This is a genomic window from Achromobacter animicus, assembly GCF_902859585.1.
GTDB classification, from domain to species: Bacteria; Pseudomonadota; Gammaproteobacteria; order Burkholderiales; family Burkholderiaceae_B; genus Achromobacter; species Achromobacter animicus.
On sequence record NZ_CADIJM010000016.1, the window covers coordinates 1 to 57,671 of the forward strand.

The 57,671-nt window shown below is 66.5% G+C and carries 44 protein-coding genes, 2 tRNA genes and 1 pseudogene (1 of these 47 running past the window's edge); 24 read left to right on the top strand and 23 right to left on the bottom strand.

What is annotated here, in order from left to right; translation table 11 throughout:
• A partial coding sequence (locus HV681_RS24145; RefSeq protein ID WP_175125510.1) for a type VI secretion system Vgr family protein occupies positions 1-2,210 on the bottom strand: 2,210 nt, incomplete at its 3' end.
• 57 nt (positions 2,211-2,267) lie between these two features.
• The gene (locus tag HV681_RS24150; RefSeq protein ID WP_175125513.1) at positions 2,268-3,194 is read right to left on the bottom strand and encodes a hypothetical protein; all 927 of its coding nucleotides are present in this window, start codon (positions 3,192-3,194) and stop codon (positions 2,268-2,270) included.
• A gap of 246 nt (positions 3,195-3,440) precedes the next feature.
• Here HV681_RS24150 and HV681_RS24155 point away from each other — a divergent pair, with 246 nt between their 5' ends.
• The 5 genes from HV681_RS24155 to HV681_RS24175 all read left to right on the top strand — a co-directional run bounded on the left by HV681_RS24155 (position 3,441) and on the right by HV681_RS24175 (position 11,271).
• On the top strand, positions 3,441-4,295 hold the full coding sequence (locus tag HV681_RS24155; RefSeq protein ID WP_175125515.1) for a M15 family metallopeptidase: 855 nt from the start codon (positions 3,441-3,443) through the stop codon (positions 4,293-4,295).
• A complete protein-coding gene (locus HV681_RS24160; RefSeq protein WP_175125518.1) occupies positions 4,292-5,665 on the top strand; it encodes a hypothetical protein in 1,374 nt (457 codons plus the stop codon). The genes HV681_RS24155 and HV681_RS24160 overlap by 4 nt, the downstream gene beginning before the upstream one ends.
• Positions 5,666-5,728: 63 nt before the next feature.
• On the top strand, positions 5,729-9,493 hold the full coding sequence (tssM, locus tag HV681_RS24165) for a type VI secretion system membrane subunit TssM (RefSeq protein WP_254595061.1): 3,765 nt from the start codon (positions 5,729-5,731) through the stop codon (positions 9,491-9,493).
• Positions 9,490-10,473 carry a type VI secretion system-associated protein TagF gene (gene tagF / locus HV681_RS24170; RefSeq protein WP_175125526.1) on the top strand — a complete coding sequence of 328 codons (984 nt, stop codon included), beginning with the start codon at positions 9,490-9,492 and terminating at the stop codon, positions 10,471-10,473. The genes tssM and tagF overlap by 4 nt, the downstream gene beginning before the upstream one ends.
• Positions 10,474-10,476: 3 nt before the next feature.
• Positions 10,477-11,271 (top strand): OmpA family protein, encoded by a 795-nt coding sequence (locus tag HV681_RS24175; protein ID WP_175125528.1) that lies wholly within the window; start codon positions 10,477-10,479, stop codon positions 11,269-11,271.
• A gap of 21 nt (positions 11,272-11,292) precedes the next feature.
• Here the strand turns inward: HV681_RS24175 and tssA are convergent, their stop codons facing one another.
• Positions 11,293-12,420, bottom strand: coding sequence for a type VI secretion system protein TssA (tssA, locus tag HV681_RS24180; RefSeq protein ID WP_175125538.1), 1,128 nt, complete (start codon positions 12,418-12,420; stop codon positions 11,293-11,295).
• A gap of 133 nt (positions 12,421-12,553) precedes the next feature.
• Here tssA and HV681_RS24185 point away from each other — a divergent pair, with 133 nt between their 5' ends.
• Together HV681_RS24185 and HV681_RS24190 are read left to right on the top strand one after the other, a co-directional pair.
• A complete protein-coding gene (locus HV681_RS24185; RefSeq protein WP_239215195.1) occupies positions 12,554-12,808 on the top strand; it encodes a hypothetical protein in 255 nt (84 codons plus the stop codon).
• Positions 12,809-12,848: 40 nt separating this feature from the next.
• A complete protein-coding gene (locus HV681_RS24190) occupies positions 12,849-13,118 on the top strand; it encodes a PAAR domain-containing protein (RefSeq protein ID WP_105237403.1) in 270 nt (89 codons plus the stop codon).
• Positions 13,119-13,241: 123 nt separating this feature from the next.
• On the opposite strand, the gene HV681_RS24195 is transcribed toward HV681_RS24190, so the two are convergent.
• Positions 13,242-15,176, bottom strand: a complete 1,935-nt coding sequence (locus HV681_RS24195; protein ID WP_175125546.1) for a bifunctional metallophosphatase/5'-nucleotidase — start codon at positions 15,174-15,176, stop codon at positions 13,242-13,244.
• Between the two features lie 518 nt (positions 15,177-15,694).
• On the opposite strand from HV681_RS24195, the gene HV681_RS24200 reads away from it, so the two are divergent.
• Complete coding sequence (locus HV681_RS24200) at positions 15,695-17,608, top strand: putative bifunctional diguanylate cyclase/phosphodiesterase (protein WP_175125548.1); 1,914 nt, start codon at positions 15,695-15,697, stop codon at positions 17,606-17,608.
• On the opposite strand, the gene HV681_RS24205 is transcribed toward HV681_RS24200, so the two are convergent.
• The 3 genes from HV681_RS24205 to HV681_RS24215 form a co-directional block, all read right to left on the bottom strand.
• Positions 17,598-18,683, bottom strand: coding sequence for a metallophosphoesterase (locus HV681_RS24205; RefSeq protein ID WP_175125550.1), 1,086 nt, complete (start codon positions 18,681-18,683; stop codon positions 17,598-17,600). The genes HV681_RS24200 and HV681_RS24205 overlap by 11 nt on opposite strands.
• Positions 18,684-18,749: 66 nt before the next feature.
• Positions 18,750-18,825: transfer RNA gene (locus HV681_RS24210), tRNA-Lys, on the bottom strand.
• Positions 18,826-18,966: 141 nt separating this feature from the next.
• The gene (locus HV681_RS24215; protein ID WP_175125676.1) at positions 18,967-19,713 is read right to left on the bottom strand and encodes a 3-oxoacyl-ACP reductase family protein; all 747 of its coding nucleotides are present in this window, start codon (positions 19,711-19,713) and stop codon (positions 18,967-18,969) included.
• 114 nt (positions 19,714-19,827) lie between these two features.
• On the opposite strand from HV681_RS24215, the gene HV681_RS24220 reads away from it, so the two are divergent.
• Together HV681_RS24220 and HV681_RS24225 are read left to right on the top strand one after the other, a co-directional pair.
• Positions 19,828-20,475, top strand: coding sequence for a TetR/AcrR family transcriptional regulator (locus tag HV681_RS24220; RefSeq protein WP_175125552.1), 648 nt, complete (start codon positions 19,828-19,830; stop codon positions 20,473-20,475).
• Between the two features lie 11 nt (positions 20,476-20,486).
• Positions 20,487-22,079 (top strand): sensor domain-containing diguanylate cyclase, encoded by a 1,593-nt coding sequence (locus tag HV681_RS24225; RefSeq protein ID WP_175125554.1) that lies wholly within the window; start codon positions 20,487-20,489, stop codon positions 22,077-22,079.
• A gap of 100 nt (positions 22,080-22,179) precedes the next feature.
• On the opposite strand, the gene HV681_RS24230 is transcribed toward HV681_RS24225, so the two are convergent.
• Positions 22,180-24,255, bottom strand: a complete 2,076-nt coding sequence (locus HV681_RS24230) for an AsmA family protein (protein WP_175125556.1) — start codon at positions 24,253-24,255, stop codon at positions 22,180-22,182.
• A 348-nt stretch (positions 24,256-24,603) separates the two neighbouring features.
• Between HV681_RS24230 and HV681_RS24235 the strand changes: the two genes are divergently transcribed.
• Complete coding sequence (locus tag HV681_RS24235) at positions 24,604-26,526, top strand: LTA synthase family protein (RefSeq protein ID WP_175125558.1); 1,923 nt, start codon at positions 24,604-24,606, stop codon at positions 26,524-26,526.
• A gap of 23 nt (positions 26,527-26,549) precedes the next feature.
• Here HV681_RS24235 and HV681_RS24240 read toward each other — a convergent pair whose 3' ends face one another.
• On the bottom strand, positions 26,550-27,206 hold the full coding sequence (locus HV681_RS24240; protein ID WP_175125560.1) for a DNA-3-methyladenine glycosylase I: 657 nt from the start codon (positions 27,204-27,206) through the stop codon (positions 26,550-26,552).
• Between the two features lie 117 nt (positions 27,207-27,323).
• Between HV681_RS24240 and HV681_RS24245 the strand changes: the two genes are divergently transcribed.
• On the top strand, positions 27,324-27,785 hold the full coding sequence (locus tag HV681_RS24245; protein WP_175125562.1) for a YkgJ family cysteine cluster protein: 462 nt from the start codon (positions 27,324-27,326) through the stop codon (positions 27,783-27,785).
• A gap of 108 nt (positions 27,786-27,893) precedes the next feature.
• On the opposite strand, the gene HV681_RS24250 is transcribed toward HV681_RS24245, so the two are convergent.
• On the bottom strand, positions 27,894-28,676 hold the full coding sequence (locus HV681_RS24250) for a helix-turn-helix domain-containing protein (protein WP_175125564.1): 783 nt from the start codon (positions 28,674-28,676) through the stop codon (positions 27,894-27,896).
• 108 nt (positions 28,677-28,784) lie between these two features.
• On the opposite strand from HV681_RS24250, the gene HV681_RS24255 reads away from it, so the two are divergent.
• The 3 genes from HV681_RS24255 (at position 28,785) to HV681_RS24265 (ending at position 30,038) form a co-directional block, all read left to right on the top strand.
• Positions 28,785-29,225, top strand: a complete 441-nt coding sequence (locus HV681_RS24255) for a Fur family transcriptional regulator (RefSeq protein ID WP_175125566.1) — start codon at positions 28,785-28,787, stop codon at positions 29,223-29,225.
• Positions 29,222-29,641, top strand: a complete 420-nt coding sequence (locus HV681_RS24260) for a hypothetical protein (RefSeq protein ID WP_175125569.1) — start codon at positions 29,222-29,224, stop codon at positions 29,639-29,641. Before HV681_RS24255 ends, HV681_RS24260 begins: the two co-directional genes overlap by 4 nt.
• Before the next feature lie 106 nt (positions 29,642-29,747).
• Complete coding sequence (locus HV681_RS24265) at positions 29,748-30,038, top strand: ClpX C4-type zinc finger protein (RefSeq protein WP_175125571.1); 291 nt, start codon at positions 29,748-29,750, stop codon at positions 30,036-30,038.
• An 11-nt stretch (positions 30,039-30,049) separates the two neighbouring features.
• Here the strand turns inward: HV681_RS24265 and HV681_RS24270 are convergent, their stop codons facing one another.
• Together HV681_RS24270 and HV681_RS24275 are read right to left on the bottom strand one after the other, a co-directional pair.
• Positions 30,050-31,501 (bottom strand): GntP family permease, encoded by a 1,452-nt coding sequence (locus tag HV681_RS24270; RefSeq protein ID WP_175125573.1) that lies wholly within the window; start codon positions 31,499-31,501, stop codon positions 30,050-30,052.
• A gap of 2 nt (positions 31,502-31,503) precedes the next feature.
• Positions 31,504-32,544 (bottom strand): patatin-like phospholipase family protein, encoded by a 1,041-nt coding sequence (locus HV681_RS24275; RefSeq protein WP_254595062.1) that lies wholly within the window; start codon positions 32,542-32,544, stop codon positions 31,504-31,506.
• A gap of 307 nt (positions 32,545-32,851) precedes the next feature.
• Here HV681_RS24275 and HV681_RS24280 point away from each other — a divergent pair, with 307 nt between their 5' ends.
• The 3 genes and pseudogenes from HV681_RS24280 to HV681_RS24290 all read left to right on the top strand — a co-directional run bounded on the left by HV681_RS24280 (position 32,852) and on the right by HV681_RS24290 (position 36,630).
• A complete protein-coding gene (locus tag HV681_RS24280) occupies positions 32,852-33,061 on the top strand; it encodes a hypothetical protein (RefSeq protein ID WP_175125578.1) in 210 nt (69 codons plus the stop codon).
• A 77-nt stretch (positions 33,062-33,138) separates the two neighbouring features.
• Positions 33,139-34,386, top strand: a complete 1,248-nt coding sequence (locus HV681_RS24285) for an HlyD family secretion protein (protein ID WP_175125580.1) — start codon at positions 33,139-33,141, stop codon at positions 34,384-34,386.
• A pseudogene (locus HV681_RS24290) lies at positions 34,383-36,630 on the top strand (peptidase domain-containing ABC transporter). The gene HV681_RS24285 and the pseudogene HV681_RS24290 overlap by 4 nt, the downstream one beginning before the upstream one ends.
• On the opposite strand, the gene HV681_RS24295 reads toward HV681_RS24290, so the two are convergent.
• The 3 genes from HV681_RS24295 to HV681_RS24305 form a co-directional block, all read right to left on the bottom strand.
• Complete coding sequence (locus tag HV681_RS24295) at positions 36,527-37,168, bottom strand: response regulator transcription factor (protein WP_175125585.1); 642 nt, start codon at positions 37,166-37,168, stop codon at positions 36,527-36,529. The pseudogene HV681_RS24290 and the gene HV681_RS24295 sit on opposite strands and share 104 nt — an antisense overlap.
• Positions 37,165-38,994, bottom strand: a complete 1,830-nt coding sequence (locus HV681_RS24300; protein WP_175125587.1) for an ATP-binding response regulator — start codon at positions 38,992-38,994, stop codon at positions 37,165-37,167. The genes HV681_RS24295 and HV681_RS24300 overlap by 4 nt, the downstream gene beginning before the upstream one ends.
• Positions 38,995-39,224: 230 nt before the next feature.
• The gene (locus tag HV681_RS24305) at positions 39,225-39,947 is read right to left on the bottom strand and encodes a PIG-L deacetylase family protein (RefSeq protein WP_175125589.1); all 723 of its coding nucleotides are present in this window, start codon (positions 39,945-39,947) and stop codon (positions 39,225-39,227) included.
• 288 nt (positions 39,948-40,235) lie between these two features.
• Between HV681_RS24305 and HV681_RS24310 the strand changes: the two genes are divergently transcribed.
• Entirely contained in the window at positions 40,236-42,527 is a 2,292-nt protein-coding gene (locus HV681_RS24310) for a putative bifunctional diguanylate cyclase/phosphodiesterase (RefSeq protein WP_175125591.1), read from the top strand.
• Between the two features lie 82 nt (positions 42,528-42,609).
• Here the strand turns inward: HV681_RS24310 and HV681_RS24315 are convergent.
• From HV681_RS24315 to mnmC, 6 genes are all read right to left on the bottom strand, one after another.
• Positions 42,610-42,685, bottom strand: a tRNA-Lys gene (locus HV681_RS24315).
• 156 nt (positions 42,686-42,841) lie between these two features.
• Positions 42,842-43,639 (bottom strand): MetQ/NlpA family ABC transporter substrate-binding protein, encoded by a 798-nt coding sequence (locus HV681_RS24320; protein WP_175125593.1) that lies wholly within the window; start codon positions 43,637-43,639, stop codon positions 42,842-42,844.
• Positions 43,640-43,684: 45 nt separating this feature from the next.
• Positions 43,685-44,338 (bottom strand): methionine ABC transporter permease, encoded by a 654-nt coding sequence (locus tag HV681_RS24325; RefSeq protein ID WP_056569227.1) that lies wholly within the window; start codon positions 44,336-44,338, stop codon positions 43,685-43,687.
• The gene (locus HV681_RS24330; protein ID WP_175125598.1) at positions 44,295-45,383 is read right to left on the bottom strand and encodes a methionine ABC transporter ATP-binding protein; all 1,089 of its coding nucleotides are present in this window, start codon (positions 45,381-45,383) and stop codon (positions 44,295-44,297) included. The genes HV681_RS24325 and HV681_RS24330 overlap by 44 nt, the downstream gene beginning before the upstream one ends.
• 223 nt (positions 45,384-45,606) lie before the next feature.
• A complete protein-coding gene (locus HV681_RS24335; RefSeq protein WP_175125599.1) occupies positions 45,607-47,832 on the bottom strand; it encodes a glycoside hydrolase family 31 protein in 2,226 nt (741 codons plus the stop codon).
• 268 nt (positions 47,833-48,100) lie between these two features.
• The gene (gene mnmC / locus HV681_RS24340; protein WP_175125601.1) at positions 48,101-49,972 is read right to left on the bottom strand and encodes a bifunctional tRNA (5-methylaminomethyl-2-thiouridine)(34)-methyltransferase MnmC2/FAD-dependent 5-carboxymethylaminomethyl-2-thiouridine(34) oxidoreductase MnmC1; all 1,872 of its coding nucleotides are present in this window, start codon (positions 49,970-49,972) and stop codon (positions 48,101-48,103) included.
• A gap of 138 nt (positions 49,973-50,110) precedes the next feature.
• On the opposite strand from mnmC, the gene HV681_RS24345 reads away from it, so the two are divergent.
• Entirely contained in the window at positions 50,111-50,986 is an 876-nt protein-coding gene (locus HV681_RS24345) for an inositol monophosphatase family protein (RefSeq protein ID WP_175125604.1), read from the top strand.
• A 68-nt stretch (positions 50,987-51,054) separates the two neighbouring features.
• On the opposite strand, the gene HV681_RS24350 is transcribed toward HV681_RS24345, so the two are convergent.
• Positions 51,055-52,758, bottom strand: a complete 1,704-nt coding sequence (locus HV681_RS24350; RefSeq protein WP_175125605.1) for an AMP-binding protein — start codon at positions 52,756-52,758, stop codon at positions 51,055-51,057.
• Positions 52,759-52,835: 77 nt separating this feature from the next.
• On the opposite strand from HV681_RS24350, the gene HV681_RS24355 reads away from it, so the two are divergent.
• The gene (locus HV681_RS24355; protein WP_175125608.1) at positions 52,836-54,032 is read left to right on the top strand and encodes a M20 aminoacylase family protein; all 1,197 of its coding nucleotides are present in this window, start codon (positions 52,836-52,838) and stop codon (positions 54,030-54,032) included.
• A gap of 17 nt (positions 54,033-54,049) precedes the next feature.
• Here the strand turns inward: HV681_RS24355 and HV681_RS24360 are convergent, their stop codons facing one another.
• Positions 54,050-54,943 carry a LysR family transcriptional regulator gene (locus HV681_RS24360; protein ID WP_175125610.1) on the bottom strand — a complete coding sequence of 298 codons (894 nt, stop codon included), beginning with the start codon at positions 54,941-54,943 and terminating at the stop codon, positions 54,050-54,052.
• 112 nt (positions 54,944-55,055) lie between these two features.
• On the opposite strand from HV681_RS24360, the gene HV681_RS24365 reads away from it, so the two are divergent.
• From HV681_RS24365 to mgtE, 3 genes are all read left to right on the top strand, one after another.
• Entirely contained in the window at positions 55,056-56,150 is a 1,095-nt protein-coding gene (locus HV681_RS24365; RefSeq protein ID WP_254595063.1) for a YeiH family protein, read from the top strand.
• A 96-nt stretch (positions 56,151-56,246) separates the two neighbouring features.
• Positions 56,247-56,657 carry an acyl-CoA thioesterase gene (locus HV681_RS24370; protein ID WP_056569253.1) on the top strand — a complete coding sequence of 137 codons (411 nt, stop codon included), beginning with the start codon at positions 56,247-56,249 and terminating at the stop codon, positions 56,655-56,657.
• A gap of 10 nt (positions 56,658-56,667) precedes the next feature.
• Positions 56,668-57,671 carry the 5' portion of a magnesium transporter gene (mgtE, locus tag HV681_RS24375; protein WP_175125612.1) on the top strand. 469 nt of this gene lie beyond the right edge of the window, so 1,004 of the gene's 1,473 nt are visible here — the first part of the coding sequence; its start codon is at positions 56,668-56,670; the stop codon falls past the right edge of the window.

Here is a 57,671-nt window from a genome sequence, read left to right on the forward strand (position 1 = left end):
CGTTCGCCGTCCAGCCGGCTCGCGCCGGCCGAGGCCGTGCCGCGCGCCGAGGCCAGCCGCACGCCCTGATGGGCGCCGATCACGCCGTCGAACGACTGCGCCATGATGTCGGCCTGCCCGGCCAGCGCCAGCGGCCCCGCCGAATCGCCCGCGGGCTCGCTGCCGGCGGCGGAGTAGGTGGTCAGCAGCACGCCGCTTCCGCCGCGCACCGCGCCAAACGCGTCGGTACGCAGTTCCGCGCCCACGCCGCGCACGTTGCCGCGATAGTTGCCGCTTTGGTGGATCAGGTGGCCAAGATTCAATTCGCTGGCCGATTGGGAAGACTTGATCTGCATGCGCAACTGGCCGTCGCTGTCATCGAACACGATCTGGTTGTAGCCGTCGCCGCCGAATTCCTTGCTCTTGAAGCCGCTCAACGCGGCTGCGTTGCGGTGCTGATCGTCGCCGCCCGCCGCGCCGTGCCACGCCGGCGCGTTGCCGCTGGCCAGGTTGGCCTGCGCGCTGGGTTTGCCGTCGATGGCCGCCGCGTACACCTCGGTGTTCATCGGCTCGCCCGCCTTGCCGCCGGGCGTGGACGGAATGCCGCCCTCGCCTCGTCCGTTGTAGAGCGCGCCCACGACCAGAGGCTGATCGATGTCTTCGTCCAGGAATCTCACCAGCACTTCCTGCCCGATGCGCGGCACGAAGCTCATGCCCATGCCCGCGCCTGCCTGGCGCTGCGCCACGCGCGCCCATCGGCTTTTCGCCAGGCCCTCGCCGTCGGATTGCCAATGAAAGCGCACACGCACGTCGCCGCGCGCGTTGCGATGGATTTCGTCTTCACCGCTGGCCTCGGTCGCGCCGTCGGCGCTGGTGACAATGGCCGTATGGACGCCGACGGCGGACGGGGCCCCCGCCAGCCTGGCGCCGCGTGCCGCAGCGGGCAAGGCGCGCCACGGGCGGTCGCAGCGCACCGCGCAGAACCGGTTGGCGTAGCCGACCTCGTGCGCGCGCGCCATCACGGCCGCCTCGGGGCGTCCCACGCCGATATCGGCATCGCCGTGCGGTGCCTGGCCGTCGTCCTCGGCCTCGTCTTCAAAGCACAGGAAATCGTCCAGGGCGCCCAGCCTGTCCGCCAGGCTGGCGTCGTTCTGTCCGGGAAGATTGTTCACCCCCGCGTGCTCCACGCGGTCCAGCGCAAAGTTCGGCTCAAACCCGGCCTCGCCTGAAGGCCCCAGCGGCGACATCTCCTGCAGCGTGAACCGCGTGCCCGAGCGGAAGGTGCGCACCGTGCCGCGGCCGACAAAGGTCTCGGCGCTGGCCTGCGCGGCCTGCATCAGCAGGTTCGCCTGAAACTGAGCGTGCGCCTGGTTCAGCAACCCGCCGTGTCCCAGGGGCTCGAACCATTCCAGCGCCCGTTCGTCCCCGGCGTCATCGGCGGGACCGGCCAAGGCCTGCCCGGTGATGGCGTGCTTGCCGCTTTCATGCCAGGCCAGCACCGTCACTTTCTCCACGGTGCGGCGCATGCGGCGCGCGATGGCCTGCACGCCGTCGCGCGATTCGCTTGCATGGGCGCGCTGGAACCGCACGCCCGCACCCGCCGATTCCGCGTCTTCGGCCAGACTGCGGCTGTCGGCGAAGATCAGCACCGCGTGGCGCGACGGTGCGCTGTCATCTTCTACCGTGGTCCAACCCAAGCCGGCTTCCGCGAGCAGGCGCGACAGAAAGGCGTAATCGGTTTCACGGTACTGCGTGGTGTAGGGCCGCGCCGGCAGGCCGGCCAGGTGGTCCTCCACATCGGAAGCCACCTTGTAGGTATAGCCTTCATAGCTGTCCAGCACATGGCGCACGATGTCCAGCACCGGCTGGTTCTCGTAGATGCGGCTGTCGCGCCGCTGCGTGGCAAGCCACAACCAGGGCGCGAGCGTCAGGCGATACCGGGCCATGCCGGCATTGCCGCCCAGCATCTCGGCGGCTCGCACCACGCCGCTGCGGCCGGCCTCGGTGCCGTCGGCGCGCGTGGTCCACAGCGTGGCGGGCCGCGACACCATGTCGTTCAGATCGAGCGCGGCATCTTCGGCCAACGCCACCACGCGCATCTCGCTCAGCGTGCACAGGCCTTCGCGCGCGATCCAGCCTTCGACCTGCAGGGACGACATCGCGCCCTCGCCATCAAGCCGGAAAAGACGGGACTCGGCGCTGAAACTGCCGTTGCTAGCGTTGACAGCCATGGAAGAAAAACCTCATGGGAACGTGGGCGGCGCCGGCATCGTCGAGCCGGCAAGAATTCAAGGTTCGATATTGGCCTGCGGGGTCGGGCATTCCGGTGCGGTGCCCCATTGACCCGCGCATACGCGCAGGCGGCATTGTTCACCTGCGATGAAGCTCAAACGGCGGCATTCCTTCAACCGCTCCGACAACGGCGAACCCGGCATCTCGCGGATGAACACGCCGTCGGACTTGTAGACACGCGTGCCGGGCGGTGATGCAGGCGGCAACCCGTAGTCCATCAGCGCCGACAACAGCGCGGCATCCTTGTCGGCGGTCTTGGCGCTTTTGCGCGGAGCGGCGGGCGCGGACTTCACCGCGCGAGGCGCACCGGCGCCCGACGCAGCGGCGCCCGGCGCAGCGGCGCCCGATGCACCGTCGCGTTGCGCTAGCCGCTCCGCGGCCTGCCGCGTGGGACCCGGCGCCGCCGCGGTTGCGAGCGAAGACGTGGCGGCGGGCGCAGATGATGGCGTCATCGCCAGCATGGACAAGGGATTGGCCGGCTCGCCAAGCGGTTCGGGCTCGCCGCGGCCCAGGTCTGCGTCGCGCGCAGGCGGCGACTCATCAATGATCGTGGCGACGTCGGGTGTTTTTTCCAAAGTGCCGAGCGGGTTGCTGCCCGAATCCGGCGACGGCGACAGTGCGGCTTGCTGGGGGGTTGCAAGCGCAGGCACCGGCGCGTTTGCAGACGCGTTCGCAAGCGCAGGCGACGCGGCAGGCGCCTGCACCGGTGCCCGCGCCATCATCGACGCAGCGTCGTCTTCATGTATTACCCAGACGATGCCGCCCGCCAACAACAACAGCACCAGTAACAGCGCGGTCCAGCGCCGCGCGCGCGAACGTCGCGGCGTTGCCATGTGTTTGACCTCGGCGTCCGGCGCGCGTCCTTCCAATGCGGCCAGGATGCGCGGCGAGTCGGCCTCGCCACGCGCGGCAGTCGAGGTCATCAGCAGACTCGGCGCGGTCATCGTAGGGCGAGCTTGTTCTTTCTCTTCTGCCATGCGGGTTCCCGTGTCAGCAGGAGGCGTGTGCAGCCCCCCTGTAACCAAGCCCGCCGAGAATACCTGATCGACCCCTTTCAGACACCGATTCTTGTTACGATTTCTAAGCCTCCGACGCGGTTTGCAACGCCGGATCGCTTGCCTCATGCGCGGATAAAACAAAAGATTACGCCTTCACATGAGGGACCTGCCTTGTTGCTGCTTCTGCCCCTGTATTTCTTGCTGGCGGTGGGCGTCTCCGCTCTCCTGTTTTTTCCCGCACTGCGCCAAGGCGCCGTGCGGGGGATGCGCGCCTGCGTAGCGGGCGTGGCACGGGGCGCGACGCGTTGCGCGAACCAGGCTGGCGGCGCCGTGGGCGGCACGGCCGGCGCGATAAGAAAAGGGTTCGGCGCCTCGTTCGAGTGGGTTGGAAGGTATCGGTGGCAGGTCGCAATCGGGCTGACAGTTGTATTGCTTCCGTCACTGTTTGCTTTCTTGATGCGACACAATCACACATTCGTTTACAGCGCCTCAACCAGCGGTCCAGACCGCCGAATCCAGGCATTGCTGGAGGGCGAAAGACTGGTTCCGCCCGCCGCCCTGCCCCCTGAAGCATTCACCACCCGCGAAGTCGAACAAGTGCGTCCGAAGCTGGGCGGCGCAAGCCGTAACTGGGATCTTCTGGATGCCGATTTCCGCCAGCGGCTGTTGCTGGCGTATCGCATCATGCGCGAACAGCACGGCTATGAAATGACCCTGATCGAGGGCTACCGCAGTCCCGAGCGGCAGGATGAACTGGCAGGCATGGGGTCGCACGTGACGAACGCCGGCGCCTTCCAGAGCTATCACCAGTTCGGTCTGGCCGCGGACAGCGCGTTCTATCGCGACGGCAAGATCGTGATTTCGGAAAAAGACCCCTGGGCCATGCGCGGCTATGAGCTGTTCGGCGAGACCGCCGAGCTCGTCGGCCTGACCTGGGGCGGACGTTGGAAGATGATGGACTTCGGCCACGTGGAGCTGCGCCGCCCCGGCGTCATGGAACGCGCACGGGAGGCCGCGAAACAATGATTCGCGTGCTGAAGAAAGGCGGGCTCGTCCTGGCCCTGTTCGCCGTGGTGTGGCTGGCCGTCATCATCTGGTGGCAGGAGTCGCGCACGCTGCCCACCGGCGTCGACATCGGGCTGTACCTGTTTGCGTTGCCGCTGGCCATCCTGGCCGCGATCTGGATCGGGGCGCGCATGGTGCGTGCTGCCCGCGCGCCCAAGGCGGCGCCCGCACAGGCGCAGACGGAAGCGCAATCCGACGCGCCGGCCCGGCCCACTGCGCTACGGCTGATCGCGGCCGCCGCGCGCGCCGCGCCGGGCGAGAATGTCGCGGCGATCGCCGAAGCGCTGGCCGAGCAGAAGCGGCCCGAACTCGATGCGGAACTGAAGACGCCGCAGGGCTATCCGATTTTCGCCGCGCGCGTGGCCGGCATGGACGACATGGCGCTGTATGCCGCCGCGCGGGACCGGGGCGCGCCCGCTGACGCCTTGGCCGCCGCCACGTTGCGTGTGACGGCCATGCTGGCCGATGTCGCACAGGTGCTGACGCATGAGGCGCACGCGCGCGCAACCGAGTTGGACGTGCCCGCGCGCGAAGCGGACTGGCCCCGCCTGCACCTCGACGTGGTCGTGCCGGCGGCGTGGTCCGAAGCGGCGCGCCACCGCGCGCTCGCGGCAGTGCGGTCGGCTGCGGGGGCCTGGCCCGATGCGCGCATCCACATTACCGAACATCCCGCACGCGACGGCATGGCCACCGACCACCTGCTGCGCCAGATTGCCGCCGAGCCCACCGCCGAGTCAGCTAATGCCCGCGCCGAACCGCAATGGCGCATCGTGCTGGCCGGCGATGGTTATATCGACGCCGAGCAGGTCGCCCATTGGGACGGCCTGGCCACGTTGCTGACGCACGCCAATCCGCAGGGCCGTGTCCCGGGCGAAGCCGCCGCCGGCCTGCTGCTGGCGCCGCCCGATGCGCAGGCCGAATTCCACGTCACGCTGTCGCCGATGCTGCAACGGCAGAAATCAGCCGACGCGCGCGGCGCCCTGGCCGAAGCGTCGCTGGCGGACCTGGCGCGCGACCTGCTGCAAGCCGCCGCCGTGGAGCCCGGCGCCGTCGGCCGCATCGTCAGCGATGGCGATCACCGCGGCGCCCGTCCGCTTGAGCCGCTGAACGTGGCATCGCAGGTTTTCGACCATCTGGATGCCGCAAAGGACTGCCAGGCCGTCGGCATGACTTGCGGCCACACGGGCGCGGCGGCGTCGCTGCTGACGCTGGCCGTGGCCTGCGAAACGTGCCTGCAGTTCGACCAGCCCGTGCTGACCCTTACCCTGCAAGACCCCGCATTGCGCGCCGCCGCGCTGGTCTCACGACCGGCCGCCAGCGCCACCGCCTGACCCAAAACAAAAGCGAAAACCATGCGTAGCCCATCAGGATTGCTTTCTCGATTTTCCAGCGCCATGAGCGACGTGCGCTATTGGAGTGGACGCGTATTCGCCAACCCACGCACCTTCATGCTCATCGGCCTGATCGCGCTGATCGTCTTCCTGTTCCTGTTCGCCGACACGATGCAGATCGCCATGACCTGGGCCGGCGCGGCGCTGGGCGTGCTGCTGCTTCTGTGGCTTTGCGTCTATCTCTGGCGCCGGCGCCGCACGCGGCGGGCCAACCAGCAGCTGGGCGACATGCTGGAACAGCAGGTGCAGACGGGCGCGGCCGCCAGCCCTGCCGCCAACCGCAGCGAAATCGAGGCGCTGCGCACCCGCCTGACGCAGGCGGTCCGCACCATCAAGACCTCCAAGATCGGCCAGACCTCCGGCAACGAGGCGCTGTACGAGCTGCCCTGGTACATCGTCATCGGCAACCCCGCGGCGGGCAAGAGCAGCGCCGTCATCAATTCGGGACTGCAGTTTCCGTTTGCCGACAAGAACGGCGCCGCCGTGCGCGGCGTGGGCGGCACCCGCAACTGCGACTGGTTCTTCACCACCGAAGGCATCCTGCTGGACACCGCCGGCCGCTACTCGGTGCACGAAGAGGACCGCAACGAGTGGATGAGCTTTCTGGACCTGCTCAAGCGCCATCGCCCCAAGGCGCCGATCAACGGCATCATCGTGGCGGCCAGCATCAGCGAGCTGACGGACGCGGGCCCCGAATTTGCCATCAACCTAGCTAAGAACCTGCGCCAGCGCGTGCAGGAACTGACCGACCGGCTGGAAGTGTTTGCGCCGGTCTATGTGATCTTCACGAAGGCTGACCTGATCGCGGGCTTTTCCGAATTCTTCGCCGATGCCGACGCGCGCGAGCGCGACCGCGTCTGGGGCGCGACGCTGCCCTACGGCGCGGACGAAAGCCGCGATGTGCTGACGCTGTTCGACGAGCGCTTCGATGAGCTTTATGAAGGCCTGAAGGAAATGGGCACGGCCCAGATCTCGCTGCGCCGCAATGCGGCCCTGCCGCCGGGGCTATTGACCTTCCCGCTGGAATTCGCGGGCATCAAGCCGGCGCTGCGCACCTTCCTGTCCACGCTGTTCGAGACGAACCCGTTCCAGTACAAGCCTGTATTCCGGGGCTTCTACTTCACCAGCGCATTGCAGGAAGGCGCGTCGCGCAGCACCTCCACCGACAAGCTCGCGGCGCGCTTCGGCTTGCGGCCGGCCTCGCGCGAAGCGGCGCGCAGCGTGACGTCGCACAACGGATTCTTCCTGCGCGACCTGTTCTCCAACGTCATCTTTGCCGACAAGAAGCTGGTGCGCCAGCACGCCAGCCCCAACAAGGTCCGCATGCGCTACCTGACCTTCTTCGGCCTGGTGCTGGCGCTGGGATTGGTGCTGGGCGGCTGGAGCTGGTCGTATCTGGGCAACCGGCAACTGGCGAGCAATGTGCAGGCGGATCTGGACAAGGTGGTGCGCCTGCAAAGCGAACGCACCGATCTGCAGAGCCGCCTGGAAGCCATGGAGATCCTGCAGGATCGCATCGAGCAGTTGGACCGCTATTCAACGAGCCGGCCGCTGTCGCTGGGGCTGGGTCTGTACCAGGGCGACGTGCTCAAGCAGCGCCTGCTGGCCGAATACTACAACGGTCTGCGCCAGTTCATGCTGGTGCCGGTCAAGGCCAGCCTGGAAGACTATCTGGGCCGCGTGGACGTGTCGCAGGCGGCCGCGGGCGGCGCGCCGCGTACGGCGCCGCCGCAGGCTCAGCCGGTGAGCGCCAATGCCGGCAACACGCTGTTCCAGGACGCCTCGCCCACCAACGTCGACGACGCCTACAACGCGCTCAAGACGTACCTGATGATGGCAAACCGCGAACACGTGGATCCCACGCATCTATCCGACCAGATCACCCGATTCTGGCGCGGATGGCTGGAAACCAACCGGGGCGCGATGCCGCGCGACCAGCTGATCCGCAGCGCCGAGCGCCTGATCTCGTTCTACGTGGCGCGTGCCGCCGATGCAGACTGGCCGCAGATTGAAACCAATCTGGCCATGGTGGAACGCACGCGCGGCAACCTGCGCAGCGTGATGCAGGGCATGCCGGCGCGCGAGCGCGCCTATGCCACGCTGAAGGCGCGCGCCGCCACGCGCTTCCCCGCGATGACCGTCGCCCGCATCATGGGCGAGGCCGATGCCGCGGTCGTGGCGGGCAGCTACGCCGTGCCGGGCACGTTCACGCGCGAGGCCTGGGAGCAATACATCGAGCCGGCCATCGGCGAAGCCGCGCGCCGCGAGGTGCAGACCAGCGACTGGGTGCTGGGCGTGAACGCGCGCGACGATCTCACGCTGGAAGGCAGCCCCGAACAGATCCAGAAGAGCCTGGCCACGATGTACAAGACCGAATACGCGCAGGAATGGCAGAAGATGCTGCGCGGGGTCACCATCAAGCCCTTCACCAGTTTCGATCAGGCGGTGCAAGGCATGAACCGCCTGGGCGATCCGCAGAACTCGCCGCTGGTCAAGCTCATCAACACCACGTACGAACAGACCTCGTGGGACAACCCGTCGCTGATCAACGCCGGCATCACGCAGGCGCAGACGGGCGTCGTCGCCTGGTTCAAGCGCGTGATTCTGCGCCAGGGCCAGCCGAAGCCGGCCGAGGCGGCGCCCGGCGGCGAGCAGATCCCGATGGGCCCGGTGGGACGCGAATTCTCCGACGTGGCGCGCCTGGTGGTCCAACGCGACAACCAGTCGCTGCTGGGCAATTACATGAACGCCCTGTCCAAGATCCGGACGCGCTTCAACCTGATCAACAACCAGGGCGATCCCGGCCCGGGCGCCCTGCTGCTGATGCGCCAGACGCTGGAAGGCAAGGACTCCGAACTGGCGGACGCGCTCAAGCTGGTGGACGAGCAGATGCTTGCCGGCCTGACGCCGGCACAGCGCGAGACGCTGCGCCCGCTGCTGGTGCGGCCGCTGATCCAGGGCTACGCCGTCGCCATGCAGCCCGCGCAGACCGAGCTGAACAAGGTCTGGAACGCGCAGGTCTATCAGGGCTTCACGCAGAACCTGGCCGACAAGTATCCGTTCTCGACCAAGGCCGGCATCGAGGCCAGCAGCGAAGAGATCGCGCAGGTCTTCGGTCCGCAGGGCAGCATCGCCAAGTACGTCAATGAGACCTTGGGCCCGCTCACCGTGCGCCGCGGCGACATCCTCACGGCCCGCACGTGGGGCGACATGGGCATCGACCTGCAGCCGTCGTTCACCGCGAACTTCGCGCAATGGGTGGCGCCGCTGTCGGGCGGCGCAGCCGGATCAGGCGCGGCCAGCCAGCCGCAGACGCTGTTCCAGATCCAGCCCAGACCCGCGGGCGGCGTCACCGAGTACACGATCGAGATCGACGGCCAGCAACTGCGTTACCGCAACACGCCGCCGCAATGGGTCAACTTCGTGTGGCCCAACGCGCAGGGCGCACCCGGCGCGCGCATCACCGCCACCGCCTTTGACGGCACGGTGGTCGAGATCGTGAACGAGCCCGGCCGCTTCGGCCTGGAACGCCTGATCTCGGGCGCCCAGCGCAAGCCCAACCAGGACGGCAGCTTCGAGATGAGCTGGACCAAGTCCAACATCACCGTCCCGGTCCGCCTGCGCATCATCAGCAATACCCAGGCGGCCAGCGCAGGCGGCGCCGAGCCCGGCAGCCAGGGCCTGCGCAACCTGCGTCTGCCCGCCACGGTCGCGGGCTCCTCCCCTCAACCTTCCGTCGCCTCGACGGCTGCCGGAGTGCAGCAATGAGCAATCCGCAGTCCCCCATTTTCCGCACGGCCTACTTCGGCAAGATTCCGTCGCGTGGCGACTTCGTGAAGAACACCTCGCACCCGCAGCTGATGGCGACGCTGGACGCCTGGGTCGCCAACACCATGGAGATCCTGGCGCAGGATCCGCATTGGAAGACGCTGTACGACGAGGCGCAGCCGGTGCCCTTCGCGGTGCTGGGTTCGCGCGGCAAGCTGGCCATCGCGGGCCATCTGCAGCCCAGCCGCGACCAGTCCGGACGGCGCTTCCCGTTCATCAGCGCGACCTCGGTCGAGGTATCGCGCCCGCTGGACTTCATTGCGCGCAGTCCGCTGGCCTTCAGCCGGATGTGGAACCGCATGGGGGCTGCCGCGTCGCAGCTCATGCAGGAAGGCGATCCCGCCGATGCGTTGCAGACGCTGAACGGCCTGGAAGGCGAAATCCGCACCGCCGCCGACGACGGCTTTGACGCCTTCATCGACCTGCAGACGCTCGAGCGCGTGGAAGCGATGCTGCGCAGCAACGGCCACGCCGCCAACATGCACGACATCGTGCTGGCGCTGGGCATCCTGCTCACGCCGGTCATGTCCAGCGGCTCGTCGCAGCTGGACACCGGACTGGCGCTGCCGCTGCCCGACGACCCGCTCTACATCAATCTGGTGGCAACGTACTGGATGACGCTGATCGCGCCCTTCCTGAACCGCGCCGACTTCGAGATCGCCATGTTCATCGGCCATATCGCGGGCAAGCACCGGCTGGTGGTGGGGTTTCGCGGCGCGTCACCGCAGACGCTGGCCACCCTGCTGTCGACGCCGCAGACGCTGTCGCAGCACTACATCATGCTGGACGCCGCCCCCTGGGTGCGCGACCACGTCAGCGCCAGCCACGGTCTGGCCAAGCTGTCGAGCTATCTGGATCAACAGCGGCTGTCCCTGCGCCAGGCGCTGGAGACCTACCGCGAAGTTTTCATCGGAGCCTAGGACATGCGCACACTCACTCTGGTCCTGGCCGCGGCCTGCTCCTGGGCGGCGCATGCCCAGGACGCGGCGACGGTCGTTCCCGCCAACGTCATCCCCCAACCCGGCCAGGTGGTCGCCAGCGGCGCGGTGCCGGACGAAGCCACCAAGGCCGACGTGCTGCAACGGCTGCAAAAGGTGTATGGCGTAGGCAATGTGATCGACCGCATCGACGTAGGCGGCGTCGTCGCCCCGCCGAACTGGTCGCAACACGTCGGCAAGCTGCTGGACAGTCCGCTCAAGCAGATCAACCGCGGACAGCTGGAAATCGACGGCACTCAGATCCGGCTGCGCGGCGAGGTGGACAACGAAGCCTCGCGCCAGCAGATCGCCAGCACCTTCGCCACCTCGCTCAATCCCACCTACAAGATCGTCAACGGCCTGCGCGTGTCGGCGGACAAGGACGAGCAGGACGTGCTGGACAACCTGCTCAGCAATCGCGTGGTGGAGTTCGAGACGGGCAGCACGCGCCTGACCGCACGCGGCCGCGAGCTGCTGGACCGGGTGGCCGATGCCGTGCCGAAGCTGCGTGCCGACAAGATCCAGATCATCGGCCACACCGACAGTTCCGGCAGCCGCAGCACCAACCTGGCGCTCAGCCAGGCGCGCGCGGACGCGGTGCGGGACTATCTGGTCGATAAGGGTTTGCCGGCATCGCGTTTTGAGGCGATGGGCGCCGGCCCGGATCAGCCGGTGGCCACGAACGCCACGCCCGAAGGCCGCGCCAAGAACCGGCGGATCGAATTCCGCGCGGCGCGCTGAGGCCGCGCGCCGAGGGCCGCCTCAGCTGCCCTCGCCGGCCTTCTTGATGCCAAGCAGTTCTTCCAGGCCCGAGAGGGTCTCGTCGTTCTTGACCACCGTGCGCAGCCACAGGTGCAACGACATCTCGCCCCAGCTTGCGGCCTTGTCTGCCAGATAGGCGACCGGGCTGTGCGGCTCGGTGCGGCGAAAGAAATCGGCCACCTCGCGCAGTTGCGCCAGCGCCTGTTCGCGGGTCTGGATCGGACCGCGCACGGCGGCCGGCGGCGCGCCATGCGCGGGCGTATCGACAGCGGGAAAGTGATCGGCGGGGGGCAAGGTGGGCTCCACTCGAACGGGAACGGCGGGTGCGGACGACGCGGGCGGCGGCGCGGCCGCCAGGTCGGCACGGACCAGCAGGCCCGCGTCGCGCGCAAAGCGGTGCACCAGTTCCGTGACATTGCGCAGCGACTCGCGCACACGGGAGAACGCCGGGCTTTCGTCGCCCAGGCGCTCGTCCAGCGTGCGCTCCAGTTGCGCCAGCGCCTGCGAGCAACCTTCGAGCTGCGTGTCCAGCTCGGAATAGAACGACGGCGGCGTATCGCGCCGCGCGGCATCGAAGCGGTCCAGCGTCAGCTTTCCGCGCGTCAATTCATTGGCGTTATCCGGCGTACGCTTGACGGCATTGGCGAGTTGGCTCGCCGCCTCCCACAGCACCGCGCCGTAGCGCGCGCCATCGGCCTGGGTCAGCGGAATCTCGCCGATCAGCTGCTGCGATCGCGACAGCAGCCACGCCAGATTGCCCACGCGCTGCTGCACGTCGCCGTCTTCCGGCACGGGATGCAGGCCTTCCCAATAATCGCGGCACAGCCCGTCGATGAGCAGATAGCCGTCACGCAGCCCGGCAAACCCGCGCGTCTTGGCCCAGGCTTCCGCGAGCCATGACGCGATGCGGATGTCCTTGCTGCGCTCGCGCAGCACCGTGGAGCAGATGCGCGCCACCTCGGGCCAGTCGGCCTCTTTCAGGTCGATGACCCAATCGCCTTGGTCGAGTTGGGGATCGTCATGCCGGCGCGCCTCGCGGATCGCGTCGAACTCGGGCGAAAACACCAGGTCGACGCCGCAAGGCGCGTCGCCGGGAATCGGAAGCAACAGGGCGTTGATGTCGGTCATGAGCGCGGAGCATATGTAAGTAGGCGCAAATCATCCCACAACTGTTTACGCAGGACGTTCAAAGATGACACGTCCTATTACAAAGCGCGTCACGATGCTTCGCTATGATTTGCGCTCCGACCAAGGAGCACTCATGACGACGAAATCGATCCGCATGTTGCCCGACGGGCACTTCATCGCCGGCACCCCGCGCCGCGCGCCCGACGGCACCATCGTCGGTGGAGAAGGTCCGATCACCCGCGCCCCGGACGGCACCTACGTGGCCGGCACGCCGCAACGCGCCCCCGACGGCAGCTATAAAGGCGGCGGCGGTCCCGTGCGCATGGCGCCGGACGGCACTTTCGTTGTGGGCCCGGCACGGCTGGCGCCGGACGGCACGTATCTGTAAACCCACACCTGGCTTTTTGAACCCATACCTGGCGCGCACCATGTCCCAACGCTCCGTCATCCGCAAGGGCGATAAAACGTCGCACGGCGGCGTCGTCGTGACCGGCGACGAAACCGTCGTCATCTTCGGGCAGCCGATGGCCCGCGTCGGCGATCGCGTCACCTGCCCCAAATGCGGCGACACCCACACCATCGTCGAAGGCGTGCAGAACGTCGGCTCGGACCGCCTCACCGCGCTGGAAGGCATGCGCACGTCGTGCGGCGCCACGCTGATCGCCAGCCAGCATTTCTATCAGTTGGAATACGGTTGAGCGACGGGCCTCGCGGCTAGCGCGAGGCCGAGCGCGTATTCAGAACGCGCGAAGGCGGGCCCCCGCATCGGGGACCCGCCAACGGCACGGCAGGACCGGCGTTCCGGCCTGCCGGATTGACGATTACTGCTGCCAGTTGTGCGTGCTGTACCGGTCGTTGTCGATGCGGTTCAAGACAGGCAGGCCGGTGCCCGAATCCTTCACCTGCATGTCGATGTAGGCCTGGAACACATCCGCGTCCAGCACACCGATGTCGGAACGGCGCTCGGCCGGCACGTTGGCCAGCGTCGTGTAGCCGTCGCCGCCGGTGGCATTGAAGCTCAGCACGAACAGGCGATAGGTACGCGCGTTGTCCAGCGGCAGCCACGTGCTGGTGGCCTGGTCCAGGTACTGGAAGTTGCTGGCGCGGCTGCCCTTGGCGTTGGACGCGGTCACATCCCAACGCAGGCCGGCCGCGTAGGGGTAAGGACCGTCCTTGCCGCCCGGCTTGTACGTCGCGTCCAGGCCATCCTCGATCATGGACTTGACCTCGTTGGCGGTCAGATCCAGGCGCCACAGCATGTTGCCGAACGGCACGACGGCGATCACGTCGGCCGCCGTCACGGTGCCGTTCAGCGCGCGGCGCACACCGCCACCGCTTTGCAGGGTCATGTCGGCGCCGCCGTATTCGGCATTGGCCACGTCCAGATAGGCTTGCGCCACCAACTGCTGGATGTCGCCGCCGCGCAGGGCGACGTTGCCTTCGCTCTCGCAAGCGGGGCTGGCTGCATTGCTGGCGGGCGTGGGACCCGGAATGCGGCGGAAGCACAGTTCCAGCGGCACCTGCGCGACGTTGGTCTTGCTGAAGATGTCGATCTTGGCCTTGAACGGTTGCAACACCGACAGCGCGGCGGCGTCCGGCGTCTGCTCGCGCAGGAAGCCGCTGGCCGAGACGCCGGCCTTGAAGGCGGCGCGATCGGCATCGGAGGCCGCGACCAGGGCGCTGCCCGACTTGACGCGGTAGTCGGCGCCGATCAGCACGTGGGGCGTGCCGGCGCAGTTCGTCACGTCGCCGTTGGCGTCGAAGCTGACCTTCAGTTCGCCCACGACTTGCGAGTATTCCCAGGCCTGCACCAGGCAGACCGGCTTGCCGTCCTTGTCGGCCAGACGGGTCGGATACGCGCCGCCCGGCGTGCCCACGGCCATCGTTTTCATCGCGTCCGGACCCAGCAGCGTGTGCGAATCGCCGCCCACCACCACGTCCACGCCGCTCAGCTTGGCAATGACTTCCTTGTCGTAGCCGTAGCCGATGTGGCTCAGCAGGATCACTTTGTTGACGCCATTGGCGCGCAGAGCGTCGATCTGCGCCTGCGCGGCCACGGTTTCGTCGGTGAACGTCGTGTCCGCGTTGGGGCTCGACGATTCCTTGGTCTTGCTGGCGATCGTCAGGCCGACGATGCCGATCTTCTGGGCATCGCGTTCCACCACGATGGCGGGCTTGATCAGGTCGGTGCCCTTGAGCGGCGAGCTCGCGCCGAAGTTGACGTTCGCGCTCAGGACCGGCGTCTGGCAGGCGCCGGCATGCAGGAAGTCGACAAAGCGCTTCAGGCCATCGTCGCCCTTGTCGAACTCGTGGTTGCCCACGGCCATGGCGTCAAAGCAGACCGTGTTCATCAGCGCGGCATCGGCCTCGCCCGGCTCGCCGGCGCGGTTGAAGTACAGCGTGCCGGTCTGCGCGTCGCCCGCGTGCAGCTTCAACACGTTCGGCCAGTTCGCCGCCAGCTGGTCGATGGCGGCCTTCACGCGCGGCATGCCGGCGGCGGACACGGTCACTTCGGTATCGGCGCCCGCCGCGTTCTTCAGGGTCAGCGTCCGGTCCTTGCCGTCCAGCGTGGAGTGATGGTCATTGATGTGGAGGATCGTCAGCTCAAGCGGACGCGCCTGCACGGGAGGTTCGGTAACGGGCGGCGTGTCGGGGTCGCTGCTGTTGTCGTTGTCGTTGTCACCGCCGCAGCCAGCAATCAACGCCACCGCGCTCATCATTGCGCAGGCCAGCGCATTCCGATTCCAGTGCTTCATGTTCCTTTTTCCCGTGGAGGCTATTCGAGGCCCGCATTCTGTTTGCCGCGTATGACGCAACGATGAATGCGAGCTGAAAACCTTCCACGCAAGAAAATGGTCGATTTTTCGCGTCCGGACATGCTTTTGACGCGTAGCTGGTGTAACGGAAGTGGCCATTCGCAAACACGAACAGGCCGCATCCGGCCGGCCATGTGCGCATCTGAAAACACATCCCGCACTGGAAAAAAGAAGGTTCGTGCGATAAATTCATACATCGGAATAATCAGTTACAGATTCGTCTTCCGAAACTTTTCAGGCAAGTCACACTTCGAAAACTGGTTCTTCCACCGGCGCTTCCGGCAATGTGGCGCCGGTTTCGCTGTAAGGCATAACAGACCGCTTTGATGGACGACACCATCCGCTGCGTTACCCGCAATGGCGGCGCAGCAAGGTGGTGGACAGTTCCGCGGCTTGCCCGCGCAACGCCGGGGGAACCAGACGGCGCAGCACAAGGAGAAACAGAAAGGAGGCTGTAGATGAAATGCCCCCCACCTTTGCCGACCGAAACCGAGAGGCTGCGCGCCCTGTCGGAATACGGACTGGATCCGCAGCGTCCGCTGCCCAGCCTGGACCCGGTCGTGCGCATTGCATCGCGCATGTTCGACATGCCGGTGTCGGCCATCAACATGGTCGGCAGCGAGCATGTGTTTTTCGCGGCCAGCATCGGCGTCGGCGACACCGACATGCGCCGTGACGTCTCTTTCTGCGCCCATGCGGTCTTGCAGGACGACGTCATGGTCGTGCCCGATGCGCGCCTGGACGAACGCTTCCACGACAATCCGCTCGTCGCGGGCCCTGCCGGCATCCGGTTCTATGCCGGCGTTTCCCTGAATTCACCGGACGGCCATCCGCTGGGCGCGCTGTGCGTCATCGACACGGAACCGCACGCCGATTTCAGCGAGGACGACAAGGAACGGCTGCGCGAACTGGCCCGCATGGCGGCCGACCGCCTGGAATTACGGCGTGTCGAAGTCAGCGCCGAACGCGCCCGCGCGCGGGCCGAACTGCCTGCGGGCGCGCAGAGGACGAAGCGCAGCCCCACCCCACGGCCCGGGGCGGCCCACCCCCACACGCGCCATGACGACGACGCGCGCAAACTCACCAGTTTCGATCCCCTGACGGGCCTTGCGAATCGCGGGGTGTTCTACCGGCGCGTGGAGGAAGTGCTGTCGCATCCGTGTGCCGCCGCCATCCTGATGCTGGACCTGGACGGCTTCAAGGACATCAACGACACGATGGGCCATGCCGTCGGCGACGCGATCCTGCGGGAACTCGCGGCACGCCTGGACGGCATCGCGGGTCCGTGCGACACGGTGGCCCGCCTGGGCAGCGACGAGTTCGCCATCCTGCAGCACGAAGTCGGCGACCTGAAACAGGCAATGGAACTGGCGCAACAGGCGCTGGCGCGCTTCGCCGACCCCATTTCGGTCCAGGGGCAAGAGCTGTGCCTGACGGCGAGCTGCGGCGTGGCTCTGGCCCCGCTGCATGCGCACGAAGCGCTGGAACTGGTGGGCAACGCCGATCTCGCCTTGGTCAAAGCCAAGGCGGTCGGCCGCGGCCGCATCTCTGTCTTCGCCCCCAACCTGCGCCTGGAGGCCGTGGCGCGGCGCCTCTACGGCATGGAGCTGCACCGCGCGGTCGCCAAAGGCGAATTCCAGCTCTTCTATCAGCCGCAGATCAATCTGGCGACGGGCGCACTGACGGGCGCCGAGGCGCTGCTGCGGTGGCGCCATCCCCAACTGGGTCTGCTGGCGCCGGGCGTCTTCCTGCCGTCGCTGGAAGGCGGGCCCTTGGCGGGCACGGTCGGGTCATGGGTGCTGAATGAAGCGTGCAGTCAGGCCGCCTTCTGGCGACGCAGCGGCCTGCACGACTTTCGCATCGCCGTGAACCTTTTTGGCGTGCAATTCCGCGAGGGCGACCTGGCGGCCGAAGTTGCGCAAACACTCGCCCGGCACGGCCTGCCGGCCGAGGCGCTGGAACTGGAGATCACCGAGAACATCGTGCTGAACAGCGACGACACGGTCTTGGAAACGCTGCAGCGCCTGCGCGCCCAAGGCGTGGGCATTTCATTCGACGACTTCGGCACGGGGTATGCCTCGCTGAGCCTTTTGAAGACCCATCCGATCACGCGCATCAAGATCGATCGATCGTTCGTGAGCGGGATACTGGAATCGAACCAGGACGCCACGGTGGTCCGGGCCATTCTGGATGTGGCGCGCAGCTTTGACCTGAACACCATCGCCGAAGGCATCGAAACGGATGCGCAACGCGAACGGCTGCAGGCCGAGCATTGCGAAGAAGGTCAGGGGTATCTGTTCGGAAAGCCGATGGCGGCGCAGCAGTTTGCGCAGACGTTCGGGATCGAGACGGCGCTGCGGATCATGGCTTGAAAGCCGTCGCGGCGTTATTCCTTTCCCAGACCAGATTTTCATTGGACAGCGTGTCCTCGCCATCCCAGCGGTACGCCACCAGCGGACCGCCGGCTGCGGCCGACCAGTCCAGGCAGGCGAGCTTCCCGCTCTCGATCTTGGGCTGCCCCTTGAACCAATGGTGGCCGATGAACACGGGCGCGCCGGTGATGGGCGTCCGTTTGAAGCCTTCGGGCAATGCCAAGCCGCGGATCTGCTCTTCCTGGCCGGCCGGCACCAAAGCGACCTCATGCAAGGCACCGGCCCAATCGCGCCAATTGGCAAGCCGCACGTGGTGATGGCGGTGCCCCTCCTTGTCCTCGATGTAGCGGCCGTCAGGCAATGCCAATTCCATTCCCGACGTGAGCAGCTTCCTGGCTTGCTCCAGATCCGAGCCCTTTTGATGCGTGGCCACCAGCATGGCGTCATCCAATGACTTGCCAGCCACCCAGCCCGCTTCGGTCAACGCTTTGACGGCGCGGTCGTCCCAGCATGCATGCGCAACACGAATGCCGCCCAAGTCCATGCAGGGCGGCAATTGGCGGAACCAGGCAACCCAGGCGGCATGCTCGGGGCTGCCTTCCCCTATCTGATCGATGAAGGCGCCGTGCTGCTTGCGGTTCTTCCGGCACGTCGCCGAGTCGCCGCGATTGGGCCGCAGGAACTCGCCGGGATGGTGAGGGTCTTCGACGGCATAGCCGATGGCATTGAATTCGTGGTTGCCCATGACGCACAGCGCCTGGCCGTCATCCATCATGGCGCGGACGATTTCCAGGACACGTCGCTGCCCGGCGCCGCGATCCACCAGATCGCCCAGGAATATTGCCTGCCGGCCTTGGGGGGCTTTGTAGCCTTTGCCCGCCGGCACATAGCCGAGACAACGCAGCAGCCCCTCAAGCTTCAGGTCTTCGCCGTGGATGTCGCCGATGATGTCGTACATGCGTCTTCCTTCCTGCAATCCCCCTGCCGGCTTGCGAGATGCGGCTCGCAAGCTGAGGAGATGAAACCGGAGTACGTTAGCATTGCGGCCAAAATTCCCACAAAGCAAAAAGCCCACCGTTTCCGGTGGGCTTAGCGCTGGGTTACTGCTGCAGTTACTGCTAGAAGTACCGCCAAAGAATTCTGGTGGGCTGTGAGTGGCTCGAACACTCGACCTACGGATTAAGAGTCCGCTGCTCTACCAACTGAGCTAACAGCCCTGCAAGTCACTCACTTTGATCTGCTGCTGCGCTAAGCGCTGTAGCGTTTCGTTATGTGTGTGCTGCGAAGAAGAAAGATTATATGGGGCTTTTTTTGTTTGTGCAAGTCGGGTGGCGAAAAAGTTTTGAAGACATCCACTTTTAGGCCGCGTACCCGCCATCGACGGCCAAGCTCGCGCCCGTGACATAGCGCCCTTCCGGTCCTGCCAAGAATGCGACCATCCCCGCAATGTCACGCGCTTCCCCGTAGTGCGGCAAAGACAATACGGCAATCAGATCAGCCGCGCGGTCTCCGTCGGCCGGGTTCATATCAGTGTCGATGGGGCCCGGGTGTACGACGTTCACCGTGATACCGCGCGGCCCCAGATCGCGCGCCAGGCCTTGCGTCAGTCCGACCAACGCGGACTTGCTGGCGGCATACAGCGCAACACCCGCGCGGCCCGCGCGTGGGGCCAGGCAACTGCCGATGTTGATGATGCGGCCGCCATCCGGCATCGAGCCCTGCGCCGTCTGGATGACGACGAAAGGCGCGCGCACATTGATGTCCATCGTCCGCTCGTAGTCGTCCAGGCTGGTGTCCGCGACATGCCCGGCCAGAAAAATGCCGGCGTTGTTGACCAGCACGTCGACAGGACCAAGTTCACGGATCGCATCTTCGACGGCGCGCTTGACCGCGGCGGCGTCCGCGGAATCGGCCTGGATGGCTATCGCGCGACGGCCCTGCGCCGTCAGCTCCTGCGCCAGCGCCCGGGCGGGCTCGGCGGACGATGCGCTGACATAGGTGAAGGCCACATTCGCGCCGTCGGCGGCGAGGCGTCGAACAATGGCGGCGCCGATGCCTCGGCTGCCGCCCGTGACGAACGCCACTTTTCCGTTCAAGTTCTGCATGGGAAACCTCGTTTTGTAGTGATCGGTACAAATATCATCGCCGCGCGCTTGCGGCACGGTCAACAATTTTTTATCGATCAACACAAAATACGCGGCGCGAGTAAAATCGCGGGCATGGCTGAACGTGGGCGCCCGCGGAACTTCGATCGTGCCCAGGCCTTGCAAAAGGCCATGGAAGTTTTTTGGTCGAAGGGATATGAAGGGGCATCGCTGACCGATCTGACGGAAGCGATGGGTATCAACTCGCCCAGCCTCTACGGCGCCTTTGGGTCCAAGGAAGGTCTTTTCCGCGAAGCCGTCGAGCTGTACCGCGAGACCGAGGGCGGCTCGGCGCGTCGCGCGCTGCTGGCGGCGCCGACGGCGCGCGACGCGGTGCAGGCCATGCTGCTGGCATCGGCCGAACGTTTCACCGCCCCGGGCTTGCCGCCTGGCTGCATGATCGTGCTGGGCGCACCCGCCGGTTGCGACAACCAGCCTGGCGTGGGGAACTTCCTGGGAGACAACCGGCGCGAGATGCAAAGCCGCATCCTCGCTCGTCTGAACGCAGGCGCCGCGCAAGGCGAATTGCCCGCCGGCGCGGACTTGAAGGGGCTGGCCGCGTTCTACACGACGGTGCTGCATGGCATGTCCATCCAGGCGCGCGACGGCGCCAGCCGCAAGACCTTGCAGGCGGTGGCCCGGCAGGCGATGCGCGCGTGGGACGCCCTGATCTGCGACGCCCCGCCGCCGTCCGGCGTGCCACCGGGCCGCGCCCGCAACTGACGGATGCCGTCATGTTCCGCGTCGACCTGCGGCGTCTCATCCTGTGGATCAGCCTGCTGTCGGTCGTCGTGGTGCTTGCGGGCGGCCTGCATGCCAGCTATCTGGTGCAGCGCGATCTGCTGCTGCGCAATGCCATGGACACGAACCGCATCTATGCGTCCAAGCTGGCGCTGACCACCGATGCGCTGCTGAACGACATTCGCCGTTATCTCGCCTACAGCGCCGACGAGCTGGCCGGCATGGAAAGCCGTCCCGAAAGCATGGCCGAGGAAACGCGCCGGCAGGAGCAGCAGCTGGGGCTTTTCAATTCCAGCTTTGTCTCATCACCTCAAGGCAAGGTGCTGGCGGTGTCGCCGTCGTATCCGCAATTGCTGGGACATCAGTTGGTCAGCGACGCGGTCAAGCAGGCGCTTGCCGCCCGGCAGCCGACGATCAGCGAGCCGTTTCAGGCCAGCAACGGCCGCTGGCAGATCCTTTACACCCAGCCGATTTTTTCCCGCGATTTTCGCTATCTCGGCTTCATCGCCGGCTCGCTTTACCTGCACGAAGACAACGTGCTGGATCGTCTGCTGGACCAGCATTTCTACCGCGACGATTCCTTTCTCTACGTCATCGACCGCAAGGGCACGCTGATCTATCACCCCAACAGCGCGCAGCTTGGCAAGCCGGCCCCCGACAACGAAGCCTTTGCCTCGGCGCGGCGTGGCGAGACCGGCGAGCGGCGCTTCATCGACAACGAAGGCCGCGACATGCTGGCCGGGTTTGCGCCCGTGCCCAGCACCGGCTGGAGCATCATCGCGCAGCGGCCGGTGGACAGCACGCTTGCCCCGCTTTCGGACCTGTTGATGGCGACCGCCCGCAACACCCTGCCCTTGCTGCTGCTATCGGTAGCGCTGATCTGGCTGTTGTCGCGCTGGATCGCACGCCCATTGGGGCAGATGGCCAGCATTGCCAAGCGCATGCAGGACCCCGATTCCGCGGACCGTATCCGTGCCGTGCGCTCGTGGTATTTCGAGGCCGCGCAACTGCGGCGCGCGCTGCTGATGGGACTGGCGTCGTTTCATCACAAGCTCAGCGACCTGCGCCGCGAAAACACGACCGACACGCTGACCGCGTTGCTGAACCGCCGCGGCATGGATGAGGCGCTGGCGCTGCTGGGCGCCGAAGGCACGCCGGTCGCCATCGTGGCGATCGACATCGATCACTTCAAGCGCATCAATGATCGTTATGGCCACGCGGCGGGCGATCAGGCCTTGCAGGCGCTGGCCGGCGTGATGCGCGAGGGATCGCGCAGCGGTGATGTGCTGACGCGGCCGGGCGGCGAAGAATTCGTGATGCTGCTGCCGGGCGCCAGCATGGCGGCGGCCATCGCGATTGCGCAGCGGCTGCGCGCGCGGCTTGCGACGCCGGCGGCGACGCCGCTACCCGCCCCCCTCACCATCTCGGCCGGCGTGGCGCATTATCCGGAACAGGGCGCGACGCTGGAGGCGGTATTCGAGCGCGCCGACCAGGCGCTCTACTACGCCAAGAACCATGGCCGCAATGTGGTGTGCGCGGCCGACGAAGCCGCGCCGGATGGCTTTCGACTGATGCCCGGGGGCTGACCTTCACGCGCCGTGGCGGGACGGGGACATCTGCGGTCACGCCGGCCCGCATATTCCTGTCACCTGGGCGGAACTGGCGCATTCGCCGGCACGCGCCCGCTTACTTCTTGGCCGGCGCCGGCGCCTTGGGCGGCTTGCGCATCTGCTCCAGCAGCGGGCCGCACGCATTCTCGTCATTGGCGCTGGGCGCGATCAGCGCCAGCAGCCCGGCCGCCGGCGTCAGCAGCACGCCGAGCGCCACCATGCCCGCGCCGCGCGCCGCCAGCGGGGCAACATGCACGCCTACATCGGGCGATCCGAACGTCCCGCGCACATACAACGGCGAGCGCAGCGAGAAGATGCGGAACCCCTTGCTGTCGGGATCGATGTCCAGGTCCATGGTCTCGTCCTTGAAGTTGGCCGAGCCGGTGATGGTGATCAGCGCGTTGTCCGTGTCGAAAACGAAGATGCGCGGCGTCATCACGCCGTTCTTCAATTCCAGGTCCGCCGCGCCGCAGTTGATCTTCACTTCGTCGTCGCCGAACAGCTTGGAGACCACGTAATTGGCGACGTTCAGACCGGCAAGCTCCATGAGGCTGCGGCTGATCACGCCGTCGTTGACCAGCATCTTGACGTCGCCATTCGCCGAGCCCAGCAATGCCGCCACGGAGTTGCCGGTGCCGCTGATCGCGAGGTCGCCGTTCAGCTCGCCCAGCGTCTTCTGCATGGCTTCCGCCGACGGAAAGAGTTGCTTGAGCTGCAGGCGGCGCGCTTGCATATCGATACGGCCGGTGAGCGGCGCGCGCGAGCCGTCAAGGCGCGCAGTGGCGTTCATGGTGCCGCCCGCCATGCCGAAGCGCAGCGGATCCAGCGTGAGTTTGCCGTCCTGCAGGATGACATGCACCGACAGCTTGGACAGCGGCAGCTTGCTGTCATGGACGATCCGGGCGGCGTCCAGCGAGACATCCGCGTCCATGTCGCGCCAGCGGTCCGTACGGAACTCTTGCGTGGGCAGAACCTTGCCGCCCTTCGGCTTAGCGGGCGCGTCCTTGGATTTATCCACGGCCGACTTCGGCCCGCCGCCCGACTGCACGCCGATCAGCGGACCCAGGTCGGCCATTTGCAGAAGCTTGGACGACAGCTTGCCGGTCAGCTTGGGCCTGGGCGCGCCCAGCGCGAACGTGATATCGCCATGCAGGTCGCTGTCGCCGACCTTGCCGTTGAAGTTCTTGTAGTCGAAGACCGCGCCCCCGGGATTCTGCAGCTTGGCCACCAGATGGCCGTCGGTGCTGTAGGGCGGCGTGTCGGGCAGCGTCACGCCGGTCAACGGATAGAGCTGCGCCATGGACGAGCCGGACAGTTTCAGGTGCAGGTCCAGCGCGCCCAGATTCACAGGATCGGTCAGCGTGCCCGCGACCGATGCGCGCGTGCCGCCGATGGACACGTCGGCCTGCAAGGGGAACGGCTGCTTGGGGTCCTTCATGGCCAGCATGCCGCCGACCTTGCCTTCGCCCTTGGTGGCCAGCCCTTTGTACTTGCCATCGACCTTCCAGCCGAATACGTAATCGCGCGGCGCCGGGGCCGTGCCGTCCTCGGGCACAAACGACTTACCCGTCACGTCGGCAAACGGCACGGGCTTGCCCAGCGGGTCGACCAGCACCGTCAGGTCGGCCTTGAGCATTTCGTCGGCATAGCCCACGCGGCCCTTGTCGAATCCGATCTCGTTGATGTCCAGCACCCAGGGCGAGGGCTCGCCCGATTCCGGCAGGGTGAAGACCCAATTGGCGCGGCCGTCGGCCAGCCGTTCCAGGTCGGCGGCCGGCTCCGTCAATTGAATATGCCGGATGACGACGTGCTGAGCCAGCAGCGGCAAGGGCGACAGGCTGAATTCCGCGCGCTTGAGCGTGGCGAAATGCGGCGCCTTGCCCCACTCCGTGTTGGCGATCGTGATGTCGTTGGCGACCACGCGCGGCCAGGGCACCCAGGACCGCAAGCCGCTTTCGCCGGGCTCGCGCTGCCATCGCACGCTCAGGTCGCCGTTGATTGCAAAGGGGCGCCCCATGGCGGCGGTGGCCCGTTCGTTGATCATGGGCTTGGCGCGGTTCCAGTCGAAAGTGGCGATCACGATGATCAATACCGCCACCAGCAGGGCAATGCCCCCTACAATCCCGATCGCTATTTTTCTTGTGCGCGTCATGGTTACTATCCTTGGCTTGGCTGCCGGCCGCACACCGCTGGCCGGACTTGCTACCCCAGGGTATCGCGGCCTGTTGCGGCGGTCGGACGGAACGACGCCATAATGTGTGCGGATTTTTCCGGGCGGTCGCGCCGGGCAGGCATGTCAACGGCACGAACGTCCGCGGCGTTGCGCAGCAAGTGCTGTGCCCGGGCGCCGGCGCCGCCGTTACAAACAGAGACCACTAGGGCGTGCGAAGAACTGCCTTATAGGACGCCCTCACAGAATTTTTGACCCCGGCGCGGTTCCAATGCCAAATGACCGAATCCGCCCGCGCCGGGTGGTGAAGCAGGACAACCTGGAGGCCCGATGCGGCATTCAACCTTGATTTTCGTGTTGGCGGCGTTCGCGCTGCTGACGCTCAGCCGTCTGGCGCTTGCGCTGTGGCAATGGCAGCGCGTGCGCAATGCCGGCGGTCTCGCGCCCTTGCTGCTGCGGGGACTGCGCATCGACGCGCATCAGATTGCGGTGCTGGCGGCGCTGCCGGCCGTCCTGTCGCCGCTTTTCGGTCACATTCCCTTGGCGGCAAACCTGGCCGCCGGCTGGTATCTGGTGGCGTTCGTGCTGCTGGCGTTCCTGGAAGTGGCGACGCCGCCCTTCATCATCGAATACGACTCCCGTCCCAACCGCCTGTTTGTCGAATACCTGAAGCATCCGCGCGAGGTTTCCGGAATGCTGTGGCGCGGTTACAAGGGCGCGCTGCTGGGCGGGCTGGGCGCGCTGGCGCTCATCGGCTGGGCCGCCTGGACCTTGCTGGGCCACGCGCGTCCCGACGCGCCTTTGACGTGGTGGCAGATGCCGCTTGCCAGCGTGGCGATCCTGGCCGTGGTGATCCTGGCCATCCGCGGCACGCTGAGCCACCGTCCGATCAACCCGTCTTCGGTGGCCTATAGCTCCGACGGGATGCTCAATACCCTGGCGTTGAACTCGCTGTACAACGTGTTCTACGCGGTCTACAGCATGAAGAACGAAAAGTCGGCCTCCGCCGTGTATGGCGGCATGGACGACGACAAGATGCACGCCCTGGTGCTGGCGCAGTCCGGACTGCCGTATCCGCCGCCGAACCCCGATTACCCCAGCCTGCACCGCCAGCCGGCCACCCGCAAGACGCACCGCCCGCTCAACCTGGTCATCATTCTTGAAGAAAGCCTGGGCGCGCAGTACAGCGCAGCGCTGGGCGGCGCCAACCTGACGCCGGAACTGGATGCGCTGGCGCGCGACGCCTGGTCCTTCACGCGCGCCTACGCCACCGGCACCCGTTCGGTGCGCGGCCTGGAGGCCGTGACCACCGGCTTTCTTCCCACCCCCGCGCAGGCGGTGCTGAAGCTGCCGCGCTCGCAGCGCGGGTTCTTCTCGCTGGCGGATCTGCTGGGACGCCACGGTTATCACTCGCGCTTCATCTATGGCGGCGAGTCGCACTTCGACAACATGAAGGGCTTCTTCCTGGGCAACGGTTTCAAGCAGATTGTCGACCGGGCCGATTTTGTCGACCCGGCATTCGTCGGCACCTGGGGGGCCTCGGACGAGGACATGTTCAACCAGCTGGACCGCCTGCTGCGCGAAGACGGCGACCTGCCTACCTTCACCCTGGCGTTCAGTGTGTCCAACCACACGCCGTGGGAGTATCCGGCGGGCCGCATCGAGACCGACGGCAATCCCGCCACGGTCGAGAACACGGTGCGCTATGCCGACTGGGCGCTGGGCCGGTTCTTCGAGAAGGCGAAGGCGTCGCCGTATTGGGAGAACACTGTCTTCCTGGTGGCGGCGGACCACGATTCGCGGGTGTTTGGCGCCAGCCTGGTGCCGGTGCGCCACTTTCATATCCCGGCCGTGATCCTGGGCGCCGGCATCGAGGCGCGGCGCGACGACCGCCTGGTCAGCCAGATCGACCTGCCGCCGACGCTGCTGTCGCTGATCGGCGTGGATACCGAGCATCCGATGATCGGGCACGACCTTACGCGCAGCACGCCGGGACGCGCGATCATGCAGTACGACAGCACCTACGGCTATCTGAAGGGCGACGATCTGCTGGTGCTGGCGCCCAACAAGACGGCGGTGCAATACCGCTACACCGCGCCCGAGGACTACGCCCCCGCGCCGCTGAACCCCGAACTGGCGACCGAGGCGCTGGCGCACGCGTTGTGGCCAAGCTGGGCTTACCGCGAGGGGCGTTACAGCCTGCCGGGGCAGGCGCCGGTACAGACCGGGCAGGAGAACGGCCGCGCCGCCTGACGCGGGCCGTTCAGTACAAGGCGTCAGCCGGCTGGCCGCACGGGCGGACGCACGGGCGGACGCACGGGCGGACGCACAAACGGCCGCACAAACGCCTTGCGCTTTTTCTCGATGATCGCGTGGCAATGACAGCCCGGGCTGTGGTCATTGACCATGCCCACGGACTGCATGAAGGCGTAGACCGTGGTGGGCCCCACGAATTTCCAGCCCAGCTTCTTGAGCGCCTTGGACAGGGCTTCGGACTGTTCCGACGTTGAGGCGCCGTAGGTGGACCCCTTGGCGGGCGGCGCTTCGAAGCGCCAGAAATACGCGGCCAACGATCCTTCGCGGTCGATCATTTCCAGTGCCCGGGCCGCGTTGTTGATCATGGCTTCGATCTTGCCGCGATGGCGCACGATGCCCGCATCCGCCAGCAGCGCCTGGACTTCCGGTTCGCCAAAGGTTGCGAGCCTGGCGGGATCGAAGTTGGCGAAACCGCGGCGGAAGGCCTCGCGCTTGTTCAGGATGGTGCGCCAGCTGAGTCCGGACTGGAAACCTTCCAGGCAGAGCTGTTCGAACAGCGCGCGATCGTCGCCTTCGGGGCGGCCCCATTCGGTGTCGTGATAGGCCATGTATTCGGCCGACGTGTCCACCCAGCCGCAACGGGCCAGGCCATCTGGAAAATCGGTTTTTGCGGACAAGAAAGCGCTCCTCGGGACTGACAGGGTACCGATGCTACTCCTGCAATGTCCCTGAAAAAAGTCGTAGCGGCCGCAACGCAAATCCAGATAATATTTCCGGCCTTCGGACCTACGCCCATGTCCCTGCCACTGACCTCGCTCGTCTCGTTTGTCTCGCCCGCGGTGCTGGCCGGCGACGACCCGTCCGCCAATCCCTGCCTGGACTGCGGCGCCTGCTGCGCGCATTTTCGCGTGTCGTTTTACGTCGGGGAACTGGCCGGCGAAAACGGCGGCCACGTGCCGCTGGACCTGGTCACCCAGATGAGCCCGCTGCGGGCCTGCATGAAGGGCACGGAAATGGGCGGCGGACGCTGCATTTCACTGCGCGGCGAGCTGGGCAAGCCCGGCATCCACTGCGACATCTACGAGAGCCGTCCCACGCCGTGCCGCGAGTTCGACATCTGGATGCCGGACGGCTCGCCCAATCCGGATTGCCAGCGCCTGCGGCTGTCGCTCGGCTTGACGCCGGTACCGCCCCGGCCGGACGCGGAAAACGACCCGGAAGGCCCGTTGCATCCGGACCAGCCTGCCGCCGCCTGACTGCGCTGCCCCCGACTGCGCTGCCCCCGACTGCGTGGCCCCCCGACTGCGTGGCCCCCTGACTGCGCTGCTCCCTGACTGCGTGGCACGCCTGACCGCGTTCAACCCCTAACCGCGATCCGCCAGATACCGCGTCGGCGTCATGCCGAACGCCGTGCGGAAGCTTCCAATGAACGCGCTGGTGCTTTCATACCCGACCGACAACGCGGCCTGGGTGACCGATCCGCCCCTGAACAGCATTTCCAGCGCCCGCAGCAGCCGGGCCTGCTGGCGCCACTGCCCCAGCGTGACGCCGGTCTCCTGACGAAAACGGCGCATCAACGTGCGCGACGACATATTCAGCCGCTGCGCCCATTCCTCAATGCCCGCCGTATCGTCCGGCGTGTCCAGCAGCGTGTTGGCCAGATCCTGCAGGCGCGGATCGGCCGGCATCGGCAGCGGCGCGGTGGCATCGGATGTGCGCTGCCGCAGTTCCTCCAGCAGCACGTCGAACAACTGCGCGTGGTAAGACGGCGTCGCATCCTGCCACATGCCTTCCGTAAAACGTTCGACCAGCGCCTCGATCAGCCGGGAAGACGGCCACGCCCGGCAGTTCGCCGGCAGGCGCCCGCAGATGTCCGGATGCACGTGCAGGAATGACCCGCGCGCCTCGCCAAACCAGCGCGCCCCGTGCTGCACGCCGGGCGGAATCCACCCCAGGCTGCCGGGCAGCACCGTCAGCACGCGCTCGCCGGACTGCACCATCACCAGCCCTTCGTGGACCAGCACCAGCATGCCCTCGGCGTGGGTGTGCGCAGGCACGGAAATGCCCTTGGACTCCCGCCGCCTGCGCAGGCTGAACGGCGTCAGCAGGACGTCGGGCATAGAGGAAGCGGCAGCCGCTTGAAGCATGGTTGGCAGGTTTGAGGTACAGGTTGACGGGTTCCCGTTAGCGGGTCCATTTGAAAATGTACATCATTCTCATCAACCGGGTATCAGCCCCCCTGATGGAGAATCGACATGGACCACACACGGCTGCGCGACGCCGGCATCAAAGCCACTTTCCCGCGGATGAAGATCCTGGACATCTTCTACCGCCACGCAGACCAGCACATGAGCGCCGCGGATATCTACCGCCGCCTCATCTCGGATCACAGCAATATCGGCCTGGCCACGGTTTACCGGGTGATCACGCAACTTGAGCACGCCGGACTGCTCAAACGCACCCAGCTCGATACGCACACCAATGTGTTCGAACTGAGCGACAAGGGCCATCACGACCACCTGGTCTGCACGCGTTGCGGACAGATCCGGGAATCCAGCGATCCCGCCATGGCGCAACTGGTCAGGAAGATCGCGCGGCGCAGCGGCTTCGAGCTGGATTCCTACAGCCTGGTGCTATACGGCAGCTGCGGCTGCGCCAAGGACGATCCCGCCCTGCCCCACGGAGCCTTCGAATGAACCACGATCAGTTTTTCTTCCACGACCTGTCGCAATTTCCCATCGTGACCGCCCGCCATGGCGGCGCGCCGCTAGGCTACTCGGCCTCGTGGATTCGCGAGATGGAGCTGCTGGTGGACAACCCGCGCAGCTTCGTCATGGTGGTGCCCGATACCCGCCACGAGGCCGCGCACGAGGACCGCAAGGCGATGATCGAATGGCAGACGGCCAACATGCCGCGTCTGCGGGCACGCTGCCGGGCATTCATCGCCGTCGAGCGCGATACCGACGCGCTGGACAAGCTGCGCAAGCGCGGCGAAAAGATGGCCCGCGCCTTCGGCCTGCCGTTCCTGGCGGTCGCGACGCCGGGCGAAGCGGTCCAATGCGCCCGCGAACTGCTCGGGCAGGCGGGCCCGGGCGGCTTCAACGTCGATTAAGGGGCCGGATCGCGATTTAAGACTGGGCGTGCGCGGCCGTTGTTCAATGACAAGCGCCGCCATCCGCGCGGCCGCCTTCGAACAATTCGCACCGGCCGCCCGACGCATGAACCACGCCCTCGCCTGTCTGTTTTGCCAATCGACGCTCGCGCAGGGCGCGCCGCTGCTCGAACAGAACGGCGCGGCCATCTGCAAAACCTGTGTGGACCAGTTCGCCATCCGCTTCGCCGAGCGCGCGTGGGCGATGGCCGCCACGCCGCAAGAGCAGCTGGACGTGCTGCTGGACGAAAGCAGCCGCGCGCTGGCGCAGAGCGAAACGCTGGCCGAGCGGGCGCGGTGCTGCGGTCTCAGTCTGAACGACCTGTCGGCGGCGCTGCCCGCGCGCACGCTGTCCTGAGCGTTCGCCCATCAGAAAGACCCCAGCGCGCTGCCCAGCGCAATGACGGCGGCCAGCCCGATGATGGGTCCCACGATGCCCACCACGACGATGTTCATGTAGCCCTCGCGGTGCGTTGACCCGCACACCGCCAGCAGCGTCACCACGGCGCCGTTGTGCGGCAGGCTGTCCAGCGTGCCCGCGCCGATCACCGAGACGCGGTGCATCAGCGCCGGATCGATGCCCAGCGTCTGGGCCAGCTCCATGTACGTCGCGGCCAGCGATTGCAGGGCGATGGTCAAGCCGCCCGACGCCGACCCGGTCAGCGCAGCCAGCACGTTGGTCGCCACCGCGAGCGATACCAGCGGCCCGCCTTCGATCGACAGCACCCAATCGCGCACCGCGGCAAATGACGGCAGCGACGCAACCACGGCGCCGAATCCCACCAGGCTTGCCACGCTAAGCAGGGGCAGCGCCGACGCGTTCACGCCCGCGTCCATGGTGTCGCGCAGCGACGGCAGGCGCCGGAAGTTCAACACCACCAGCACGGCAATCGCGGCCAACAGCGCGGTGATCACCGACCAGACCCCACCCACCGCGGCCAGGCTGGTGCCGCCCCAGCGCGCCTCGGCCAGCCAGGCGGTGTCCATGCGCGGCAGGACCACCAGCGTCATGAACAGGTTGACCAGGATGACGACCACGAGCGGCGTCGCGGCCACCAGCGTGGACGGCGCGTCGGGGCTGCGCTGGCCGTGGTGCATTTCGGCCGGATCGAACTCGCGCGCGACCGTGGCGCGCTCGCGCACCAGGACATCGTCAGACACGTCGGCGGCCATGCCCGCGGGCGCCACATAGCCCTCGCCCGCGCGCCGGGCTGACGCTTCCGCCCGGCTCAGCCACCACAGTCCGAAACCCAGCATGATCGCGCTGGCGATAATGCCCAGTCCGGGCGCGGCGAACGGCGTGGTCGCAAAGAACGGCATGGGAATCGCGTTCTGCACGGCGGGCGTACCAGGCAAAGCGGACATCGTGAAGGTGGATGTGCCGAGCAGGATGGCCGCGGGCATCAGGCGCACCGGAATCCCGGCCGACTTGAAAAGCGCGTGCGCCATGGGCGCCAGCACGAAAAACGCCACGAACAGGCTGACGCCGCCGTAGGTGACGATGGCGCCGGCCAGCACCACCGCCAGGATCGCGCGCCGCGCGCCGAGCTTGCGCGTCATCGCGTCGGCAATCGCGGTGACCGACCCGCTGTCGGCCATCAACTTGCCAAACAGCGCCCCCAGTAGAAACAACGGAAAGAACTGGGCCACGAATCCGGCCGCGCCGCCCATGAACGTCTGCGTCCAATGCGCCAGCAGCGGCTCTCCCGCCGCGGCCGCCGTCACCATGGCCGCCGCCGGCGCCAGCAGCAGGATGCTCCAGCCGCGGTAGGCCAGCCCGATCAGTAATACCAGCGCGAGCAGGATGCCGAAAAGTCCCATGGTCAGACCTCGCCCAGCAGTTCGTCGATGTCCAGCGATGACCGCTTGCCCAGGTCATCGCCATGTTCGGCCAGGAAGCGGTCGGCTGCCTTCCTGCCCTCGTCGCGCAGCATGCACAGGAATGGCCATTCGGCGTTGAGCTTGGAGGAATAGCCCAGTTCCACCATCAGATCGGACGAGACGCGATGGATGCGCATGTCCGCCCACATCCTGCCCTCGCCATTGCCGGGGTCGGCCACCTGCCGCAGCAGCGCAATCATGCGCAGCTCTTTCAGCAGCGACGCGTTGAACGTGACTTCGTTCAGCCGGTTCATGATCTCGCGGGCGCTGCTGGGCAACCCGGGGCGTTCGACCGGATTGATCTGCACCAGGATCGTGTCGTGCGACTGGCATTCCCGCACCAGCGGCGTGATCGTGGGATTACCGCTGTAGCCGCCGTCCCAATACGGGTCGCCGTCGATCATCACCGCCCGGAACATGGTCGGCAGGCAGGCCGAGGCCAGCAGCACGTCGGCATTCACCTCGGCATTCTTGAACACCCGACCGCGCCCCGTACGCGCATTGGTCGCCGTGATGAACAGATGGATGGGCGCGCGCGCCAGTTCATCGAAATCGATGACTTCCTGCAGGATGGCGGCCAGCGGATTGGCCGCAGCGCTGAGGTCATAGGGCGAAAACACCCGCGACGCCAGGTCGAAGGCGATGAACATGGGCGAATGATCCAGCGACCAGGAACCCATCAGGATATCGAGCGGACTGCGGCGAAAAGGGCTGTAGCGCGCGGCGTCGGACACGCGGCGCCAGAAGTCTTCCAGCGCCGCACGGGCGCCGTCGGCGCCCCCCCGTGCATGCCCCAGCACCAGCACCGCGGCATTCATGGCACCGGCAGAGGTGCCCGAGATGCCGTCAATGCCAAGCCAGGATTCTTCGAGCAGCCGGTCCAGCACGCCCCAGGTGAATGCGCCGTGGGCGCCGCCGCCCTGCAGCGCCAGGTCGATCAACAGGGGATCGCGGTCAGTCGGCGACGCTTTGGATCGGGCCACGGCGGTACTCCTTGCGGGAGGCTGAGGGAGCTTGCGATCAGATAACTGCGATATGAACCATGTTGCGGCGCACATATCGTTCGGCAGTTATACGCGATGGCTTTGAAAAGCGAAAGACATCACGGGCGTCCGCGCGCCATCTACGACCAAAGACCGATGCGCCTGCACCGGGCCGCTGCTACTGTCCGCCTCGAGCAAACCAGCCCCCGGCCTTGAAGGTGCGTGACACACGCGGCTGGATCCGCCCGCGGGGCGCTCAGCCGACGTCGGCGCGGCTTTTTCCGCCGGCATGCAGCAGGAGATAGCAATGGAAAAAGTGGAACAGCAGGTTCAGCAAGGCAACGCGGAGTTCCGCATCGAAGCGATGACCGCCGACGAGATCAACCAGGTCAGCGGCGGAATCGGCCCGAACCGCTCCACGGGCGCTTCGTCCTACAACCCGCACGCCCAGCTCTCCACGAAGCCCAATGTCCAAATGCCCAGCACGGCAGGGATCAGACAGGTTTTCTTGAGCTGAACTGACTGACGAGCATTGCGGGGGCCGTCCGAGCCCGGACAGTCCCCGCAGCGCGAAGCCTCTCACGTTCCCGATCCGTGCCGCTCTACCGCGACCAAGCGCTCGCCGCGCAACGCATCTCCGGCCTGGGCGACATCGTCCTGATCCGGCCGGTGTCCTTCGCCCTTGCGACGACCGTTCTGGCGGGCTTCGTGCTGGCCGTCTGCCTGTTCCTGGCGTTCGGCACCTATACCAAGCGCGCGACCGTCAGCGGCCAACTTGCCCCGGACGCGGGACTGCTCAAGCTGTACGTGCCGCAACCGGGCATCGTGCTCGAGCGCCGCGTGCAGGAAGGCCAGCACGTGGCCGCCGGTGAGGTGCTGTATGTCGTATCGGGCGACCAGCAAAGCGCGTTGGGCGACACGCATCAGGCGATCAGCATGCAGATACGGCAGCGCCACGACAGTTTGCACGAGGCCCGGCAAAAGACGGCCCTGCTGCAGCAAGGCGAAGTCGGCACCCAGGCCACCGCCATCGCCAGCCTGAAGGCGCAGCTTGCCGCCATGGACCAGCAGATCGCTGGCCAGCGCGAACGCATCAAGCTCGCGCAGGATAGCGCCCAGCGCTATCGGCAACTGATGGATAAAGGTTATCTGTCGCCCGAGGAAACCGATCAGAAGCGCGCTGAACTCCTGGACCAGCGCAACCTGCTGCAAGCGCTGCTGCGCGACCGCATCGGGCTGGCAACCACCCTTGCGACACACGAACAGTCGCTGGCCGAGCTGACGCTGCGCCATCAGAACCAGCTGGCGCAACTGGACCGGGAATTGTCCGCCGTGGCGGTCGAACTGACCCAGAACGAGGCGCGGCGCCAGATCGTCCTGACCGCGCCCCACGCGGGCGTGGTCACGGCCGCCACCGCCGATCCCGGCCAGGCGGTCGACAGCCGCCGGCCGCTTGCCACAATTGTTCCGGACGGCGCGAACCTGCTGGCCGAACTGCTGGCGCCCAGCCGCGCGGTCGGTTTCGTGGCGCCGGGCGACAAGGTGCTGATCCGTCTGGCCGCCTATCCCTATCAGACGTTTGGCCAGCAGACCGGCATCGTCCAGGACGTGGCGCGCAGCGCCCTGCCCGAATGGCAGCTCGACGACGCCAAGCGCAACACGCCAGACGACGAGGCCGTCTACCGCATCACGGTGGCGATCGAGACGCCCGCCTACGGCCCGCAAGGCCAGGAACTGGCGCTGCGGCCCGGCATGCGGCTGGAGGCCGATTTGCTGCAGCAGACGCGCCGGCTGTACCAGTGGGCGTTCGATCCGGCCATGCGCCTGGCGGAAAAGCTATGAGCGCGCTGGAGCGCCTGGCGCTCGGATTCAAGCGGCGCGTGCCGGGGCTACTGCAGACCGAAGCGGCCGAGTGCGGCCTGGCCTGCGTGGGGATGATTGCGGGCTATCACGGCCACCACCAGAGCCTCGCGGCCCTGCGCGCGCGCTTTCCGGTGTCGATGAAAGGCGCGACGCTCGCCACGCTGATTCAGGTGGCCGGCCAGCTTGGCCTGGCGGCGCGTCCCGTCAAGGCCGGACTGGGCGCCCTCGGCCTCCTGAAGCTGCCCTGCATCCTGCACTGGGAGTTCAATCACTTCGTGGTGCTGACAGCCATCAACGCGCGCTCGGCCACCCTGATCGACCCGGCGAGCGGCGAGCGCACCTGCTCCCTTGCGGCGCTGTCGGCGTCCTACACCGGCGTCGCGCTGGAACTGTGGCCAACGCCGCAGTTCCAGGAGACGCGCGCAAGCGCACCTGTGCGCCTGCGCGAACTCACCGGGCGCATCCGCGGCCTGGGCGGGGCATGCTCGCAGGTGCTGCTGCTGGCGCTGGCCCTCGAGATCCTGACGGTCGTGCAACCCTTCTTCCTGCAGTGGATCGTGGACCACGTGCTGAACACGGGCGACCGCGACCTGTTGACCACCTTGGCGCTGGCCTTCGCCCTGCTGATGGTGATGAAGCAGCTCACCTCGGTGGCGCGCGGCTGGATGCTGATGGTCATGAGCACGACGCTGAACCTGCAATGGCGCACAAACGTCTTCACCCACCTGCTGCGTCTGCCGGTCGCCTGGTTTGAAAAGCGGCACCTGGGCGATGTGGTGTCGCGCTTTGGGGCCGTCGACGAGATCCAGCGCACCTTGACGACCTCATTCCTGGAAGCCGTGCTGGACGGGCTGGTGATGCTCATCACGCTGGTGCTCATGTTCCTCTACAGTCCGCCGCTCGCGGGAATCTCGCTGGGCGCCATGGCGCTTTACGGCATCGTGCGCTGGAGCGGCTATACGCCGCTGCGCAATGCCACCGAGGCGCACATCGTGCACGCGGCCAAGGAGCAAACGCACTTTCTCGAAACGGTGCGCGGGGTGAAGGCGATCAAGCTCTTCCAGCATCAGGACGACCGCCGGTCGCGGTGGCTGTCGCTGCTGGTCAACGAGATCAACGCGGATCTTCGCACGCAGAAGTGGGCGCTGTTCTTTCGCACCTGCAACGGCCTGCTGTTTGGCCTGTCGTCCATCGTCATCCTGTGGCTGGGCGCCAGGCTCGTGCTGGACGGTCAGTTCACCGTGGGCGCCCTGCTCGCCTTTATCGTCTACAAGACACTGTTCGACCAGCGCGTGGCGGCGCTTCTGGACAAGCTGGTCGACGTGAAGATGCTGAGGCTGCAGGGCGAGCGCCTGGCCGACATCGTGCGCCAGTCACCCGAACCGCCGGAAGACATGCCGCAGGCGGACGACATGCCTGTGCGCCCGCCAGTGATCGAGGTGCGCAACCTGCGCTTTCGCTACAGCCCGCAGGAACCCTACGTGCTCGACGGCGTCAGCTTCCGGATCGAGCCCGGTGAATCCGTCGCCATCACGGGGCCGTCGGGCGGCGGCAAGTCGACGCTCATCAACATCCTGCTCGGCGTCCTGGTGCCGACGGACGGCGACGTGCTGATCGACGGGGTGCCCGCCCGCGGCGCCGGCGCGGCCTGCCTGCGCCGGATGGCGGGCACCGTGTTGCAGGACGACGCGCTCTTTGCCGGGTCCCTCGCCGAGAACATCAGTTTCTTCGATCCGCAGTACAGCCCGGAGCGCGCTGCCCAATGTGCGCAGATCGCCGCAATCCACGACGACATCCGCGCCATGCCGATGGGCTACAACACGCTGGTGGGGGACATGGGCACCGTGCTCTCAGGCGGCCAGAAGCAACGGGTGCTGCTGGCGCGCGCGCTGTACAAGCGGCCAGCCGTCCTGTTCCTGGACGAAGCGACCAGCCATCTGGATATCGACCGGGAACGTGCGGTCAACGCGGCCATCGCGCGGCTTGAGATAACACGCGTGATCGTCGCGCATCGGCCAGACACGATCGGCGCGGCCGAGCGGGAAATCGCGCTGGCGAACGGCAAGGTCGTCCGGGACAGCGGCCGGCGCGCATGCGCCGCAGCAAGGGTCGTCCCGGCCTAGACCGGCTTGCCGAACACGCCGCCGCGCCGCGCCACCAGCGTGGCCTGCGTGCGGTTCAGCACCCCAAGCGTGCCCAGGATGGCCGACACGTGCGTCTTGACGGTCTTTTCCGTCATGTTGAGCTGTTCCGAGATTTCCTTGTTGCGCAGGCCATCGCACATCAACCGCAACACCTCGCTCTGGCGCGGCGTCAGCGCGCGCAGCAGCGCCGCCTCGTCCTGCGCGGCGCCGGCACTGCCGGTGGCGGACGCAGCGTGCATGACCCGCGCCGGCGCTTCGTCAATCGCCAGCAGCGCGGCCGCCAGTTCCTGGCAGCTGGCGGACTTGTTCATGAATCCCTGCGCCCCCGCGTCCATGGCGCGGCGCCGGTCCTCGGGATCCTGCGACGCCGACAGCACCAGCACGCGCAGTTGCGCCCGCCGCTGCCGCAGGCGCTTGAGCAGATCCGCGCCCGCGATGTCGGGCAGATAGAAATCCATGATGACGTTGCGGATGGCGTCGTGCTGGTCCAGCACCTCCAGCGCCTCCTGCCCGCTGGCCGCCGGGTGGATGGTCACGTCGGGCAGCGCATCGTCAAGCGCCATGACCAGTGCTTCGCGGAACATGGCATGGTCGTCAATCAATAGCACTGCCGTCATTCGGCGTCTCCGGTCAGGGGGTGAACAGGGGTGGCCTGAAGCAGTCCGGCCACGCGCTCGCGCAGTGCCTGGACCTGCACGGGCTTGTGCAGCAGCGGCACCCCGCGGGCGGCGGCCTCGGACAGCCGGGCCGGATCCGTGTCGCCGCTGACCATCAAGGCCGGCAGGTCCGGATCGTTGTATTCCTCGCGCAGCCTTTCAATGACATGGATGCCCGTCTCGTGGTCGCGCAGGCGGTAGTCGCTGATGATGAGCGCGGGGCTTTCGGCCAACGGCAGCACGCGCTCGAGCAGCGCATTGCCGCTGGTGGCGGCGATGACGCGGCAGCCCCAGCTCTCGAACAGCATGGACAGGCCCGCCAGATTCTGCGGATCGTCGTCCACCAGCAGAACCAGCGTGCCTTCCAGGCCGCCGCTGGACGCGGTCACCTGCGGCATGCCGGGCTCCGGGTCACGCACAGGCGGCTCCGACGCTGCACGTTCCGCGATAGGCGCCGTCAGGGCAAAGACGGTGCCGCGCCCCACCTGCGAGCGCAGCGACAGCTCGTGCCCCAGCAGCCGCGCCGTACGGCGCACGATGGCAAGCCCCAGTCCCAAGCCTTTGCTGCGATCGCGTTCGGGGTTGCCCAATTGATGGAATTCCCAGAACACGCGTTCCTGCTCCGGCTTCGGAATGCCCGGGCCGTTGTCCCAGACCTCGATCCGCAGCCGCCCGCCGGCGCGCCGGCATCCGATCAGCACTCGCCCGCCCGCCGTGTGCGTGATGGCGTTGCTGATCAGGTTGCGCAGAATGCGTTCAAGCAGGATGGGATCCGATCGCACGCTGACCGCGCAGGCCCGCACCCGCACCGTGATGCCCTTCTCGGCCGCCTGGGGCGCGTATTCCGCCCGCAAGCGCTCAAGCAGCGGCTGCAGGGCAAAGGCCTCGACGCGCGTCTCGATGACGCCGGCATCCAGCCGGGACAGGTTCAAAAGCGCGTCGAACAGCTGGCCCATCGCCGCCATCGCGCTGGCGATGTTGTCGACCAGATAGCGGCCATGCCGCGACAGGCGCTCGTTCGTGAGCAGCCCCAGGAACAGGTTGACCGCGTGCACCGGCTGACGCAGGTCGTGACTGGCTGCGGCAAGGAAGCGCGACTTTTCCACGTCGCTGCGTTCTGCGGCCGCCTTCTCCTGGCGCACCTGTTCCAGCAGCGCCAGGTTTTCATAGCCCAGCCGCAAGGCGTCCAGATGCGTGCGGTTCATGCGGTGGATAAACGCCAGGGTGGCGACCAGATAGGCCAGCCCGCTGGTGACCAGCGCCAGGTGAATGGCGGACGGCTGCGCCGCCAGCGCGATGAACATGGGCGCGAAGGCGGGGATCTCGAACGCGTACATGACCGGCAACATCATGTAGTTCGAGTAGATGGCGCCGGTGCCCAGCCCGAACAGGATGACGATGAAAAAGAGCTGGTATTCCAGCGGAACGATGAACGTCCAGTAGGCGAACGGCAAGCCCCACAGGATGCCCGAACACAGGTTGCCCACCAGCATGCGCCGCACCCAGATCCGAGCGGCGGCCGGGTCGGCACGGCGCCGGTCGTAGGCCAGCATGGCACCCAGGCGCAATGCGCCGACCACCAGCGTGACGGCAATCCACAGCAGGATCTGCTGACGGGGCAGCACGTCCAGCAGCGCAAAGACCGAGAAGCAGGCGGTGATCAGTGAGCCAGCCAGCGCGAAGGGAAACATCCGGCGCAGCGCGTCCACCTGCACCTGATGGATGCGGGCGGCATACACGGAACCTTGCGGCGGAGGAGCGGGAATCGGGCCGATGGCAGGTTGCACGGTGATGAGCGCCAGAAAACACGGCGCAACGCGAGAGGCGGGGCCGCCATCAGGCAGCCGGCGTGGAAGCGTCCCGATTTTAGACGTTACACGCTACATGTAAACGGACATTTCACACCACTCGCTGTCTCGTCCGTTTGAGCCGACGCACCCGCATCGAGACTGCCCCGCTGGCTCAACGCCCGCCCTTTCCGCAGCCAGCTCATGAGCGCGCGCAGCGCTATCGCACTTCAATCCGTATCCGCCGCGCCGTTCGTCAACCGCCAGTACGTTTCATGCACTGCCAATTCCAGGGCGGTGCTCTCCAACCCCTTGAGCTGCGACGCGTAGGCCTGGATGGCGCGCGCCTTGCTTGCCGCATCCACGGTCAGACGAACGGGCGTGGCCATGACGCCCCGCGCGAGCAGTTGCGACAGCCGGGCCTGCACGACGCCGGGCCGCTCGCAGTGCGGCACATCCTCGTAGCCGAACCAGGCAACGCCGGGCAACGCGGCGCGGATCATGAGGGCGGCGTCGCTGACGCGCTCGTGGTCGCAATGGAAAACGCCCAGCGGCATCGCCACGCTCGCGGGCGCCAAGCTCGCCAGCAGGTGAAACAGGCGTTCGGTGATCTGCGGTCCATCCTGATCCGCCGTCGCGGTGTACTGACAGTCCAGAAAGCCGAGCTCCCGCCCCACTGCCCCCACGATGCCAAGCGCCTCCCTGTCTTCGGCCAGCCGGCACGTCATCGCGGCGTCCGCGCTGTCGAACCCGCATCGGCGGTCCCAGTCGGTCAGCGGATGCTGCGCGGGCGCCCGCGCGGTAAAAACCGTCACGACCGTGCTGCCCGGCCGCGCCGCTAACAGGCCAGCGCAACTCAGGACGGCGTCATCCAGATGCGGGGAGATCACAACGAGGGGGGATGGCGGCAGCGACGGATCGTCAGCCGGGTTTGGCGCTTGCGCAAGGTCCATCGGGTGATTTCGATCCGCGAGGGATCGCAGTGAATGGCAACCCCGTCATGCAGCAAGCGCCATGCCGGGCTGCATCCACACGCCCCCGGCGCCGCCAAACGCTCTCACCGCGCGGCGCAGGCACGCGAATTGCGGCGCCCGATGTCTGCCCGGCACCGGAATCGTCGACGACCGCGTCAGCGTGCGGATCGATCACGTGCCTCTTCGAATCCTGCCGCGCCGGCACGCGGCCTCGAAGCGCATCTGATCCGTCTGTTGATCGCCCCAACAACACGGAGCTGTACCGGCATGAGAATAAATGAAGGGCCGCTTCCCCGTTCCGCTGGCGGACTTCTCGTCCTGCTGCTGATCGCCTTTGTCGGTTTTCTGGCGGCAATGCTGTTCTCGCTGCACCTGTCCGTCGACAAAAGCGACGATATGGCGGCGATGCGCCAGAGCAAGGAGCTGCAGCAGGCAATCAGCAACACGCTGGACGACGTGGCGCAGGCGCAGGAAGCCGTCGCCATCTGGGACATGCTGGCCGATGAACTGGCCAAGCCCGCGCCCGACCAGGCCTGGCTCGACGACAACGTGGGGGCCTTTCTGCATCGGCTGTTCGAACAGGATCTGGTGTTCATCCTTGGCCCGGACAACACGGTGCGCTTCGGCAATGTCCACGGCGAACTGGTTCCCCCTGAACGCTACGCCGTGTACGAACCGGACCTGCGCCCGTTCATCGCGCTGACTCGCGGACAGGACACCCGGCCCAACAACGACCATGAGCGCCTGCCCGGCCAGCCTCCCTCCACCAATTCGTCGGTGCGCACGACGGCTGCCGCCGTGCATGCCACCGACCTCGCAACCATCGGGCAAAGGCCTGCGGTGGTGAGCGTGATGCGCGTCGCGCGCTTTCCGCCCAACCTCGATACCCCGGCGGTCGAGACGCCCAATCTGCTCGTGAGCGTCAGATTCGTCGACGGGGATTTCCTGCGCTCGTTCGCACGAGACAACCTGATAGACGGGCTTCATTATCATCCCGTGCGCACGCGTCACGATGGAGTGCACGAGCGCGAAGAGCCCCTGCTGTCGTCCGATGGCGCGTTGCTCGGCTATCTGATGTGGCGGCCCGACCTGCCCGGCTCCGAACTTTGGCGCTCGATGCTGCCCGCCGTGGCCGCCATGCTCGCCAGCGCCTTCATCCTTGTCGCATGGCTGGCGCTGCGCACCTATCGCCTGCTGCGCCAGCAACAGGCGCACCTGAGCGCACTACGGACGGCCCATGTCGAACTGAAGGCCAGCGAAGCGCACGCGCAGCATCTCGCCTTTCACGACGTGCTGACCGGACTGCCTAACCGCGCCTATTTCAATACCTGCGTGGACCAGGCGCTGGTCCGCCGCCGGCCCGATGCGTGCTGTGCGGTGCTGCTGCTGGACCTGGACCATTTCAAGCAGGTCAACGACACGTGGGGCCACGCCGCGGGCGACGCGCTCATCGAAGAGTTCGCAAGACGGGTCAAGCTCATCCTCGGGCCGGACGATGCGGTCGCGCGGCTGGGCGGAGACGAGTTCGCCGTGCTGATGCAGAACGCGACCGAAGCTGGCGCGACCGAGCTGCTGCAACGCATCCTCGCGGAGGTGCGCGAGCCCTTCGACCTGCTGGGCGGCCGGGCCTTCGTGGGCGCCAGCATCGGCGCGTCGATGGCCCCGCGTGACGGCACGACGCGCAGCGAGCTGCTGCGCAAGGCCGACATCGCGCTGTATCGCGCGAAGGAGCTGGGCAGGAACCAGTACAGCTTCTTCGCCCCCGACATGGACGACACGCTGAAGGCCAAGGCGGTGATCGAGGAAGACCTGCGCCGCGCGCTGGCTGACAGCGGCCAGCTCCAGGTCCATTTCCAGCCGCAGATCGACAGCAGCACGCAACAGCTGGTGGGCGTGGAGGCGCTGGTGCGATGGAACCATCCGGGCAAGGGCCCGGTGTCGCCGCAGATCTTCGTGCCGGTGGCCGAGTCCACGGGGCTGATCGTGCCGCTGGGCGAATGGGTACTGAAGGAAGCCTGCCACGCCGCGTTGCAATGGCCGGGCCTGTCCATCGCCGTGAACCTGTCGCCCGTGCAGTTTCGCGGCCAAGGGTTCGCGGAGCGCGTCATCGACCTCGTGCAACGCGCGGGCGTGGACCCCGCGCAGATCGAACTGGAGGTCACTGAAGGCGTGTTCATTGAAGACGATGGCCGGGTGCAGAAAGCGATCGCCACACTGCGCGCCGCGGGATTCCGGATAGCGCTGGACGATTTTGGAACCGGCTATTCCAGCCTGAGCTACCTGCAGCGGTTCGCGGTCGACAAGATCAAGATCGACCGCAGCTTCGTGGCCAATATCGGCGAAGGCAGCGATTCGACCGCCATCGTGAATGCGGTCGTGATGCTGGGACGGTCAATGGGACTGACGATCAACGCTGAAGGGGTCGAGACGCCTGCGCAGCGCGATTTTCTGCGCGCTGCGGGCTGCGATGAATTGCAGGGCTTTTTGTTTTCGCGCGCGGTGCCGGAAGCAGAAATTACCGAGTACCTGCGTAAGGCGCGGTCTATAGCCGGCCGCTGACCCTTGACGCCAAGGGCGCTTGGACCCAAACGCAAAAACGCCGCTATGAATAGCGGCGTTAACAATGTCCTGCGAATTGGGGTGGTGGGTTGTGCGAGACTCGAACTCGCGACCAACGGATTAAAAGTCCGCTGCTCTACCGACTGAGCTAACAACCCGACCGAAGCCCGAAATTATGGCGGATTTCGATGGGCTTGTCAAAAAATGACAGCCGGTCGTGTTGCAGGCGCGGTCTGTCCGCATCCCGCCGCCACAACCCGCCAAAAAAACGGCCGCTCGCGGCGGCCGTCTTCAGAACGCGTCCAGCTCCTGGATTACCAGGCGGCCACCACGGCGCCCTTGAACTTGGTCTGGATGAATTCCTTCACAGCGGGGCTGTGATAGATCGAGACCAGCTTGGCGAACTCGGGACGGTCCTTGTCCTTTTCACGCACGACCAGCACGTTGGCGTACGGCGAATCGGGCGATTCCTGGGCGATAGCATCCTTGGTCGGGTTCAGGCCGGCTTCCAGCGCGAAGTTGGTGTTCACGGCCGAGGCGTCGGTGTCGTCCAGCGAACGCGGCAATTGGGCGGCGTCCAGTTCGATGAAGCGCAGCTTCTTGGGGTTTTCGACCACGTCGATCGGCGTGGCCTTCAGGCCCGCTTCCGGACGCAGCTTGATCAGACCATTGGCCTGCAGCAGCAGCAGCGCGCGGCCGCCGTTGGTCGGGTCGTTCGGCAGCGCGATGCGGGCGCCTTCCTTCAGTTCGGACAGCGACTTGATCTTCTTGCTGTAGATGCCGATCGGGAAGATCACGGTCTTGGCGATGCTGACCAGCTTGTAGCCGCGATCAGCGTTGGCGTTGTCCAGGTAGGGCTGGTGCTGGTAGCTGTTCAGGTCCAGGTCGCCCGCGGCGAGCGCCACGTTGGGCTGCACGTAGTCCGAGAACTCGATGACCTGCAGGTTCAGGCCCTGCTTGGCGGCTTCGGCCTTGACCACATCAAAGATCTGGGCGTGCGGGCCGGCGGTGACGCCGACCTTCAGGGGCTTGTCCTGAGCCAGCGCGGGCTGGGCGAAAACGGCGGCGCCCAACGCGAACGCGGCCAGCGACTTCAAAACCTTGATGCTCATGTTGCGATATCCCGATATGACGGAAGTAGGAAAAAACAAAGTGGATCAGCGATGCGACATGCGGCGCACGAAGCGGTCGCCCAGGCTCTGGATGGCCTGCACCAGAACGATCAGCACGATCACGACCGCGGCCATGACGTCCGACTGGAAGCGCTGGTAGCCGTAGCGGATCGCCAGGTCGCCCAGCCCGCCGCCGCCGATGGCGCCGGCCATGGCCGAATAGCCGATCAGGCTGACAACGGTCACGATGGTGGCGGCGATGAGGCCCGGCAGGGCTTCGGGCAGCAGCACCTTCATGATGATCTGCATGGGCGACGCACCCATCGCGCGCGCTGCGGTGACCAGACCCGGATCGACTTCGCGCATGGCGTTTTCGGCGATGCGGGCCATGAACGGAATCGCGGCCACGGACAAGGGCACGATGGCGGCGGTGGTGCCGATGGAGGTCTGTGCCACCAGCCGCGTGAACGGGATGATCGCGACCATCAGGATCACGAACGGCACGGAGCGGGTCGCGTTGATGATGGCGCCCAGCACGTGGTTCACGGGCTGGTTTTCAAGCATGTTGCCGCGCGCGGTCACCGTCAGCGTCACGCCGAGCGGAATGCCGATGATCACCGCGATGGCGCTGGCCACGCCCACCATCAGCAGGGTGTCAAGCAGCGACGTAATAAGCAGGTCGATCAGTTGCGGACTCATGAGCTATTTCTTCAACGGTAATGTCACGGGCGTTCAGGGCGGCGATGCCGTCCTTGAGCGCGGCGGGCGCGCCTTGGGCCAGCACGAACATCGTGCCCACGGCCACGCCCTGGATGTCTTCGACGCGCGCCTGCACCAGGCCCACGTCCAGCGCGAACTGCCGGGTCAGGTCGGACAGGAAGGCGCCCGATGCGTCGGTGCCGGTCAGCGACAGGCGCAGCAGACGCACGGCCTGGCCGGGCTTGGCGGCGGTAAGCGCGCGGATGCGTTCCTGGACGGCGGCCAGCGTGGCGTCGGTCAGTTCCGACGCGGTGGCGGCCGACACCATGTTGCGCGTCACGTCGTGGCGCGGCTGGGCGAACACTTCACGCGTGCTGCCGACTTCCACCACCTCGCCCTGCGACAGCACGGCGACGCGGTCGCAGACCTCGCGCACGACTTCCATCTGGTGCGTGATCATGACCACGGTCACGCCGGTCTTGCGGTTGATGTCGCGCAGCAGCGCCAGGATGTTGTGCGTGGTTTCCGGGTCCAGCGCGGACGTGGCTTCGTCGCTCAGCAGGACGTCCGGATTGTTGGCCAGCGCCCGGGCAATGCCGACACGCTGCTTCTGGCCGCCGCTGATCTGGCTGGGGTAACGGTCGCGCAGATGCTCCAGGCCTACCAGCGCCAGCAGGCGCTCGACGCGCGCCGGAATCTCGGCCTTGGCCACGCCCGCGATTTCCAGCGGCAGGGCCACGTTGCCGTACACCGTGCGGCGCGACAGCAGGTTGAAGCCCTGGAACACCATGCCGATGCGGCGGCGCTGTTCACGAAGCTGCGCTTCGTTGAGGCCCGTCAGGGCCTGGCCGCCGATGGAGATGTTGCCTTGGTTGGGACGTTCCAGCAGGTTGATGCACTGGACCAGCGTGCTTTTACCGGCCCCGCTGGGACCGATGATGCCGAAGACCTCGCCCTGCTCGATGTGCAGGTTGATGCCGCGCAGCGCCTGGAATTCTCCGTGCGGCGTGGCATAGGTCTTGGATAGGTTCTCGATGTGAATCATGGCAAGCGATTTTGTATCTTTTCTCTTCTAAAGAGAACGACCGTTTTTTCCATTTTTAATAACTACAAGTAATATGAGTTGCCGACGCGGCCCCGCTGCGCTTCTCAAAGAAGGCGCAAGTGCCCCGACAACGGCGATCCGGCAAAGACACAAAGGGCAGCCGGGAAGGAAAGCCTTCCTGACTGCCCTTTTTATTGGTGGCCGACAGGCGGCCGATCCGGGTTCAGCGAGCGCGCGAAATGCGGACTTCCGCGCCGCGGCGCTTCACTTCCAGGCCTTCGGACGGCGAAATCCGCAGCCCTTCCAGCCCCTTGATGTAGCTCGAGCCCTGCATCTGCATCACGCGGATCTTGTTGCGCATGACGACCGGGTTATGCACCGGCATGCCGAACATCCAGACCTCGTCCAGGATACGGGCCGAGTTGAACTCGCCCGTATGCTGCGCGGCCGGTCCGAGACAGAGCATGTGACCTTCGCGGCCAAACACCGGGAACTGGCCCAGCTCGCAATCGATGGTCCAGGTGGTGCCGCCTTCGTAGCGATGGCCGGTGTTCAGATCCCACCACGCCTCGCCCTTGGGCAGGTAGACGCGCACCTGATTGCCCGGTTCGGTGACCGGCGCCACCAGCAGGGCCGGACCCAGCAGGTATTGCAGATCCCATTCGTGGGCGTGCGGATCGTTCGGGAACGACAGCGCCATGGAGCGCTGCACCGGCAGGCCGGTACGGGCCGAGTCCTCGATGGCGCCCAGCACATAGGGCACCAGGCGGTAGCGCCACTGCATCCAGGTCTTGGCGTGGGAAAGGGTTTCGTCGCCGAAATCCCAGGGCATCAGCCCTTCCACGCCTTGGAACGAGAAATTGGCCGAGAACACGCCGGCGGTCAGCCAGCGCAGGTAAAGCTCGGACGTCATGCCCGAACGATCGCGCGCGGCTGAACCGATGTTGTGCACCTGGACGGGCACGCCGCTCGAACCGATCGACAGGGACGTGCGCAGCGTGTGGCGCAGGCCTTCCCAGGTGTTGTCGACCTGGGGACCCACCTGCCACGGCAGGCGCTGGGCCGCCGGGAATAGGTCGGCGCTGGGCACCACGCCTTCGGGCGGCACCTTCAGTCCGGCCACCGCGTCGAACAGCGCGCGGCGCACCAGCAAGGGGTACATGGAGCGCAAGGCCGGGCCGGTCTCACCGTTGCGGGCGGTCACGCCATCGGGGATGGCGATCTGCGCGTCGCAAGCGGGCGCGTCCAGGCCGTCTTCCACCAGTTGGCGGTGACGCTCGACCCACAGGTTGTAGATGTCGCGGTAGGTCAGGTCCAGCAGGCCGTAGGGCTGGCCGGACGTGGCGGCGTTGCCGTCGAACACCTGGGCGGCGCCGTCGTCCTTGGTCAGCAGCCAGCCGCGGTCTTCCAGCTCTTCAAAGAGCGGACTGGTCTTGATGACGCCCGGAAAGCCGGAGGCCGCCACATGCACGTTGTGCTTGTGAAAGAGCGCCAGCATCTGCTTGGCGTCGGGAAAGCGCTGGGCGTCCCATTCGAAAACCGTTTTGTCCGCCTGAAAGCCCCACGCGATCGGCTGGGCCAGCGTCACGGCATCGACGGGAATCTGGTTTTCGCGCATGCGCGCCACCAGGGCGACCGTCTGCGTCGGCATTTCGCCGGCGGCCTGCTGCAGCCACGCGCCCATTGCCCACAGGACGGGCTGGCCGGCGCGGCCGGTCAGCGCGGTGTATTGATTCAGGATTTCGGCGGGTTCGCCGGCAAAGAGGAACAGGTCCAGCACGGCGTCGTCGACGGTCAGCACATAGGCCGAATCCGCGGGCGCGACGCCCACCGAATGTTCCACGCGGCGCATCGTGTTGGCGTAGACGCCCCAACCGCGCGGGCTCCATGCCAACGGCAGCGCACGATGCTCGGGGTCGTCGGAGACCACCGATTCCTCGCGGCGGTTCAGATCCCCGGGCGTTTCGCCCAGGCCGAACACCCGCTCATCGGCGGCCAGCGTGAAACCGGCCGTCCAGACAGCGTCATCGGCCTGGTCCAGCGCGTTGTACCCGAATGCGGGCGTATGCGCGGAAACCTCGGATTCGAAGACGCGGTCTTCGTTGCGGTACAGGGCGACGCGCACAGGGTTGGTCTGAATCTCCAGGGCGACGTCGCCCTGTGTGATTCGCCAGCCGTCCCCGCTTTCGCGGGGCGCGATGGTAGCTTCGCCCACCGCCTCCTGGCGCGCGAGCAGCATTTCGGCCACGGCGCGCACGCGCGCGCCGGGCTTGTCATCATTGAAGTGGTTCGCCTCGCCGCAGCGCAGGCGAAAAACTCCAGGCGCATGCGCCTCGACTACCAGGTGCAACCCATCGCCCGCGTCGAAATCGATGCGACTGGGGCGGGACGTCAACAGCTCGACATTATCGAGCTGGGTAGTATGGGCAAAGTCGAACTTGGGCGGCACAGAGCATCCCCCGGCTTAAGCCAAAAACCATCAAAAGACGCTATTTTGACGGATTTGAGCTTTGAAATAAACTCGATCCCTCTTTTGGACGGTTAATTCATCCAAAAAAGGGGCATGAAGCCCTTGGCCTGCGCCAGGCGCGCAGACGCCGCCGAGTCGCCGAATTGCCGTCCCGAAAGGTCAATTGCGGCCTATTCGCGCCAAATTCCGGCAATTCTTACAATTCTACGCCAGCCCGGCAAAGCCCCCGCCGCGCATTAAATTTTTTTCATCGTGGTGAAACAAGCTGGGCCAGATCGGTCTCTAGCGGCAGCGGTTCGGCCATCAGACGGGCCGCGATCAGGTCTCCCATCAGCGCCGACCACGACAGCCCCCGCGATGCATAACCCGCGGCCAGCCACAGACCCGGGGCATGCGGCAATTCTCCGACCGCGGGCAGACGGCCCGGCAGGACGGCGCGCCACCCAGCCCACCCGGGCAGGCTGCCCGGCACCAGCGCGTCAAATGCCGGAAAACGGCCATCCAGCAGCCCGGCCGCCTTGCCCAGCGTGACGCCCTGCCCTTCGGCGCCCACCACGGCCTCGGCAGCGCCGTGGACATAGGTGCTGCCGACGACGCAGCCCACGCCGATGTCCGGCAACAGATACCCCTCGCCCCCGACGATGCACCGCGGGCCTCCGTCCAGGGCCGCGGCCGGGATCAAGGTGACTTCACCGGCCAGCGCGTGCATCTGGGCGACGCGGGGCAGCGGGTCAAGCAGGCCGCTGGCCGCCAGCACCTCGCGCGATCCGGCGGCATTGGCCAGGATCACCGTGTCGGCCCGGGCCAGCTCCGCACCGGACGCGTCCAGCACGCGCCAAGCCTGGCCCGCAGACGACACCCGCTCGGCGCGACCGGGGATCACCACCGCGCCGGACGCGGACAGCAACGCGTCGATCAGCAGCCCCGGCTGCACCAGCATCCCTTGCGAAAAGAACACGCCGCCCCGCGCGACCGGCAGTCCGGCCAGTGCGCTGGCTTCTTCGCGCGACACCTGGCGCACCCAATCCGACGGAAACGCCAGCGCTTCCAGGGTGCCGGCCAGCGTCGCCGACCGGCCCGCGTCCCGCTCGACCTGGACGGTGCCGCACACCCGTGGCGCCGCGCCGCCCGGCAGACCCTGCCAGCGCGCCAGCGCCCGTTCGCTGCCCGCCCGCGACAGCCGCGCCCGTGCGTTGTCATCCCGCGCGACCACCGGAGTAAGCGCCGCGGCCAAGTGGCCGGCATGCGCCGGCGCGCCCAGCGACCGGGCGGCGTCCAATACCGTAACGCGCCAGCCTCGGCCTGCCAGCGCGTGAGCAATGCCCGCACCGGCCAGCCCCGCGCCCACGACCACCGCATGCCGTTCCGATGAGACCGCCGCCGGCAGCGCCGCACTTCCGGCCTGGAAGACCCGCCCCACCGTCATGTGCCATTTGCCCCCATATCCGGGCGCCCGGCGCACGTCGAAGCCGGCATCGGCCAGATTGCGGCGCAGTTCGCCGGTGCAGGCCCACGTGGCGACCGTGGCGTCCGGCGCCGCCAGGCTGGCCAACGCGCGCAACAGCGGCGGCGCCCATATCTCGGGGTTGCGCTCGGGCGCGAAGCCGTCCAGGAAAAACGCGTCCACCCGTGCGCCCAGGCGCGGCGCCAGCACCTGCGCATCGCCAAAGCCCAGCGTCAGTGTGACGGCGCCGTTCTCGAATTCCAGCCGATGCAGTCCCGGCAGCAGCGCCGGCCACTGCGCAGCCAGGGCGCGCGCCAGGCCTGCCAGCGGCTCGGGTGCATGGCGCGCCAGCAGCGCGGCCAGGTCGTCCCGGGAAAATGGGTGCGCTTCCATCGAGACGACGTGCAAAGCCGCAGACCGTTGCGGATCGTCCCGCCACGCTTTCCACAGCGCCAGGAAGTTCAGCCCCAATCCAAAGCCCGTCTCGCAGACGGTGAACGAGGCGCGCCCCCGCCAGCGCTCCGGCAGTCCGTTGCCGCGCAGGAAGACGTGTTCGGCCTGGCCCAGCGCCCCCGACGGCGAGTGATAGACATCGCCATAGACGGAACTGACCAGCCTGCCGTCGGCATCGACATCAACCTTTGCGGGAACCAGCGGAACGTAAGTCACAGACATCCAGCCCAATAAATACAAACACGATGAAGCGCGAATTATCGGGCCGCCGGCCGATTCGCGTTGGATGCGCACCACGCGGCCCAATGGATTAGTCCGTTTGCCACGGGTTTGACGCATGGACGGGCTTACACTGGGCCAATGGATACCTACGATCAGCCCCAATCGCTGGCTTCGCCCATCGACCTGTGCGCCGCGATCGACGCGGCGGTCACGGCCGCCCACGCCGGCGCAGCCATCCTGCAATCCTACGCGCACCACCGCGCCGATCTCGTGATCGATCGCAAGGCCCGCAACGATCTCGTATCGCAGGCGGACCGCGAGGCGGAGGCCGCGATCATCCAGGAATTGAAGGCCCGCACGCCCAGGTTCGGCATCGTCGCCGAAGAAACGGGCGGCAAGGCGCAAGGCGCGGCCACCTGGTACATCGACCCGCTCGATGGCACGACCAACTTCCTGCACGACATCCCGCACTACGCCGTGTCCATCGCCCTGATCGCGCACGCGGGCACGTCGATGTCGGCCAACGAAACACTGGCCGTGGACACGCCGGTCATCGGCGTGGTCTACGACCCCTGCCGCGAAGAGCTGTTCACGGGCGTGTACGGCGTGGGCGCATGGCTGAATGGCCGGCGGATCTCATGCTCGCGCACGCAGACGATCGAAGACGCCGTGCTGGCCACGGGCTTCCCGTTCCGCGACTTCTCATTTGCCGCGCAGTACATGCCAATGTTGCATGACGCCATCAACCGGTCTCGTGGCGTGCGCCGCATGGGCGCCGCCGCGCTGGACCTGGCCTGGACCGCCTGCGGCCGATACGACGGCTACTGGGAAATGGGCCTGGCGCCCTGGGACGTGGCTGCAGGCACACTGATCCTGCGCGAAGCGGGCGGTGTCTGCACCGACATGCACAAGCAGGATCCCTGGCCGATCGGCGGGCGCGTCGTGGCGGGCAATCCCGCCATCGAACGCGCGCTGCATGAAATGATTGCCCCGCATCTGAACAACCAGGGCTGAAACGCAAACCGCAGGCAGCCAAACGGCGGCCTGGACACCAGAGGCCGCCTTGCGCGGCCTCTGGCGCTTTACGCGGACGTCTTGGCGGATGCCGCAGCGGCCTGCGCGTCCGGCCGCAGCTCGCGGCGCAGGATCTTGCCCACGTTGCTCTTGGGCAGTTCGTCGCGGAACTCCACGAAGCGCGGGCGCTTGTAGCCCGTCAGCTTGTCCTTGCACCACTGCTGAACCTGTTCTTCGGTCAGCGCCGGGTCCTTCTTCACGACGAACACCTTGACCGCCTCGCCGGAGTGCTCATCGGGCACCCCGATCGCCGCACATTCCAGCACGCCGGGATGCTGCGCGACCGCCGCCTCCACTTCGTTCGGATAGACCTTGAATCCGGACACCGCAATCATGTCCTTCTTGCGGTCCACGATGCGCGTGTAGCCCTGTTCGTCCATGATGCCGATGTCGCCGGTACGGAAGTAGCCGTCGGCCGTCATCGAATCGCGCGTTTCATCAGGCTTGCGCCAGTATCCCAGCATGACCTGCGGCCCGCGGATGCCGACTTCGCCGCGTTCGCCAAGCGGCACCTCGTTGCCGGCATCGTCCAGAATCGCCACATCCGTCGACGGCAACGGCAGCCCGATCGAACCGGAATACGCCGTCGCATTGGTCGGATTGACAGTCGCCACCGGCGACGTCTCGGACAGGCCGTAGCCTTCGATCAGCGGCCGCCCGGTAATCTTCAGCCAGCGTTCGGCCACCTGCTGCTGCACGGCCATCCCGCCGCCCAGCGTCAGCCGCAGGCCGGAAAAATCCAGCTTCGCAAAGTCTTCGTTGTGCGCCAGCGCGTTGAACAACGTATTGACGCCCGGAAACAGATTGACCGGCGTCTTGCGCCATGCGTTGATCAGCGACGGCTGATCGCGCGGATTGATGATGAGCACGTTGCGCATGCCCGCATGCAGGGCATACAGACCGCAGACCGTCATGGCGAACACGTGATACAGCGGCAGCGCGCTGATGATGGTGAGCTGCTGGTCCGCCAGGTCATGCACGACCGGCTGCGCCACCGCTTCGGTCTGCAGCACGTTGGCCACCAGATTGCGGTGCGACAGCATCGCGCCCTTGGGCACACCCGTGGTGCCACCCGTGTATTGCAGCACCGCCACGTCGTCCATGGAAATGGACGGCGGATTGAACGGCAGGTGCGCGCCTTCGTGGAGCAGCTTGGGCAGCGCGTGCGCGCCGTCGATGTGCCACGCAGGCACGATCTTCTTGATGTAGCGCGCGGCCAGGTTGACCAGCGGCGCTTTCAGGCCGCCGAGCAGATCGCCCGGGCCGGTCACGACGATGTGCTTGAGGTCGCCGCGGTTGGAGACCTGCTGCAAGGTATGCGCGAAGTTTTCCAGGATGACGATGACGGACGCGCCGCTGTCCAGCAATTGGCGCTGCAATTCGTCGGCGGTATAGAGCGGGTTGACGTTCACCACGGTCATGCCCGCGCGCAGCGATCCCAGCATGCACACCAGATACGCCGGCACGTTGGGCATCATCAGCGCCACGCGCGCGCCCTTTTCGAGGTTCAGGCCTTGCAGCCATGCTGCAAACGCGCGTGCCTGCCCGTCCAGCTGCGCATAGGTGATGTTGCTGCCCATCGCCGTGCAGGCGATGCGTGATGCGTAACGCTTGCAGGCCCGGTCCAGCAAGTCGGTGAGCGAGGAATAATCCTCGGTGGAGATCTCCGCAGGAACGCCTTGGGGATACTGAGCAAGCCACGGACGCGTCATGGTATTTGTCTCCATTAAATTGATTTTTGAATGATGATACCCTTTGTCCGTTCCCCATATTCCGCCCGAGTTCGCTCATGAAACTCCTTGAACCCATCGTTGCCTGGCACCAGGATATTTCCAAGATCCGACGCGATATCCACGCGCATCCCGAACTGGCCTTCGAAGAGTTCCGCACCGCCGACGTGGTGGCGGCCAAGCTCGAGGAATGGGGCATCGAGATCCATCGCGGATTGGGCGGAACTGGCGTCGTCGGCATCATCCGCGGCAACCAGCCCGGCGATCGCGCCGTGGGTCTGCGCGCCGACATGGACGCGCTGCCGATGCAAGAGGTCAACACCTTCGCGCATGCCAGCCAGAACGAAGGCAAGATGCACGCCTGCGGTCACGATGGCCATACCGCCATGCTGCTGGCCGCGTCCCAATACCTGGCCGCGAACCGCGATTTCGCGGGCACGGTTTATGTCATCTTCCAGCCCGCCGAGGAAGGCGGCGGCGGCGCCAAGCGCATGATCGACGACGGCCTCTTCACGCAATTCCCGATGGAAGCAGTATTCGGCATGCACAACTGGCCCGGCATGAAGCCCGGCCAGTTCGGTCTGACGCCCGGCCCCATCATGGCCTCCAGCAACGAATTCTCGATCGTCATCAAGGGCAAGGGCACGCACGCCGGCATGCCTCACCTTGGCATCGATCCCGTCATGGCCGCGGTGCAGATGGCGCAATCGCTGCAGACCATCGTCACGCGCAACCGCAATCCGCTGGATGCGGCGGTGCTCAGCATCACGCAGATCCACGCGGGCAGCGCCGACAACGTCGTGCCCAACCACGCCGAATTGCGCGGCACGGTGCGCACGTTCACGCTGGACGTGCTGGACCTGATCGAACGCCGTATGGAAGAGATCGCCCGGCATACCAGCGCGGCGATGGACTGCGAAGTCGAATTCACGTTCCAGCGCAACTATCCGCCCACCATCAATCACGCCGACGAAGCCGCTTTCTGCGCCGACGTGCTGCGCGACATCGTCGGCGCGGACAACGTCAACGCCAACGTGCAGCCGACCATGGGCGCGGAAGATTTCGCCTTCATGCTGCAGGAACTGCCGGGCTGTTACGTGTGGATCGGCAACGGCACCGGCGAGCACCGCGACAGCGGCCACGGACTGGGCCCCTGCATGCTGCACAACGGCAGCTACGACTTCAACGACGATCTGCTGCCGCTGGGCGGCACCTACTGGGTGCAGCTCGCGCTCAAACGCCTGGCCAAGGCCTGAACGGCCCGGCTGCTTAGTTACCCGACGTCCTGCCCGCCGACCGCCAGGCACATCGCCAGAAAGCGTTCGGCGGCGCGGGCAGCCGCATCGGCATGCGGCACCAGGATGCTCAGCGTTCGCGTCAGCGGCTTGGGCAACAGGCGCAGGGCCGCCAGCGCCCCGTCTTCGTGACGCATCGACATCACGGACACGAAGCCCACGCCCAACCCCGCACGCACGGCCTGCTTCACCCCTTCCACCCCCGCCAGCTCCAGGCCCACCGACGGCGCCAGACCGCCATCGCTGAACGCCCGTTCCACCAGCCGGCGCACGCCTGAACCGGGTTCGCGCATCACCAGCGGCGACCCCGCCAGATCCCGTAGCGTCACGGCGCCCTTACCCGCCAGGGCGTGATCCGCCCGCACGATCGCCACTACTTCGTCCTGCCGCCATGCGTGCACCGCCGTGTCGGCGGGCAGTCCGGCGGGCACGTCGCCTTCGATGAACGCCAGATCCAACGCCGGCAGGCGATCCACGATCTCGCGCGTATTGCCGTCCGACAGATGCAGGCTGACGGCCGGAAACGCGTGGCGAAAGTCCGCCACCAGGCGGGGCAGCAGGTAGCTGGCCGGCGTGGTGCTGGCGCCCAATCGCAATGCACCGGTTTCCAGGCCTCGCCAGGATTCCCGCACGGCCTGCGCCTGCCGGTACACCTGTCGCAGCTGCCGCGCCTGCTCGGCCAAGCGCTCGCCGGCTTCGGTCAGCGCGATGCCGTGGCCGCTGCGGCGGTACAGCGGTTCGCCAAACCATTCCTGCAAGGCGCGCAGCTGGCCGGACACCGCCGGTTGCGACAGATGCAGCGCCTGGGCGGTGCGGCTGATGTTGCCGGTATCGGCGACTGCGGCAAATGTGAGCAATTGATCCGGCGTCATGAGCTCGATATCAGAATTTCTGATATTCAATATTTAGATTGAAGATTTTTCAAATAATACGGCCGGATCTAATATTTCGTCTAGTTATGTAGTTATGCCCAAAGGGCCAGTAATGAACACCTCCACCACGACCGCCGTCCCCCTTCCCGCCAGCCCAGCGGCCCCTGCTGCCGCAGCCCCCGCTGCCGCGGCCACGCCTTGGCGCGACAAGCTCAACGGCGTGCTGTTCGTGGGCCTGATGGCCGGCGCGGTGATGCAACTGGCTGATCTGCCCTTCATCCGGCAGCTCGGTTTTTCGCCGCTGGTCGTGGGTATCGTCGTCGGCATGCTGTATGGCAACTTCCTGCGCGGCACCATGCCCGCGGACTGGGGCGTCGGCGTGAATTTCACCGCGCGCCGCCTGCTGCGTATCGCGGTCGCCTTCTACGGCCTGAACATCAGCATCCAGCAGATCGCCGCCGTCGGCATGCCGGGGCTGGCCGTGTCCGTGGCGGTGGTGGTGGGCACGCTGCTGATCGGCACCGTCGTCGGGCAGCGCCTGCTCGGACTGGATCGCGACACCGCCATGCTGACCGCCGCGGGCAGCGCCATCTGCGGCGCCGCCGCGGTGCTGGCGTTCGAACCCACGCTGCGCGCCGCCCCTCACAAGAGCGCGGTGGCTGTCGCGACCGTGGTGCTGTTCGGCACGCTGTCGATGTTCCTGTATCCGGTCTTCTATCACGCCGGCTGGCTGAACTTCGATACGCAGGCGCTTGGCATCTACATCGGCGGCACGGTTCACGAAGTGGCGCAGGTCGTGGGCACCGCCAGCAACATCGACCCCGCCACCACCGAGGTCGCCACCATCGTCAAGATGACCCGCGTGGCGCTGCTGGTGCCCGTGCTGCTGGTGCTGGGCATGTACCTGCGCAGCGCCGCCTCCCATGCGGGCGGCCAGGGCAAGAGCGCCAAGCTTCCGATCCCCTGGTTCGCCGTCGGGTTCCTGGTGCTGGCCATCATCAATTCGCTCGACATCATTCCCGCCGATGTCGTCGCGGCCATCCGCCGGCTCGACGTCTTCGCCCTGACCATGGCCATGACCGCGCTGGGCATCGAAACGCGCTTCGCCCAGATCCGCAAGGCCGGCCCGCGCGTAATGGCCCTGGGCTTCATCCTTTACGTCTGGCTGTTGGTTGGCGGCTACGGGATCGTCAAGCTGGCCACCTGATGGCCGCGCCGGGCCGGGCGGCGGGCGCCGACGCGCACGCCGCCGTCTCGTTTTTCCTGCATAATCGGCTGGTTCTCTAGCATTGGAGTCGGCCGCATGACCTCCAGCACCAAAACCCCGTTTACGACTCTGCCTGCCCATCGCGACGCGGTGTTGCGCGTCATGCCGATGCCGGCCGATGCGAACATCCACGGGGACGTTTTTGGCGGCTGGATCATGGCTCAGGTCGACATCGCCGGGTCCATCCCCGCCGCCCGCCGCGCCGCTGGCCGTGTCGCCACCGTGGCGGTCAATGCCTTCCAGTTCAAAGAGCCCGTGTTCGTGGGCGACCTGCTCAGCTTCTACGCCGCCATCGTCAAGACCGGCACCACGTCGATCACGGTCTCCGTCGAGGTCTACGCGGAACGCCAGCGGCTGGACGCCGAAGTCGTCAAGGTCACCGAGGCCACGCTGACGTATGTCGCCACCGACGAAGCGCGGCGCAGCCGCCCTCTTCCCACACTTTGAGCCGTAACGCATGACGCAGTCCGCCGCCGCGCAGAAACCGCCCGCGACGCCACGCCGCCTCGACCCGGAAGACGCCCAGACCGCCCTGGCTGAAGTCCAGGAGCGCCTGCGGCGCCAGCAGCTTGTCGAAGACCTGGTTCACCGCCAGGAAGAAGGCGACGCCAAGGCGCCCCTCGTCGAAGACCTGGTGCACCGCCAGCACGAGGCCGAGCTCAAGACGCTGGTCGACAACCTGCACCCGGCCGATATCGCCTTCATCCTCGAATCGCTGCCCAAGGACGAGCGCCAGGCGATCTGGAAGCTGGTCAGCCCCGAGCACGACGCGGACGTCCTGCTCGAAGTCGAAGACTGGGTCCGTGAATCGCTGATCGAAGCGATGGACCGCCAGGATCTCGTCGCCGCGACCGAAAGCATGGACGCGGACGAGCTCGCCGACTTGGCGCCCGACCTGCCGCCCGATGTGGTGGCCGAAGTCCAGAAGGGTCTGACCGAGGAAGAACGCGCGCAGCTGCTGGAAGCCATGGGCTATCCGGAAGACAGCGTCGGCGCCATCATGGACTTCGAGATGGTGCGCGTGCGCGAGGACGTCACGCTCGAGGTCGTGCTGCGCTACCTGCGCCGGCTGCACGAACTGCCCGATCACACCGACCAGATCTTCGTCGTGGACCGCCAGGACAAGCTGCAGGGCATCCTGCCCTTGTCGCGCCTGTTGGTCAGCGAGCCCGAAACCGAAGTGCGGGCGGTCATGAATTCCGACTTCCTGACGCTGAACCCGCTGGATTCCGACGCGGACGCCGCCGGCGCCTTCGAGCGCTACGACCTGGTTTCCGCCCCCGTGATGGACGACCAGGGCCGGCTGATCGGCCGCGTCACCATCGCCGACGTCGTGGACGTGATGCGCGAAGACTCGCAGGAACAGGCGCTGTCGCGCGCCGGTCTGCAGGAAGAAGACATCTTTGCCCCCGTCAGCACCGCGCTGCGCAACCGCGCGCCGTGGCTGCTGTTCAACCTCTG

Coding starts and splice junctions, on each gene's coding strand:
- HV681_RS24150 (WP_175125513.1), bottom strand. CDS start 3,194: ATGACCTCGACTGCCGCGCGTGGCGAGGCCGACTCGCCGCGCATCCTG.
- HV681_RS24160 (WP_175125518.1), top strand. CDS start 4,292: ATGATTCGCGTGCTGAAGAAAGGCGGGCTCGTCCTGGCCCTGTTCGCC.
- tssM (WP_254595061.1), top strand. CDS start 5,729: ATGAGCGACGTGCGCTATTGGAGTGGACGCGTATTCGCCAACCCACGC.
- tagF (WP_175125526.1), top strand. CDS start 9,490: ATGAGCAATCCGCAGTCCCCCATTTTCCGCACGGCCTACTTCGGCAAG.
- HV681_RS24175 (WP_175125528.1), top strand. CDS start 10,477: ATGCGCACACTCACTCTGGTCCTGGCCGCGGCCTGCTCCTGGGCGGCG.
- tssA (WP_175125538.1), bottom strand. CDS start 12,420: ATGACCGACATCAACGCCCTGTTGCTTCCGATTCCCGGCGACGCGCCT.
- HV681_RS24185 (WP_239215195.1), top strand. CDS start 12,554: ATGACGACGAAATCGATCCGCATGTTGCCCGACGGGCACTTCATCGCC.
- HV681_RS24190 (WP_105237403.1), top strand. CDS start 12,849: ATGTCCCAACGCTCCGTCATCCGCAAGGGCGATAAAACGTCGCACGGC.
- HV681_RS24195 (WP_175125546.1), bottom strand. CDS start 15,176: ATGAAGCACTGGAATCGGAATGCGCTGGCCTGCGCAATGATGAGCGCG.
- HV681_RS24200 (WP_175125548.1), top strand. CDS start 15,695: ATGAAATGCCCCCCACCTTTGCCGACCGAAACCGAGAGGCTGCGCGCC.
- HV681_RS24215 (WP_175125676.1), bottom strand. CDS start 19,713: ATGCAGAACTTGAACGGAAAAGTGGCGTTCGTCACGGGCGGCAGCCGA.
- HV681_RS24220 (WP_175125552.1), top strand. CDS start 19,828: ATGGCTGAACGTGGGCGCCCGCGGAACTTCGATCGTGCCCAGGCCTTG.
- HV681_RS24225 (WP_175125554.1), top strand. CDS start 20,487: ATGTTCCGCGTCGACCTGCGGCGTCTCATCCTGTGGATCAGCCTGCTG.
- HV681_RS24230 (WP_175125556.1), bottom strand. CDS start 24,255: ATGACGCGCACAAGAAAAATAGCGATCGGGATTGTAGGGGGCATTGCC.
- HV681_RS24235 (WP_175125558.1), top strand. CDS start 24,604: ATGCGGCATTCAACCTTGATTTTCGTGTTGGCGGCGTTCGCGCTGCTG.
- HV681_RS24245 (WP_175125562.1), top strand. CDS start 27,324: ATGTCCCTGCCACTGACCTCGCTCGTCTCGTTTGTCTCGCCCGCGGTG.
- HV681_RS24250 (WP_175125564.1), bottom strand. CDS start 28,676: ATGCTTCAAGCGGCTGCCGCTTCCTCTATGCCCGACGTCCTGCTGACG.
- HV681_RS24255 (WP_175125566.1), top strand. CDS start 28,785: ATGGACCACACACGGCTGCGCGACGCCGGCATCAAAGCCACTTTCCCG.
- HV681_RS24260 (WP_175125569.1), top strand. CDS start 29,222: ATGAACCACGATCAGTTTTTCTTCCACGACCTGTCGCAATTTCCCATC.
- HV681_RS24265 (WP_175125571.1), top strand. CDS start 29,748: ATGAACCACGCCCTCGCCTGTCTGTTTTGCCAATCGACGCTCGCGCAG.
- HV681_RS24270 (WP_175125573.1), bottom strand. CDS start 31,501: ATGGGACTTTTCGGCATCCTGCTCGCGCTGGTATTACTGATCGGGCTG.
- HV681_RS24280 (WP_175125578.1), top strand. CDS start 32,852: ATGGAAAAAGTGGAACAGCAGGTTCAGCAAGGCAACGCGGAGTTCCGC.
- HV681_RS24295 (WP_175125585.1), bottom strand. CDS start 37,168: ATGACGGCAGTGCTATTGATTGACGACCATGCCATGTTCCGCGAAGCA.
- HV681_RS24305 (WP_175125589.1), bottom strand. CDS start 39,947: ATGGACCTTGCGCAAGCGCCAAACCCGGCTGACGATCCGTCGCTGCCG.
- HV681_RS24310 (WP_175125591.1), top strand. CDS start 40,236: ATGAGAATAAATGAAGGGCCGCTTCCCCGTTCCGCTGGCGGACTTCTC.
- HV681_RS24320 (WP_175125593.1), bottom strand. CDS start 43,639: ATGAGCATCAAGGTTTTGAAGTCGCTGGCCGCGTTCGCGTTGGGCGCC.
- HV681_RS24325 (WP_056569227.1), bottom strand. CDS start 44,338: ATGAGTCCGCAACTGATCGACCTGCTTATTACGTCGCTGCTTGACACC.
- HV681_RS24330 (WP_175125598.1), bottom strand. CDS start 45,383: ATGATTCACATCGAGAACCTATCCAAGACCTATGCCACGCCGCACGGA.
- mnmC (WP_175125601.1), bottom strand. CDS start 49,972: ATGTCTGTGACTTACGTTCCGCTGGTTCCCGCAAAGGTTGATGTCGAT.
- HV681_RS24345 (WP_175125604.1), top strand. CDS start 50,111: ATGGATACCTACGATCAGCCCCAATCGCTGGCTTCGCCCATCGACCTG.
- HV681_RS24350 (WP_175125605.1), bottom strand. CDS start 52,758: ATGACGCGTCCGTGGCTTGCTCAGTATCCCCAAGGCGTTCCTGCGGAG.
- HV681_RS24355 (WP_175125608.1), top strand. CDS start 52,836: ATGAAACTCCTTGAACCCATCGTTGCCTGGCACCAGGATATTTCCAAG.
- HV681_RS24360 (WP_175125610.1), bottom strand. CDS start 54,943: ATGACGCCGGATCAATTGCTCACATTTGCCGCAGTCGCCGATACCGGC.
- HV681_RS24365 (WP_254595063.1), top strand. CDS start 55,056: ATGAACACCTCCACCACGACCGCCGTCCCCCTTCCCGCCAGCCCAGCG.
- HV681_RS24370 (WP_056569253.1), top strand. CDS start 56,247: ATGACCTCCAGCACCAAAACCCCGTTTACGACTCTGCCTGCCCATCGC.